Origin of the sequence: Citrobacter amalonaticus (assembly GCF_037053465.1) — a bacterium.
GTDB classification, from domain to species: domain Bacteria; phylum Pseudomonadota; class Gammaproteobacteria; order Enterobacterales; family Enterobacteriaceae; genus Citrobacter_A; species Citrobacter_A amalonaticus_H.
Genome location: NZ_JBALIF010000002.1, coordinates 114433 through 172103, shown reverse-complemented (window position 1 = coordinate 172103; position 57671 = coordinate 114433). Strand labels below are relative to the sequence as shown.

The 57671-nt window shown below is 53.6% G+C and carries 48 protein-coding genes, 1 tRNA gene and 1 pseudogene (1 of these 50 running past the window's edge); 28 read left to right on the top strand and 22 right to left on the bottom strand.

What is annotated here, in order from left to right; translation table 11 throughout:
* Positions 1 to 2 precede the first annotated feature (2 nt).
* The 13 genes from gspE to WB371_RS03535 all read left to right on the top strand — a co-directional run bounded on the left by gspE (position 3) and on the right by WB371_RS03535 (position 13725).
* A complete protein-coding gene (gene gspE / locus WB371_RS03595; protein WP_336218752.1) occupies positions 3 to 1481 on the top strand; it encodes a type II secretion system ATPase GspE in 1479 nt (492 codons plus the stop codon).
* Positions 1481 to 2689, top strand: a complete 1209-nt coding sequence (gspF, locus tag WB371_RS03590; RefSeq protein ID WP_336218751.1) for a type II secretion system inner membrane protein GspF — start codon at positions 1481 to 1483, stop codon at positions 2687 to 2689. The genes gspE and gspF overlap by 1 nt, the downstream gene beginning before the upstream one ends.
* Positions 2690 to 2691: 2 nt before the next feature.
* A complete protein-coding gene (gene gspG / locus WB371_RS03585) occupies positions 2692 to 3141 on the top strand; it encodes a type II secretion system major pseudopilin GspG (RefSeq protein WP_336218750.1) in 450 nt (149 codons plus the stop codon).
* The gene (gene gspH / locus WB371_RS03580; protein ID WP_336218749.1) at positions 3141 to 3626 is read left to right on the top strand and encodes a type II secretion system minor pseudopilin GspH; all 486 of its coding nucleotides are present in this window, start codon (positions 3141 to 3143) and stop codon (positions 3624 to 3626) included. The genes gspG and gspH overlap by 1 nt, the downstream gene beginning before the upstream one ends.
* Complete coding sequence (gene gspI, locus WB371_RS03575; protein ID WP_336218748.1) at positions 3619 to 4002, top strand: type II secretion system minor pseudopilin GspI; 384 nt, start codon at positions 3619 to 3621, stop codon at positions 4000 to 4002. The genes gspH and gspI overlap by 8 nt, the downstream gene beginning before the upstream one ends.
* Entirely contained in the window at positions 3995 to 4675 is a 681-nt protein-coding gene (gspJ, locus tag WB371_RS03570) for a type II secretion system minor pseudopilin GspJ (RefSeq protein ID WP_336218747.1), read from the top strand. The genes gspI and gspJ overlap by 8 nt, the downstream gene beginning before the upstream one ends.
* A complete protein-coding gene (gene gspK, locus WB371_RS03565; RefSeq protein ID WP_336218746.1) occupies positions 4672 to 5703 on the top strand; it encodes a type II secretion system minor pseudopilin GspK in 1032 nt (343 codons plus the stop codon). Before gspJ ends, gspK begins: the two co-directional genes overlap by 4 nt.
* 16 nt (positions 5704 to 5719) lie before the next feature.
* Positions 5720 to 6865, top strand: coding sequence for a type II secretion system protein GspL (gene gspL, locus WB371_RS03560; protein ID WP_336219089.1), 1146 nt, complete (start codon positions 5720 to 5722; stop codon positions 6863 to 6865).
* The gene (locus tag WB371_RS03555) at positions 6862 to 7347 is read left to right on the top strand and encodes a type II secretion system protein M (RefSeq protein WP_336218745.1); all 486 of its coding nucleotides are present in this window, start codon (positions 6862 to 6864) and stop codon (positions 7345 to 7347) included. The genes gspL and WB371_RS03555 overlap by 4 nt, the downstream gene beginning before the upstream one ends.
* Positions 7344 to 8129, top strand: coding sequence for an A24 family peptidase (locus WB371_RS03550; RefSeq protein WP_336218744.1), 786 nt, complete (start codon positions 7344 to 7346; stop codon positions 8127 to 8129). Before WB371_RS03555 ends, WB371_RS03550 begins: the two co-directional genes overlap by 4 nt.
* A 264-nt stretch (positions 8130 to 8393) precedes the next feature.
* Positions 8394 to 11183, top strand: a complete 2790-nt coding sequence (locus WB371_RS03545; protein ID WP_336218743.1) for a glycosyl hydrolase family 18 protein — start codon at positions 8394 to 8396, stop codon at positions 11181 to 11183.
* 130 nt (positions 11184 to 11313) lie between these two features.
* Positions 11314 to 11763: a type III secretion system invasion protein IagB gene (gene iagB / locus WB371_RS03540; RefSeq protein WP_336218742.1), complete on the top strand. Its 450-nt coding sequence runs from the start codon at positions 11314 to 11316 to the stop codon at positions 11761 to 11763.
* A gap of 144 nt (positions 11764 to 11907) precedes the next feature.
* On the top strand, positions 11908 to 13725 hold the full coding sequence (locus tag WB371_RS03535) for a glycoside hydrolase family 19 protein (protein ID WP_336218741.1): 1818 nt from the start codon (positions 11908 to 11910) through the stop codon (positions 13723 to 13725).
* A gap of 124 nt (positions 13726 to 13849) precedes the next feature.
* On the opposite strand, the gene WB371_RS03530 is transcribed toward WB371_RS03535, so the two are convergent.
* The 8 genes from WB371_RS03530 to aqpZ all read right to left on the bottom strand — a co-directional run bounded on the left by WB371_RS03530 (position 13850) and on the right by aqpZ (position 23942).
* On the bottom strand, positions 13850 to 14863 hold the full coding sequence (locus tag WB371_RS03530) for an NAD(P)-dependent oxidoreductase (protein ID WP_336218740.1): 1014 nt from the start codon (positions 14861 to 14863) through the stop codon (positions 13850 to 13852).
* A 92-nt stretch (positions 14864 to 14955) separates the two neighbouring features.
* The gene (locus WB371_RS03525) at positions 14956 to 16392 is read right to left on the bottom strand and encodes an SDR family oxidoreductase (protein ID WP_336218739.1); all 1437 of its coding nucleotides are present in this window, start codon (positions 16390 to 16392) and stop codon (positions 14956 to 14958) included.
* Between the two features lie 10 nt (positions 16393 to 16402).
* Positions 16403 to 17404, bottom strand: coding sequence for a low-specificity L-threonine aldolase (gene ltaE, locus WB371_RS03520; protein WP_336218738.1), 1002 nt, complete (start codon positions 17402 to 17404; stop codon positions 16403 to 16405).
* A 38-nt stretch (positions 17405 to 17442) separates the two neighbouring features.
* Positions 17443 to 19161: a ubiquinone-dependent pyruvate dehydrogenase gene (poxB, locus tag WB371_RS03515; RefSeq protein WP_336218737.1), complete on the bottom strand. Its 1719-nt coding sequence runs from the start codon at positions 19159 to 19161 to the stop codon at positions 17443 to 17445.
* A gap of 251 nt (positions 19162 to 19412) precedes the next feature.
* Positions 19413 to 20381: an NADH oxidoreductase gene (gene hcr, locus WB371_RS03510; protein WP_336218736.1), complete on the bottom strand. Its 969-nt coding sequence runs from the start codon at positions 20379 to 20381 to the stop codon at positions 19413 to 19415.
* An 11-nt stretch (positions 20382 to 20392) separates the two neighbouring features.
* Complete coding sequence (gene hcp, locus WB371_RS03505; RefSeq protein ID WP_336218735.1) at positions 20393 to 22045, bottom strand: hydroxylamine reductase; 1653 nt, start codon at positions 22043 to 22045, stop codon at positions 20393 to 20395.
* 144 nt (positions 22046 to 22189) lie between these two features.
* A complete protein-coding gene (locus WB371_RS03500; RefSeq protein WP_336218734.1) occupies positions 22190 to 23089 on the bottom strand; it encodes a lysine exporter LysO family protein in 900 nt (299 codons plus the stop codon).
* 157 nt (positions 23090 to 23246) lie between these two features.
* Positions 23247 to 23942, bottom strand: a complete 696-nt coding sequence (gene aqpZ / locus WB371_RS03495) for an aquaporin Z (RefSeq protein WP_336218733.1) — start codon at positions 23940 to 23942, stop codon at positions 23247 to 23249.
* A gap of 410 nt (positions 23943 to 24352) precedes the next feature.
* Here aqpZ and WB371_RS03490 point away from each other — a divergent pair, with 410 nt between their 5' ends.
* Positions 24353 to 26011 carry an ATP-dependent endonuclease gene (locus tag WB371_RS03490; protein WP_336218732.1) on the top strand — a complete coding sequence of 553 codons (1659 nt, stop codon included), beginning with the start codon at positions 24353 to 24355 and terminating at the stop codon, positions 26009 to 26011.
* On the opposite strand, the gene WB371_RS03485 is transcribed toward WB371_RS03490, so the two are convergent.
* Positions 26008 to 26958 carry a VirK/YbjX family protein gene (locus WB371_RS03485; RefSeq protein ID WP_336218731.1) on the bottom strand — a complete coding sequence of 317 codons (951 nt, stop codon included), beginning with the start codon at positions 26956 to 26958 and terminating at the stop codon, positions 26008 to 26010. The two genes, WB371_RS03490 and WB371_RS03485, sit on opposite strands and share 4 nt — an antisense overlap.
* A 146-nt stretch (positions 26959 to 27104) precedes the next feature.
* Between WB371_RS03485 and macA the strand changes: the two genes are divergently transcribed.
* Together macA and macB are read left to right on the top strand one after the other, a co-directional pair.
* The gene (macA, locus tag WB371_RS03480; RefSeq protein WP_420704027.1) at positions 27105 to 28223 is read left to right on the top strand and encodes a macrolide transporter subunit MacA; all 1119 of its coding nucleotides are present in this window, start codon (positions 27105 to 27107) and stop codon (positions 28221 to 28223) included.
* Positions 28220 to 30166, top strand: coding sequence for a macrolide ABC transporter ATP-binding protein/permease MacB (macB, locus tag WB371_RS03475; RefSeq protein ID WP_336218730.1), 1947 nt, complete (start codon positions 28220 to 28222; stop codon positions 30164 to 30166). Before macA ends, macB begins: the two co-directional genes overlap by 4 nt.
* Before the next feature lie 75 nt (positions 30167 to 30241).
* Here the strand turns inward: macB and cspD are convergent, their stop codons facing one another.
* Positions 30242 to 30463 (bottom strand): cold shock-like protein CspD, encoded by a 222-nt coding sequence (cspD, locus tag WB371_RS03470; protein ID WP_042284847.1) that lies wholly within the window; start codon positions 30461 to 30463, stop codon positions 30242 to 30244.
* Between the two features lie 150 nt (positions 30464 to 30613).
* On the opposite strand from cspD, the gene WB371_RS03465 reads away from it, so the two are divergent.
* From WB371_RS03465 to clpA, 3 genes are all read left to right on the top strand, one after another.
* Positions 30614 to 30688, top strand: coding sequence for a hypothetical protein (locus WB371_RS03465; RefSeq protein ID WP_216526604.1), 75 nt, complete (start codon positions 30614 to 30616; stop codon positions 30686 to 30688).
* 98 nt (positions 30689 to 30786) lie between these two features.
* Positions 30787 to 31107 (top strand): ATP-dependent Clp protease adapter ClpS, encoded by a 321-nt coding sequence (clpS, locus tag WB371_RS03460; protein WP_336218729.1) that lies wholly within the window; start codon positions 30787 to 30789, stop codon positions 31105 to 31107.
* Between the two features lie 30 nt (positions 31108 to 31137).
* The gene (gene clpA / locus WB371_RS03455) at positions 31138 to 33414 is read left to right on the top strand and encodes an ATP-dependent Clp protease ATP-binding subunit ClpA (protein ID WP_336218728.1); all 2277 of its coding nucleotides are present in this window, start codon (positions 31138 to 31140) and stop codon (positions 33412 to 33414) included.
* Between the two features lie 338 nt (positions 33415 to 33752).
* Here the strand turns inward: clpA and WB371_RS03450 are convergent.
* The 6 genes from WB371_RS03450 to trxB all read right to left on the bottom strand — a co-directional run bounded on the left by WB371_RS03450 (position 33753) and on the right by trxB (position 39885).
* Positions 33753 to 33840, bottom strand: a tRNA-Ser gene (locus tag WB371_RS03450).
* A 213-nt stretch (positions 33841 to 34053) separates the two neighbouring features.
* The gene (infA, locus tag WB371_RS03445) at positions 34054 to 34272 is read right to left on the bottom strand and encodes a translation initiation factor IF-1 (RefSeq protein ID WP_001040187.1); all 219 of its coding nucleotides are present in this window, start codon (positions 34270 to 34272) and stop codon (positions 34054 to 34056) included.
* A gap of 292 nt (positions 34273 to 34564) precedes the next feature.
* Positions 34565 to 35269, bottom strand: coding sequence for a leucyl/phenylalanyl-tRNA--protein transferase (gene aat / locus WB371_RS03435; RefSeq protein WP_336218727.1), 705 nt, complete (start codon positions 35267 to 35269; stop codon positions 34565 to 34567).
* 44 nt (positions 35270 to 35313) lie between these two features.
* A complete protein-coding gene (gene cydC, locus WB371_RS03430) occupies positions 35314 to 37035 on the bottom strand; it encodes a heme ABC transporter ATP-binding protein/permease CydC (RefSeq protein ID WP_336218726.1) in 1722 nt (573 codons plus the stop codon).
* Positions 37036 to 38802: a heme ABC transporter permease/ATP-binding protein CydD gene (cydD, locus tag WB371_RS03425; RefSeq protein WP_336218725.1), complete on the bottom strand. Its 1767-nt coding sequence runs from the start codon at positions 38800 to 38802 to the stop codon at positions 37036 to 37038.
* A 114-nt stretch (positions 38803 to 38916) separates the two neighbouring features.
* On the bottom strand, positions 38917 to 39885 hold the full coding sequence (gene trxB / locus WB371_RS03420) for a thioredoxin-disulfide reductase (protein ID WP_336218724.1): 969 nt from the start codon (positions 39883 to 39885) through the stop codon (positions 38917 to 38919).
* Between the two features lie 546 nt (positions 39886 to 40431).
* Between trxB and lrp the strand changes: the two genes are divergently transcribed.
* The 8 genes from lrp to WB371_RS03380 all read left to right on the top strand — a co-directional run bounded on the left by lrp (position 40432) and on the right by WB371_RS03380 (position 52469).
* Complete coding sequence (lrp, locus tag WB371_RS03415) at positions 40432 to 40926, top strand: leucine-responsive transcriptional regulator Lrp (RefSeq protein ID WP_000228469.1); 495 nt, start codon at positions 40432 to 40434, stop codon at positions 40924 to 40926.
* Positions 40927 to 41060: 134 nt separating this feature from the next.
* A complete protein-coding gene (locus WB371_RS03410) occupies positions 41061 to 44837 on the top strand; it encodes a DNA translocase FtsK 4TM domain-containing protein (protein WP_336218723.1) in 3777 nt (1258 codons plus the stop codon).
* Between the two features lie 111 nt (positions 44838 to 44948).
* Positions 44949 to 45560, top strand: coding sequence for an outer membrane lipoprotein chaperone LolA (gene lolA, locus WB371_RS03405; RefSeq protein ID WP_336218722.1), 612 nt, complete (start codon positions 44949 to 44951; stop codon positions 45558 to 45560).
* Between the two features lie 8 nt (positions 45561 to 45568).
* Positions 45569 to 46912 carry a replication-associated recombination protein RarA gene (rarA, locus tag WB371_RS03400; RefSeq protein WP_336218721.1) on the top strand — a complete coding sequence of 448 codons (1344 nt, stop codon included), beginning with the start codon at positions 45569 to 45571 and terminating at the stop codon, positions 46910 to 46912.
* A 92-nt stretch (positions 46913 to 47004) separates the two neighbouring features.
* Positions 47005 to 48297 (top strand): serine--tRNA ligase, encoded by a 1293-nt coding sequence (serS, locus tag WB371_RS03395; protein ID WP_336218720.1) that lies wholly within the window; start codon positions 47005 to 47007, stop codon positions 48295 to 48297.
* Between the two features lie 234 nt (positions 48298 to 48531).
* Positions 48532 to 50976: a dimethylsulfoxide reductase subunit A gene (gene dmsA, locus WB371_RS03390; protein WP_336218719.1), complete on the top strand. Its 2445-nt coding sequence runs from the start codon at positions 48532 to 48534 to the stop codon at positions 50974 to 50976.
* A 10-nt stretch (positions 50977 to 50986) separates the two neighbouring features.
* A complete protein-coding gene (gene dmsB / locus WB371_RS03385) occupies positions 50987 to 51604 on the top strand; it encodes a dimethylsulfoxide reductase iron-sulfur subunit DmsB (protein WP_181821597.1) in 618 nt (205 codons plus the stop codon).
* A 1-nt stretch (position 51605) separates the two neighbouring features.
* On the top strand, positions 51606 to 52469 hold the full coding sequence (locus WB371_RS03380; protein WP_336218718.1) for a dimethyl sulfoxide reductase anchor subunit family protein: 864 nt from the start codon (positions 51606 to 51608) through the stop codon (positions 52467 to 52469).
* A gap of 29 nt (positions 52470 to 52498) precedes the next feature.
* Here WB371_RS03380 and WB371_RS03375 read toward each other — a convergent pair.
* Positions 52499 to 52692, bottom strand: a pseudogene (locus tag WB371_RS03375) (hydrolase); the annotation flags it as partial.
* Between the two features lie 250 nt (positions 52693 to 52942).
* On the opposite strand from WB371_RS03375, the gene WB371_RS03370 reads away from it, so the two are divergent.
* Positions 52943 to 54091, top strand: coding sequence for an MFS transporter (locus WB371_RS03370; protein ID WP_336218717.1), 1149 nt, complete (start codon positions 52943 to 52945; stop codon positions 54089 to 54091).
* A gap of 65 nt (positions 54092 to 54156) precedes the next feature.
* Here WB371_RS03370 and WB371_RS03365 read toward each other — a convergent pair whose 3' ends face one another.
* The 5 genes in view from WB371_RS03365 to WB371_RS03345 are tightly spaced (at most 52 nt apart) and all read right to left on the bottom strand, a layout consistent with a single transcriptional unit that may run on beyond the window.
* Entirely contained in the window at positions 54157 to 54594 is a 438-nt protein-coding gene (locus WB371_RS03365; RefSeq protein ID WP_336218716.1) for a PTS sugar transporter subunit IIA, read from the bottom strand.
* 52 nt (positions 54595 to 54646) lie between these two features.
* Entirely contained in the window at positions 54647 to 55558 is a 912-nt protein-coding gene (locus tag WB371_RS03360) for a transketolase family protein (RefSeq protein WP_336218715.1), read from the bottom strand.
* Positions 55555 to 56355, bottom strand: a complete 801-nt coding sequence (locus tag WB371_RS03355; RefSeq protein ID WP_336218714.1) for a transketolase — start codon at positions 56353 to 56355, stop codon at positions 55555 to 55557. Before WB371_RS03355 ends, WB371_RS03360 begins: the two co-directional genes overlap by 4 nt.
* Positions 56356 to 56367: 12 nt before the next feature.
* Positions 56368 to 57633 (bottom strand): PTS ascorbate transporter subunit IIC, encoded by a 1266-nt coding sequence (locus tag WB371_RS03350; RefSeq protein WP_336218713.1) that lies wholly within the window; start codon positions 57631 to 57633, stop codon positions 56368 to 56370.
* 17 nt (positions 57634 to 57650) lie between these two features.
* A protein-coding gene (locus WB371_RS03345) for a PTS sugar transporter subunit IIB (protein WP_336218712.1) crosses the window boundary here: on the bottom strand, positions 57651 to 57671 show its end. It continues 255 nt past the right edge of the window; only the last 21 of its 276 coding nucleotides appear in the window; the start codon falls outside the window, past its right edge — the gene reads right to left on this strand; the stop codon is at positions 57651 to 57653.

Sequence of the window (57671 nt, the reverse complement as noted above, 5' to 3'; positions counted from 1 at the left end):
ACATGACTGAGATGACTAACGCGCTCTGTACCAGTACCTGGGCGAAAGAGAATGGCGTCCTGTTTCATGACGATGAGGTTTTTATCCGCGAGGATGCCCAGGCTTATGCCTTGCTGGAGATGCGCCGTGTGCTGGGGCATAACTATGCGCCGGTGGTGCTGACGGCGGAGGCGTTCGACGAACTGCTGACCAAAATCTGGCAGCAGAACAGCGGCGTCTCACAGCAACTGGTTGACGATATGGACGCCGATATCGATCTGATGGCATTAACCGAGGAGATCCCCGACAACGAGGATTTGCTTGATAACGACGAAAACTCGCCAGTGATCCGCCTGATTAACGCCATTATGGGCGAGGCGGTGAAAGAAGGGGCGTCGGATATTCATATCGAGACCTTCGAACGCACGTTGAGCATTCGTTTTCGCGTTGACGGCGTGCTGCGCCCGGTGCTGCAACCGGCGCGCAAGCTTGCGCCACTGCTGGTGTCGCGTATTAAAGTCATGTCCAAACTCGACATCGCTGAAAAACGTCTCCCGCAGGACGGTCGTATCTCCCTGCGCATTGGCCGCAAGGCGATTGACGTGCGTGTTTCTACCATTCCCTCCCAGTATGGCGAGCGGGTGGTAATGCGTCTGCTGGACAAAAGTAATCTCAAGCCGGATATCAATAAGCTCGGACTGATCGACGAAGAACTGGTGAAGTTAAAGGGGCTTATCGAACGTCCGCACGGCATTATTCTCGTCACCGGTCCGACCGGTTCGGGGAAAAGTACCACCCTGTACGCGCTGTTATCGGCACTGAACGGGCATGAACGCAACATTCTGACCGTAGAAGATCCGATTGAATACGAGCTCGAAGGGGTGGGGCAGACTCAGGTTAACCCACGCGTGGATATGACCTTTGCCCGCGGCCTGCGCGCGATTCTGCGTCAGGACCCGGATGTGGTCATGATCGGGGAAATTCGTGATGGTGAAACCGCGCAAATTGCGGTGCAGGCCTCACTGACCGGTCACCTGGTGATGTCCACGCTGCACACTAACAGTGCGGCAGGGGCGATTACCCGTCTGCGCGATATGGGGCTGGAATCATTTTTAATCGGTTCGTCGCTGCTTGGCGTCATTGCCCAGCGTCTGGTTCGTCGGCTGTGTCCGCACTGCCGTACCACCAGTCCGCTGGATGACAATGAAAAAGCGCTGTTCACCTTTATGGAAACACCGCCGAAAGCGATTTATCGCGCGGTAGGGTGTGAACAGTGTCGCCAGAGCGGCTACCAGGGACGTGCCGGCATCCATGAGTTTTTGGTGGTCGATAGCGCAATGCGTCGGGCTATCCATGAAGACAAAGATGAGATGTCCATTGAAACGCAGCTTTTCAAACAGGCCTACAGCCTGCGTGAAAACGGCCTGATGAAGGTGATTAGTGGCGTAACCTCACTGGAAGAAGTGATGCGCGTCACCGCTGAACGCGGGGGAGATGCGTAATGGCCTGGTATGAATGGTCCGCGACGGACGCGGCGGGGAAAACCCAGCGCGGCACCCTGCAGGCCGAAGGGCCAAAACAGGTGCGCCAGATGCTGCGCGAGCAGAAGCTGATGCCGGTGAATATTGCCCCTACTCGTGAACCTGGAGCAGGAAAAAACGCCCGCAAAGGGGCGAAGCTGTCGATTCCGGTGCTGTCGATGTTTACCCGCCAGCTTGCGACGCTGGTGAATGCGGCGTTGCCGCTGGAGAGCGCGCTGAAGGCTATCGCCAAACAGACGGAAGATAAAACGCTGGCGGCGATGGTGACCGAAATCCGCGACAAGATCGTGGAAGGCCATACGCTGTTTGACGCGTTCAGCCAGTTTCCGCGCAGCTTCGACAAGCTTTACTGCACGCTGGTGATGGCGGGTGAAAAGACGGGGCATCTCGGCGGCGTGCTGGAAAAGCTCGCCGAATACAACGAACAGCGCCAGAAAATGAAAAGCAAACTCACTCAGGCGATGGTCTATCCGATCACCCTGACTGTGGTGGCGATCGCGGTGATCTCGATCCTGCTGGTGGCGGTTGTCCCGCAGGTTATTGACCAGTTCACGCACATGAAGCAAGAACTGCCGATGACGACCCGCACACTGATTGCGGTGAGCGATTTTTTACAGGCGTGGGGCATCTTTATTGCCGGCGGTCTGTTCGGCGCATCGGTGGGTTTTAAGGCCTGGCTGAAAAAAGAGAAAAACCGGTTTATTTATCACCGGTGGCTGTTGCTGCAGTCGCCGCTGAAAAAGCTGGTCTGCGCGATCAACAGTGCGCGTTACATCCGCACGCTGAGTATTTTGCAGGCCAGTAGCGTCCCTTTGCTTGAAGGGATGTATATCGCCATGGACGGGATTGAAAACCTCTATGCCCGGCAGGTGCTGGAGCAGGCGGCGGATACCGTGCGCCAGGGGGCGTCGCTCTACAACGCGCTGGAACAGGCGAAAATCTTCCCGCCCACCATGCTCTATATGGTGGCTTCCGGGGAGGAGAGCGGCGAGCTGGGCGCATTGATGGATCGTGCGGCAGAAAACCAGGAGTCTGGATTACAGCATCGAATTACCTTAACGCTGTCGGTATTTGAACCGGCACTGGTAGTCACAATGGCGACCGTTGTTTTATTCATTGTTCTTTCAATATTACAACCGCTTCTTCAACTTAATAATATGGTGGGTTAATCATGTCTTTGAAAAAAAATAGCCTGAAACATCAGGCGGGGTTCACGCTGCTCGAATTAATGGTGGTTATCGTTATTCTCGGCGTTCTGGCCAGTATGGTTGTGCCTAATTTAATGGGTAACAAAGAAAAAGCCGATATTCAGAAAGCGACCAGCGATATTGTGGCGCTGGAAGGTTCTCTGGATATGTACAAACTCGATAACCATCGTTATCCGACGACCGAACAAGGGCTGCAGGCGCTGGTGACAAAACCTGAAATCGCGCCGATTCCAAAAGGCTACCGCGATGACGGTTATATTCGTCGCCTGCCGCAGGATCCGTGGGGCAATGATTATATTCTGGTAAGCCCTGGTGAGCATGGCGCCGTCGATATTTTCTCAGCCGGTCCGGATTCAGAAGCGAATACGGCTGACGATATCAGCAACTGGTCTTTTGATAAAAAAGATAAGTAATGAAAAAACAACGTGGATTTACCCTGCTGGAAATTATCGTGGCGCTGGTGATATTCGCCCTGAGCGCCATGATGGTGGTTACCACCATTCCATCACGCAGCGGCGCAGATACATTTGGTCAGCAGTTAAAATCTCTCGTTGAATATGGTTCTGATCGCGCGGTGATGGACGGGAATATCGTCGGACTGGTGATGACCGCCTCAGAATATACGCTGGTAACGCAGGTTGGAAATAACGGGGATCGTCACTGGACGCCGTTAGAGGCCGGGCGTATCGCTACTCGCGGCGTGTTTCCTGAGGATATGCATGTCTCTCTCTCGCCACGGACGCTGGCGGCCACGCTGAATGATGAACCGCAAATCATTTTTTTACCAGACGGTGAGCTTAGCCGCTTCACGCTTAGCCTCGAAAGTCTGGATAAAAAGCAGCGCTTTCACGTGACGTCCCAGGGCGCTGCGCCTGTGGTGGTGGAAAACGATGATTAAACGCAAAACCAAAGAGCAGGGGATGACCCTGCTGGAAGTGATGGTGGCGCTGGTGATTTTCTCCACCGCGGCGCTGGCATTAATGAACTCAGTCACTCTGAATGTGCGTTTTACCCATGGCCTGTCGGAAACGCTTCAGGCCGGCTGGGTGGCGGAAAATCAACTGGCCGAAGCACAACTGGCTCAGGCCGATTTCCCGGACGACGAAAAAGTGGGGACGGAGATCATGGGGGGACAAACCTGGACCTGGCATATTCAGCGGGTCAAAACCGACGGGAATGCTTTTGCTGATGAGGTAAGGGTGTACAGCGAAGGGAGCGACACGCAACCCGTGGTGTCGTTGCAGCTTGCTGAGCCGGAGGTGAAGAGTGAGTAAGAGACAGCGTCAGCAAGGGTTTACCCTGCTGGAGATCATGATTGCGCTGGCCATTTTCGCCGTAATCAGCATTCTGGCCTGGCAAATTCTGGACGGCGCGATGCGCACGTCTACGGCTAGCGATCAGGCGGCGACGAAAGTGACAGCGCTTCAGCGGACTTACAACCTGCTCTCACGGGATTTTTATCAGTTGCAGGCGCGCGCCCCGCGCAACAATGGCGAAGTGTTTGTCCAACAGCCCGATGCCCTTGAGCTGACCACCCTGAACGGTATCAGCGGTCAGGTACAGCTGGAGCGGGTGCGCTGGACGTTAAAAGATAAACGCCTGTGGCGAAATGTCTGGGCCGCCATCGACGGTCCGGCCAACGCGAAGCCAGAAGAAGTGCCGATTCTGAGTGATGTGAAGACGATGACATGGCGCTTCTGGGACGAAGGATGGCAGGACAAATGGACCGACAGCAGTCATCAGCCGGATGGCGTTGAACTGAATCTGATTATGGAAAATGGCGAAACCTGGCGCTGGGTCTTTATGACGCCCGGTGATATGCCGGATGCGCAACCCGCGTCGACAGAGGCAAGCGCAGACCCGGCTCAACCGGCGACGGAAAACGCGGCGCAACCCGTCACCAATCCGCAGGCCGATGCGGCGGCACAAACAGGAGATCGCTCATGAGTGCCGGAAATGCGCGAAAAGAGCGCGGCGTGGCGCTACTGGTGGTGTTAATTCTGTTGGTGATGATGTCCGCTCTGGCGGCGAAAATCAGCCAGCAGTTCTGTCGCCATCTGCAAAAAACGCACTATCAGGTCAGCCAGCAGACGCTGAGATGGGCTATCGCCCGTCAACAAAAGGTTCTGGAAAACGTGCTGCAAAAAGCCGGGGGTGCAGAAAGCGCCGGGCTTTCGCCCGAAGGGGATTGGGCGCAGCCGCTGGAAACCCACGGGGATAACTATACCGTGGTAAGCCAGGTGGAGGACGCCCGGACCTGTTTTAACGTCAACAGCCTGCTGGCGGTTGACGCGGCACCGGCCGCCGCGGCGCCAGCGCCAACTGACGGCGGCGCGTTGCCGGAAAAACCCGTAAAAGAGCAGATCATTGAGCAACTGCTGGTGGAAAGCGGTGTCGGTACGCTGGCAGCAGAGGAGATCTACCAGCAACTGGTGGATTATCTCGACGCGGACGACGTAACCGCGAAAGAGGGTCAGGAGGCGGATGCCTGGGCGAGCGTTGCGCCTGCCCGTGGTCCTGCGAATCAGATGATGCGAACCGCAGGGGAAATCAGGCTGCTGCCCGCGTTCCCACAAGCTGCGTGGGCAAAAGCCAGCCAATACCTGTGCGCCTTACCGGACACCGACGGTACGGTCGATGTGAATACATTAACGCCCGAACAGGCGCCGCTGCTGGCGGCGGTTTTTACCGGAGTATTAACGAAGGACGACGCTGCACGCCTTATCGACTCACGCCCGGAAGAGGGCTGGGAATCGCTTGATGCGTTCAGCAAGGTGCTGGAGAGCAACTATCCGCAAACCAAAGAGATCCTGGCGCAGCTTCAGGACAGGGTTGCGGTAAACAGTCGCTATTTTCGGGTTAACACAACCGGCAATACCGATGATTTAACGCTGCGCGTCGTCAGCCAGCTTCACGTCGACAGTGAGGCGGGCAAGGTCGTGACCTGGCAACGCCGTTACCGAATGGTTGAATAAGATTAAGTAGAACATGATGAAAAAAGTGCTTTTTATTCGTCCCGACTCGCAGGAGGACGGCAAGATATGGTGGTGCGAATCCGGCAGTGAACAGGTTGAATCTCTGGCGGGGTGGGGGGCGCTGAACGAGCTGTCCAGCCACGCGCTCTCACGGCAGGTCTGTCTGTTGCTGCCCGCCAGCGAAACGATCTTTCGTCATTTTACGCTGCCGAAAAAGGGGCTCTCTGCGAATACCGCGCAATTTTCGTGGCTGGCGGAAGAGACACTCCTCGGCGAGGTGGATACGCTGCACTGGACTGTGCTGAACAAAAAAGGGGCGGAGGTTGACGCTGTGGCGATCGACGCCGAACGCTTGCGTCACTGGCTTGCGCTGTTTGCGCAGGCGGGCCTTAACGTGGTTCAGGTGCTGCCAGATGCCTGGCTGCTGCCCGTTAGCGAAGGCGGCGGCACGATAGTCAAACTTGAAGAGAATTACTGGCTGCGCTTTTCTCCCTGCACGGCGGGCGAATCCGACGCGGTTTTGCTGCCGCTGCTGATCAACAAATGCAGGGCTGGCGATCTGTGCTGCTACGGCGAGGCGCCAGAGGGTCTGGAGATTGATGAACAACTGGAATGGCAGCATCCGATGATGCTGATTCAGCCACAGTGGCAGCGCTGCCGCGTTAATCTTCTGCACGGTGAATTCTCCGTACACCATGCCAGCACGACAAACTTTCGTCATGCCAAAGCGGTGATGGCGGGCCTGGCCTTTCTCAGCATTGGCCTGCTGATTGGCCCGCGTGTCGGGATGGCGTGGATGTTAACGCATCAGCAAAACGAAGTTCGCCAGGAGATAACCACCGTGGCGCAACACTATTTTCCAAACCTGCGTCAGACGACCAATCTGAAGTACTACGTCGAGCAGAATATTAGTAAGGCGAAAAAAGGCATTTTCCTGCAGCTTGAAGCGCTCAATCAGGTTAAACAAACGCTGCCGGCGCTGGAGATCAATAACGTGGAATATGACGAAACACAAAACCAGCTGACGCTGAACGTGAAGTCCATGGACAAACAATCTTTACAGGATTTTGTTGCCCGTAGCGCTGAAACGTTCGAATTTTCAATGCAGCCGGTTTCTGGCGACGCGCCTTATACCGCCATTATCACCGGGAGTTATAAATGAAAGCGCAAATAGCCCAGTTAAAAGCTCGCTGGCAGAATTACAGTCCTCGTGAGCGAAATATATTTACGCTCTGTGGTGGCGTATTATGCTGCGCGTTTGTCTATTACGGTGCCATGATGCCGCTTGATAATATGATTAAAAGCAGCGAGTCCGTTTTAATTAAACAAAAGCAGACGCTCACCTGGATGCGAAAGGAAATAGATAAAAATCATCTTCAGGCCAGGGTAATTAATACGCCGAATCCGCGCAGCGTCGTGGAAGAGAGTGCCAAAGTCGTTCATGTCTCTCTGGCGGACATCCGTCAGGACGACCAGTCGCTGACCTTTGAGGTGGAACGCATCAACGTTAACGCGTTGCAGAACTGGCTGCGTGAAATGAACCTTGCGTCAGGGATTCATCTTCAAAAGCTGGCCCTGACGCCAGTGGACCGTCTGAATGATGTGAAAGCGCACATCACGCTGAGTTGGGCGAAAAGTGCATGAATTCGCTAATGTTGCTGCAGCAGATGAATCTGCCTGTTCTGTGCGCCATGAGCGGCGCGCTGGGCGCAATTATTGGCAGTTTTCTGGGGGTGGTCGCGGAGCGTATTCCTGCTCTCGTTATGGAAGAAGAGGGGGCGGGCAATCTGTTGTTTCCCGCGTCCCACTGTCCGGAATGTCATCACGCGTTAAGTGCATGGGAAAATATTCCCATTATTAGTTGGTGCGTACTGCGGGGTCGCTGCCGCCATTGCCACACGTCCATTCCGCTGCGTTTGCTGCTGGTTGAAGTGCTGAGCGCGCTGTTTTTCGCGCTGAGTGCTGCGCTGGCTCCGTCATTTTCGGGGATGATGGCGTTGTGGGTGATGTGGAGTCTGCTGCTGCCGCTGGTGGTGATCGATGCGCGCCACATGCTGCTGCCGGACTGTCTGACTCAGCCGCTGCTGTGGTGCGGACTGTTGTTTCACGCCCTGTTCCAGACATTGCCATTGACGGATGCGGTCTACGGCGCTGTTGCCGGATATCTCTCTTTATGGTCGGTTTACTGGGTGTTCCGTCTGTTAACCGGACGGGAAGGATTAGGTTATGGCGATTTCAAGCTGCTGGCGGCGCTGGGTGCCTGGTGCGGCTGGCAGGTATTACCGTCAATTTTACTGATTGCGGCACTTGGCGGCATTGTTGTTCACGTTCTGCTAAAACCTTTAGCGAATAAAAATACTCTTATTTCTTTTGGCCCATATCTTGCTTTTTCTGGCTTAGCTGTATTTATTGCGCAAGTTGCTTAATTCATATTTTAATTAATGCAGTCAAGTTTTTTTTTAGGTTTTTTCAGCGGGGGAATGAAAGGAAAAAAGAAATTCTCCATTGTATTCTTCTCTCCGCAATGAAAGCTTTGTTATTTATGAGTGGAGGGTATTGCGACTCAAAAATAATCAGGTTTCTCGCGAACCAAAAAGTCACGTTTTAATTATCTGTAAATAAAGTTCGTCCATGTTTATTGGAAAAGCATGGGTATTTAATTTCACAAATCGTATTATCAGGATCAAATAATGAAATTTCTGAAGCCTAAATATCTGGCCCTCTTTGTCGCAGCGGCTGCAAGCCCTGTGTTCGCAGCGGTGCCAGGTAAAGCGACTATCGCCAGTGGTAACGATAAATTCGCCATTGTCGAAGTTGACCAATCTGCTTCTGCTTACAATAGTCTTGTTAAAGTACATGACGGTGCCGATGTTAAAGTGCAGTGGGATGTCTGGAGCGGTGCCGCGCCAACGTCTGCAAAAGTGCTGCTCGATGGTAAAACCGTCTGGACCGGCGCGGGCAGCATGTCCGGGTCGGCCACCTTCAAAGTGACGAAAGGCGGTCGTTATCAGGAGACCGTAGAGCTTTGCAATGCCAGCGGCTGTAGCACCAGCGCCAGCAAACTGATTATCGTTGCCGATACCGACGGTAGCCATCTGCTGCCTCTCAATACCACGATGCAGGAAAATAACAAAACCCTGTCTAAGCACACCGATAAAGTGGTTGGCGCTTATTTCCCTGAGTGGGGTGTTTATGACCGTAACTTCCCGGTCGATAAAATTCCTGCCGCAAACCTGAACCACATTCTGTATGGCTTCATTCCTATCTGTGGCGGCGACGGCATCAACGACAGCCTGAAAACCATTGAAGGCGGTAACAGCTTCGAAGCACTGAAACGTGCTTGTGCCGGTCGTCAGGACTTCCAGGTTGCGATTCACGACCCGTGGGCTGCGCTGCAGAAACCACAGGCTGGCGTGACCGGCTGGGATGACCCGTACAAAGGTAACTTCGGCCAGTTGATGGCGATGAAGAAAGCGAATCCTGGACTGAAAGTTCTGCCTTCTATTGGCGGCTGGACCTTGTCTGACCCGTTCTTCAAAATGCATGACAAAGTGATCCGTGATCGCTTCGTTGCTTCCGTGAAAGATTTCCTGAAAACCTGGAAATTCTTCGACGGCGTGGACATCGACTGGGAATTCCCGGGCGGCGGCGGTCAGAATGAAACGCTGGGCAACCCGCAGCAGGATAAAGAGACCTATACCGCGCTGATGCGTGAACTGCGCGCCATGATGAACGAACTGTCAGCTGAAACCGGTCGTACCTTCGAACTGACTTCCGCTATCGGCTCCGGCAGCGACAAAATTGAAGACGTGGATTACACCACTGCGCAGCAGTACATGGACCACATCTTCCTGATGAGCTATGACTTCTACGGCGGCTGGAGCAACACCGATCTGGGCCACCAGGCAGCACTGCGTGCACCAGCGAACAAACCAGATACTAACTACACCACTGAAAACGGCGTTAACGCGCTGCTGGCTCAGGGTGTACAGCCTGGCAAGATCGTCGTCGGTACGGCTATGTATGGTCGTGGCTGGACAGGTGTTCACGGTTACAGCAACAACAATCCGTTCACGGGTACCGCAACGGGTATGGTGAAAGGGACCTGGGAACCGGGCGTAGTTGACTATCGTCAGATCGTTAACGAGTACAAAGGCAAAGCAGGCTGGGAGTACAACTATGACACCACCGCTGAAGCACCGTACTTGTTTAACAAAACCACCGGTGACCTGATCACCTATGAAGACGCGCGTTCTGCAACGGCGAAAGGTCAGTATGTTCTGGCGAAAAACCTGGGCGGTCTGTTTGCCTGGTCTATCGACTCTGATACAGGGGACATTCTGAACGCAATGAATGAAAGCCTGACCAGTGGCGGCTCTACGCCAGTTGATCCGGTCGTGACTAACCATGCGCCGGTAGCGACTGCCGCTGACCAGTCCGTGACCGGTCCGGCTACGGTGACGCTGGATGGCTCTGCCTCCACCGATCCGGATGGCGATGCAATCACTTACAAATGGACCCAGATTTCTGGCCCGTCAGTGACCATCACCAACAGCACCAAAGCGAAAGCAACCTTCAACGTTGCCGCTGTCACCAGCAACCAGACTCTGGCGTTCCGCCTGACGGTTACTGATGCAAAAGGCCTGAGCAGCTCCGCTGACGTGCAGGTTGTGAATAAAGCACCGAAAGCTAACCAGGCTCCGGTTGTAAACCAGATGGAAGCCGTAACGCTGGAAGCGGGTCAGAGCTATTCTCTGCACGCTCAGGCGAACGATCCAGATGGCGACGCGCTGACTTACTCCTGGAGCGTTCCTGCTGATATGCAGGCGACAGGGACTGATACGGCTAACGTGAACATCACCGCGCCGGAAGTGGATTCTGAGTCGACCTATACGCTGACCGTTGTGGTCAACGATGGCAAGACCAGTGTGCAGACTAACGTGCAGGTGACGGTAACGCCAAAAGCGGCTGAAACGCCATCCGATGAAGGCAACACCCCGTCTGACGAAGGCAACACCCCATCCGATGAAGGCAACACCCCATCCGATGAAGGCAACACTCCGTCCGATGAAGGCAATACTCCGTCTGATGAAGGTAACACCCCATCTGACGAAGGTAACACGCCGTCTGACGAAGGTTCTGCAACCGGTAGCTGCGATAAACCTGTTGATGCTAACGCCAGCAAATATGCTGCCTGGAGCGCAAGCAAGGTTTACAACGCAGGGAATACCGTCAGCTTCGACAACCTGGTCTGGAAAGCGAAATACTGGACTCAGGGCAACCAACCGGGCTTCGGTGTGGATGCGTGGGATCTGGTAAGCCAGGTGAAATTCAACTGGCGCTCCGATGTGGTCTACAACGGCGGTGACACCACCACCTACAACGGTTACACCTACACCGCTAAATGGTGGACTAAAGGTGATAAACCGGGCAACAGCGATGTGTGGGTGAAAAAAGGTCCGGCTGCTGACTGCAAATAAGTCAAAGCAATAACAATGCGGGTAAGTACTTGCCCGCTATCACGGTCCACGCCCCACTTCGGACGTGGACCGTAAACCAGGAAACCGTTAATAAGCGTGTAAGGAGACAATGAAAAGACCTGGAATAAAAATGAAAAAGTTATTTTTATTGTTATTGATAGTTAGTCATAGCGTCTTTGCCAACTGTTGGGATAAAGCCGCACATTATTATCATGTGGATCCTTATTTATTGTACGCCATCGCAAATGTAGAGTCCGGAATGAACCCATATGCGATTGGACAGAACCATGACGGAACACGCGATGTAGGATTAATGCAGATTAACAGCTCTCATTTTTCTGAGCTGGAAACGCAGGGAATTAATGAGTACCGGTTAATTACCGAACCCTGCACCTCAATTATGGTTGGGGCATCGATACTCTCCGATATGATTAAAGTGTATGGCTATAACTGGGAAGCGGTTGGGGCTTATAACGCTGGGCTGAAAAAAGAGAATTTTTCTTTACGTATGGTCTATGCGCGCAAAGTCTGGAATAAATATCAAAAAATAAAACGCACTGCTCGTACTCGTTATTATTGATTTTTATTTTTTGAAGAATATCAAAAAGTGTTCTTCATAAAGTGAAAAATGCACCCGGGTTTATTTATTAAATGGATTAATAAATAAACTTTGAATGAAATTAACTTTTAATTAACTCTTAATAATCTTAACAGGATCATCGAAATGAATAAAAGAACATTACTCAGTGTTCTTATCGCCGGTGCATGTGTTGCACCGTTTATGGCTCAGGCAACAATGCTGCAGGCCAGCAGTGAACCGTACACCGTTAAGGCCAGCGATCTGCAGAAGAAAGAACAGGATTTGACTAACTTCCCGCTGATGGCGTCTGTGAAGTCGACGATCCGTACGCTGGACAACAGTCTGGTGGAAAAAATCGAGCCGGGTAACCCCGCTAACCCGGAAAACGTGAAGCGTGTGGAAGGTATTATTAAGGCCAGCGACTGGGATTTCCTCTTCCCACTGCGCGCACCGGAATATACCTACAGCAACTTCCTGAAAGCCGTGGGTAAATTCCCGGCGCTCTGCCAGACCTATACCGATGGCCGTAACAGTGATGCCATCTGCCGTAAGTCTCTGGCGACTATGTTTGCACACTTTGCACAGGAAACCGGTGGCCATGAGTCCTGGCGTCCGGAGCCGGAATGGCGTCAGGCGCTGGTGTATGTTCGTGAAATGGGCTGGAGCGAAGGTCAGAAAGGCGGCTATAACGGAGAATGTAACCCGGACGTATGGCAGGGTCAGACCTGGCCGTGCGGTAAAGATAAAGACGGCGATTTCGTTAGCTACTTTGGTCGCGGTGCGAAACAGCTTTCTTATAACTACAACTATGGTCCGTTCTCTGAAGCGATGTACGGCGATGTCCGTGTGCTGCTGGACAAACCTGAACTGGTGGCTGACACCTGGTTGAACCTGGCTTCTGCGATCTTCTTCTTCGCCTACCCGCAGCCGCCAAAACCGAGCATGCTGCAGGTTATTGATGGTACATGGCAGCCGAACGCACACGATAAAGCAAACGGCCTGGTGCCGGGCTTTGGCGTGACCACCCAAATCATCAACGGTGGTGTGGAATGTGGCGGTCCGACTGAAATCGCACAGTCCCAGAACCGTATCAAGTACTACAAAGAATTCGCTAACTACCTGAAAGTACAGGTTCCGTCTACCGAAGTGCTGGGCTGCGCCAACATGAAGCAGTTCGACGAAGGTGGTGCGGGCGCCCTGAAGATCTACTGGGAACAGGATTGGGGATGGAGCGCGGATACACCGTCAGGCCAGACCTATTCTTGCCAGTTGGTCGGCTACCAGACGCCGTTCAGCGCCTTTAAAGAGGGTGACTACACCAAGTGCGTGAAGAAATTCTTTAACGTCAACGTGGTTGACGATGGTGGCAGCGACAGCGGTAACGTCACACCGACGCCAACACCAACGCCAACGCCAGTTGATCCGACAGATGGAGACAATACCCCGGACAACACGACCCCGGATGACAATACTCCAGCTCCGGTGAACCATGCGCCGGTAGCGAAAATCGCGGGTCCGATTGGTGCGGTTGAAGCAGGTAAATCTGTCTCTCTGAACGCAACAGGTTCAACGGATGAAGATGGTGACAAACTGACTTATACCTGGACTTCCCAGAATGGTCAGACCGTAAGCGGCGAAGATAAATCGGTGATTACTTTCAATGCTCCGGAAAACGCGGCTGCGACACAGTATCAGATCAACCTGACCGTCAGCGACGGCAAACTGAGCAGCAACACCAGCTATACGCTGAATGTGCTGGCGAAGCAAACTGATGGCGGCCAGACCGGGACTTACCCGACCTGGACCTCTAAAACCAAGTGGAAAGCGGGCGATATCGTGAACAACCGTGGTCAGTTGTTCCAGTGTAAACCGTATCCGTACAGTGGCTGGTGCAACAATTCACCTTCCTACTATGAGCCAGGCAAAGGTATTGCATGGCAGGATGCGTGGACTGCGCTGTAATCAGCAAAACAAAAACGGCAACCTTCGGGTTGCCGTTTTTTTGTCGCCGGATGGCGGGTAACGACCTGGTAGGCCTGATAAGCTTGCGTCATCAGGCAGTTGCCGTTTTTTGTCTGTTCTTATTCTAACGGTGCAATTTTCCGTGATCGCGAAGCCACGCCGCCGTTTTCACAATTCCCTCATCCAGCGTCACGACCGGCTTATACCCCAGTTCATTCTCGGCGCGGGTAATATCCAGGGTAAAATCAAAATTCAGTTTCGACACTCCATAATGCGTCAGGGCAGGCTCTTTGGCGGATTTATTGCCAAAGCGCTCCATGCTGCGGGCGATCATATCCAGCATTGGATAGGGAACAGAACGGATCCGGCAGTGGATGTTCAGTTCATCAATCAGTTTCTGCACGATACTGCGCAGGGTACGCGGCTCACCGTTGGTAATGTTGTACACCCGTCCGGATGGCAGCGTGTCGCAGTGCTCCTGACTCGCCAGCCACATCGCATGAATGGCATTTTCATAATAGGTCATATCGACTACCGCACTGCCGCCGTGGGGTAATAACACGCTGCCATAGTGGTGCATCATGTGGGCCAGACGAGGGATAAAGACTTTGTCGTGCGGGCCAAACAGACTTTGAGGTCTGAGTACGGTAAACCGTGTTTGTGGATTTGCCAGCGCCAGCAGATTAATGACGTCTTCTCCTGCGGCTTTACTGCGGGCAAATTCGTTGGCAAAGCGATGCGGACGAAAGTCTTCTTTAATATCGCGATGGTGGTGATAATCGAAGTAAAGCGAAGGGGAGGAGATATGAACAACATTACGCACGCCCCAGGCGACTGCCCATTCGCCAAGGCGACGGGTTGCGCGTACGTTGGCTAAATCAAACGCCTCCTGCGTTCCCCAGGGCGAGGTGAAACTGGAGCAGTGCCACAGCGTATCAATGCCTGCAAGCATGACTTTTGCCTGCGATGAGACCAGCTCGGTCAGATCCGCATGAACGAACTCTGCGCCCATTTTCTCAAGCAGCTTCCCCATCGCTTCGTTGCGACCGGTTGCTCTGACGCTGATGCCTTTGTTGCGCAAAAACTCAACCGCGTTTCGTCCTAAGCCGCTGGTTGCGCCGGTAACCAGTACCTTCATATCAATCCACTGTGTTTAATAAGACGTCGTGCGCATTCTTCCGTGAATTACGTCGGTATGCAATGGGAAACGTGAAACAATACAGCAAGTTTTTACGAAATATCTGTGATTTGTTCTGCAAGTCTGGCAATTTTTTTCGCCATTCCCCTGAAGATAAACAAATGCGCAGGGATCATCAGTAGCCAATAGAAAAGACCTGGCATACCGTGCGGATGCCACCAGGCGCGCACGTCAATTTCACGATGATCGCCTTTATCTTCCAGAGTGAAACTGAGTCGACCGAGTCCCGGCGCCTTCATGCCAAACAGCAGCGTAAGTTGCTTTTCGGGTTCGACGATAATGACCTTCCAACTATCTACCGCATCACCGGGCTGAAGGCGTGCATGTTCAGGACGGCCTTTTGCCAGACGGTGACCGACTAACAGATCCAGCGCCGCGCGTGTTTTCCAAAGAATATTGCCAAAGAAATACCCCTCTTTCCCGCCGAGACGGTTTACCACCTGCCACAAGGCGCTCAGGCTGGCGGGCGTTCTGACGGTAAATCCGGCCTGTTTGGCGAAAAAACCGTATTCCGGTCGCCAGCGGGCAAACGCCTGCGCGTCATATCCCCAGTCGCTGGAATTCACCAGTTTCTCTTCTTCCTTTAGCGTGCGGCGTACCGCATCGTCAAAGGCGATAAGCTGCTGGGGAATTAACGCCCGTAATTCCGAGTCATCGGCCAGCAGATCGTGTTTTAGCCCCTGTATCAGTGCCTTTGCCGTGGTCGGCGGCACTGAGGTGATAACGTTCAGGAACCAGACGGAAATCCAGCGGGTGGGAAAGGGGACGGGAATTAACAGGCGATGCTTGCCGCTGACCGCCATGAAATGTTCAAACTGCTCCTGATAGCTGAGCACCTGTGGCCCGGCGGCTTCAAGGATCCGGTGCTCGCTGGCGGGATGGTCCAGCAGGGCAACCAGATAGTACAACAGGTTTTCGAGGGCAATTGGCGTGGTGCGCGAACGGACCCAGCGGGGCGGTGTCAGCACCGGCAGGTTATAGACCATGTCACGCATCACTTCGAATGCGGCAGAACCTGCACCTACGATAATGCCGGCGCGCAGTTCCGTCACGGGGACACCGGACTCACGTAAGGTATCTGCGGTGATTTGCCGCGCCCGCAGATGGTCGGATTGCTGGTGTTCCGGTGCCTGTAGCGAACTGAGAAAAATGAGTTGTCTGACCGGCGTTTCACGCAGGGCGTCACGAACGTTGAGCGCTACCTGGCGCTCATGAGCGATAAAATCACCACCTTCCCCCATGCCGTGCACCAGATAATAGACCGTGTCGACATTTTCCAGCAGGGAAGGGAGCGTTGTCGGCCAGTTCAGATCGACCTTATGACAACTGACGTTGGGCAGATTCTGTTTTTCCAGGCGCTCAACGCGACGTGCCGCCGCCAGCACCTGATGACCTTGCTGGCTGAGCGCCTGCACCAGATGCTGACCAATGTAACCACTGGCGCCAAGAACTACGATGCGTTGTGGCACGTCTTTCTCCCTAACGATGTAAAAATGTGCGCCAGTGGGCGACGACATCGGCAAGCTGTTCCCGCGAAACATCCAGATGGGTCACCAGACGGACAACAGGCGAGGCGTTGATCAGCACTCCCTGCGCTTTCATAAACTCGCCCAGCGCCGCGGCGTTGGCTTCTCCGACGCGGACAAACAGCATGTTGGTGTCATGGCGCATCACGTCCGCGCCTGCGTCTCGCAGTTGTTCCGCCATCCATGCCGCGTTGTCGTGATCGTCCTGTAAGCGCGCAACGTTGTTTTTCAGGGCATACAGCCCGGCAGCCGCCAGGATACCGGCCTGACGCATGCCGCCGCCGGTCATTTTACGCCAGCGGGTGGCGCGCTTGATGTAATCGCGGTTGCCGACCAGTAACGAGCCGACCGGCGTCCCCAGCCCTTTGGACAGACAGATGGTAAAGGAGTCGCAATACTGAACGATCTCTTTGAGTTCACAACCGTAGGCCACCACGGCGTTAAAAATACGCGCGCCATCGACGTGCAGCGCCAGACCACGCTCACGGGTAAATTCCCATGCATCTTTGAGATAGTCGCGCGGCAGGACTTTGCCATTGTGGGTGTTTTCCAGACTCAGAAGCTTCGTGCGGGCAAAGTGGATATCATCTGCCTTAATTTTAGCGGCAACTTTATCCAGCGGTAATGAGCCATCCGCTGCGGCATCAATGGGTTGCGGTTGAATACTGCCGAGCACCGCCGCGCCACCGGCTTCATACAGATAGTTATGTGCTCCCTGACCGGCGATATACTCTTCGCCGCGCTCACAGTGGCTGAGGAGCGCCACGAGGTTGGCCTGGGTGCCGGTGGGTAAAAATAACGCCGCTTCTTTACCTGAGAGGTCAGCGGCGTATTGCTGGAGAGCGTTAACGGTGGGGTCATCCCCATACACATCGTCCCCAACCGGGGCGGCCATCATAGCGTCAAGCATGGCGCGGCCCGGACGGGTGACGGTATCACTGCGTAGATCTATCATTGCACATCCCTATTGTTTGAAAGGCGATGTGCATTGTTTTACCTGAGCCAGTTGGTTTTTGCCAGTTCGATCACCTCGTCGCCACGACCGCTGATGATGGCGCGCAGCATATACAGGCTGAAACCTTTGGCCTGCTCCAGTTTAATTTGCGGCGGAATAGCCAATTCCTCTTTCGCGACAACCACATCTACCAGCACCGGGCCGTCAATCGACAGGGCACGCTGTAGCGCTTCGTCAACGTCTGACGCTTTCTCCACCCGAATCCCGGTGATACCACAGGCTTCGGCAATGCGCGCGAAGTTGGTGTCATGAAGCTCAGTACCGTCGGTGAGATAACCTCCGGCTTTCATTTCCATTGCCACAAAGCCTAATACGCTGTTGTTAAAGACGACGATTTTGACCGGTAACTTCATTTGCACGACCGAGAGAAAATCCCCCATCAACATACTGAATCCGCCGTCACCGCACAGGGCAATCACCTGGCGATTGGGCGCAGTGGCCTGGGCTCCCAGCGCCTGCGGCATGGCGTTAGCCATTGAGCCGTGGTTAAACGATCCCAGCAGACGGCGTTTGCCGTTCATTTTCAGGTAACGGGCGGCCCACACCGTTGGCGTGCCGACATCGCAGGTAAAGATGGCGTCATTGGCGGCGAAATGGCTGATTTGCTGTGCCAGGTACTGCGGGTGAATCGCTTTTTCGCTGGGTTTGGCGAGATCGTCGAGACCTTTGCGCGCATCGCGATAATCGCTCAACGCCTTATCGAGGAATTTGCGTTCCGTTTTCTCTTCCACCAGCGGTAAGAGCGCGGTCAGCGTGGACCTGATATCGCCAACCAGCGCCATATCGACCTTGCTGTGCGCCCCAATGCTGGCCGGGTTGATATCAATCTGAATGATTTTGGCGTCGGCAGGATAAAACGCGCGGTAGGGGAATTGTGTTCCGAGCAGCACCAGTGTGTCGGCATTCATCATGGTGTGGAAGCCAGATGAAAAGCCGATAAGCCCCGTCATCCCCACATCGTAGGGGTTGTCATATTCGACATGCTCTTTGCCGCGCAGGGCGTGAACAATGGGCGCTTTGATTTTGGCGGCGAACTCAACCAGTTCTTTATGCGCTCCCGCACAGCCGCTGCCGCACATCAGGGCGATGTTGCTGGAGTAGCGCAGTAGCTGGGCAAGTTTACGCAACTCTTCTTCGGCTGGCGTGACGATCGGCAGTGGGGCGTGATACCAGTGGGTAGTGGCACTTTCCGGTGCCGGTTTTAACGCCACGTCGCCGGGTAAGACCACCACCGAGACGCCACGATTAAGCACCGCTTTGCGCATCGCGATTGCTAAAACCTGCGGGATCTGTTCGGGGCTGGAAACCAGCTCACAGTAGTGGCTGCATTCGCGGAATAACTCTTGCGGGTGGGTCTCCTGAAAATAGCCGCTGCCGATTTCACTGGAAGGGATATGGGCGGCAATGGCGAGTACCGGCACGTGGTTGCGGTGACAGTCGAACAAACCGTTAATCAGATGCAGGTTGCCGGGGCCGCAGGAACCCGCGCACACCGCCAGTTCGCCAGTGAGTTGGGCCTCAGCACCTGCCGCAAATGCGGCAACCTCTTCATGGCGGGTCGACATCCACTCAATCGTTCCCATGCGATTGAGGCTGTCGCTCAGGCCGTTCAGCGAATCGCCCGTTACGCCCCAAATGCGTTTCACTCCAGCCTGTTCCAGCGTTTTCGCAATAAAAGCAGCAACTGTTTGTTTCATGGTTCTCCATCTCCTAAATTGTGATACCGGTTACAAGTTTAGATGAAGATACTGATAACGTTGGGCGCAGCGCCCTGTTTTAGACGGTGGTGGCGATAAGAAGAAAATACCCGATGGGCCAGGAAAGATTGTATAACGAAGTGATATTGCGGTCTTACTGTCGGCCGGATAAGGCGTCAGCCGCCATCCGGCAAACGCTTCACAGGGGCTGGCAACATTCTGTGATGCCCGGTAAAACCGGGCATCTTTGATCAGGCGAGAACCAAATCGCCCTGTGGATGACAGGAGCAGGCCAGCACGTAACCGTCTGCAATCTCGGCATCGGTCAGCGTCATGGTGCTGCTGACCGTATAGTCGCCGGAAACCACTTTGGTTTTACAGCAGCCGCAAACCCCCGCGCGGCAGGCGACGGTCACCGGAACGTTATTGCTTTCCAGCGCCTCCAGCAGCGTGGTGCCGACCGGGGCGTAGAACGTTTTTGCCGGTTGCAGTTTGGTGAACTTCAGCCCCTCAGTGGTGGCTTCCGCTACCGGGGTGAAAAATTTCTCTTTATAGAACTTCTTCACGCCCAGGGTTTTCACCGCTTCTTCAACCCACTCCATGTACGGTGCCGGCCCACAGGTCATGACCGTGCGAGAGGCCAGATCGGGGACCTGTTGCAGCAGATCAGTGGTCAGCCGCCCGGCGACAAAACCGTCGGCCGCATTGTTCTCTGCCACCAGCGTAACCGGATACTGCCGCCACTCCTGCGCAAAAATGACATCCTGCGGCGAACGCACATTGAAGATGACCTGCACATCCGCCTGCGGGCGGTACTTCGCCAACCAGCGGCGCATTGACATGATCGGGGTAACGCCGCAGCCTGCCGCCAGCATCAGGAACTTATCATCTGCTTTATCTTCGCAGGTGAAATCGCCCATTGCGTCAGACAGCCAGATATAGTCGCCTCGTTTCACGTCGCGGGTTAACCACTGCGAACCTGCTCCCTCCTCAATCCGGCGAACGGTCAGCGTAATGTACTCGCTGACGCCAGGCGTGGATGAGAGGGTATAGGCGCGCAGTATTTCCGAACTATTTGCTACGCTGACTAGTGCATACTGCCCGGCACGATAGGGATAATAATCGTGGCACAGCAACGAAATCGTCCAGACATCCGGCGTTTCCTGATGGATGTGGTGAACCTGCATCCGCCACGGGCACTGATTCGTTGGCATTGTCATAACTTCACTCCTTACGCGCTCAACAACTGCTTCATGTCTTCTTCAACGGTGGTCACGGAACGCAGGCCAAATTTCTCATTAAGAATCGCCAGCAGATCCGGTGTGAAGAAGCCTGGCGCAGTGGGGCCGGTGACAATGTTTTTCACGCCAAGCGACAGCAGGGTTAACAAAATAACGATAGCTTTCTGTTCGAACCAGGAGAGCACCAGAGAGAGCGGCAGATCGTTGACGCCACAACCGAGTTTTTCTGCCAGCGTGACGGCCAGAATGATAGCGGAGTAGGCATCGTTACACTGACCGGCGTCAACCAGACGCGGCAGCCCTTCGATATCGCCAAACTCCAGCTTGTTGAAGCGGTATTTACCGCAGGCCAGGGTCAGGATCAGGCAGTCATCCGGCACGCGGGTGGCAAAATCGGTGAAGTAGTTACGTTCGCCACGCGCGCCGTCACAGCCGCCGACCAGGAAGATGTGACGCAGTTTTTCGCGGCTTACCAGATCAATTAGGGTATCTGCCGCGCCCAGCAGGGTCTGACGACCGAAACCGACGGTGATCAGATGCGGAATTTCACTGTACGGGAAGCCGGCCATTTGCTGGGCCTGCGCGATAACCGGAGCGAAGTCATCGCCTTCCAGATGGCTGACGCCAGGCCAACCGACAATACTGCGGGTCCAGATACGGTCGTCATAGTTGCCAACGGTCGGGTCGATGATGCAGTTAGAGGTCATCACGACAGGGCCAGGGAAGCGGGCGAATTCGACCTGTTGGTTCTGCCAGCCGCTACCGTAGTTGCCAATCAGATGCTTGAATTTACGCAGCTCCGGATAGCCGTGTGCTGGCAGCATTTCGCCGTGCGTATAGACATTCACGCCGGTCCCTTCGGTTTGCTCCAGCAGGTTATACAGATCTTTCAGATCGTGTCCCGAAATCAGAATACACTTGCCTTTGGTCGCTTTAACGTTGACCTGAGTGGGGGTCGGATGACCGAATTTGCTGGTTTCTCCGGCATCCAGAATGCTCATCACTTTGAAGTTCATCTGACCGATTTCCATTGAGCACTCCAGCAGCGCGTTCATATCGGAAGGCCAGGTGCCCAGCCACGCCATGATTTTGTGGTACTGCGCATAGATATCGTTGTCGTACTTCCCGAGGACGTGCGCGTGTTCCATATACGCCGCCGCGCCTTTCAGACCGTACAGACATAGCAGACGCAGGCCGAGAATGTTCTCGCCAATGGCGGCTTTGTCTCTATTTGGCGTGAATTCAGCGGCCTGACGCTGCAGGTCACCTAAATCGTCGCTGACCAGTTGCAGTTCTGCCATCGGGTTGTCGCAGTGCGCGTTTGCATCAATGCTCAGGCACTGGGCTTTCAGCGCTTCACGCATGGCTATAGCGTCGCGGGCATAACCGACGATGCGCGGGGAGTCGAAGTTAACGTTGGTCAGTGTGGAGAAAAAGGCGCGTGGGGCAAAGTTATCAACGTCATGATTAACAATGCCATATTCACGTGCTTTCACCGCCCATGCTGACAGACCTTGTAGAGAGGCAATCAGCAGATCCTGAAGATCAGAGGTTTCAGCGGTTTTACCGCACATGCCCTGCGCGTAAGAGCAGCCGTTTCCTGCCGGAGTACGAATGGTTTGTTCACATTGTACACAAAACATGGTCTCACCTTTTAAAGTTATATTTAATATGCATGTTTAAGATTATGCCTGTGAGAAACGGGATAAAAGGGATTTCTGATGCAACTTACAGGGAGATTGATTTAGCGCAATTTTGGCGGCAGAGGCCTACCGCCAAAGGGGGAGTTAAGCAGAGAAGAGGGCCATCAAAATCGGCACCAGTAAACTGAGGATAAAACCGTGAACAATCGCCGCCGGAACCATCTCAAGCCCACCAGTGCGCTGTAGCACTGGCAGCGTAAAGTCCATTGATGTCGCGCCGCACAGTCCCAACGCGGTGGAACGACTACGGCGAACCAGGCCCGGGATCAGCATGATGGCGAGCAGCTCTCGCGCCAGATCGTTAAAGAAGGCGGCGCTACCGATCACCGGACCGAACGATTCCGTCAGCAGAATGCCTGACAAGGAGTACCAGCCAAAGCCTGATGCCATAGCGAGAGCGGTTTTCACCGGTAAATCGAGGATAAAAGCATTAATCAGACCGCCAATCAGTGAACTGGCGACGACCACAACGGCCACAACCATGCCCCGGCGATTCAGGACAATCTGTTTTAAGGTCATGCCGCTATTGCGTAACTGAATCCCGACCAACAGAAGCAACAGAATCAGGGTATATTCGCTCGCTTCTGTGGCATGCTGTAAAACAGGTAAACCGCTCAGCCCCAGCAGAAAACCCACGACCACCACGCCACACAATTTCAGCGATTCAAGCGCCATGGCGATACGCGAAGGGAGTTTCTCCTGTTGATGATGGTGGTGCCAGGGTAATGTGCGTTCCAGCCACAGTAATGCGGCAATATTACACAGTAAAATAACGGTAATACTGACGGCGGAATAATGAAATATTGCCAGCAAATTGCTCGCCAGATTATCTAAAAAGGCCAGACTGATCCCCATAAAAAAGAGAATCAGATAAACCATCCAGCTTAATAGCCGATTGATCAGTTTTAATGCCGCGGTATGCCGAAGCGGAACGAGATAACCTGCAATCAACGGCAGCAGAATGATAAGAAGTCCTGAGAACATGAACAGCCGGGTCCTTTAAATGAGCGAGACAGCGTCATGACACTACCCAATAAAGCGGGCTCAGTAAAGATGCAAAATAAAAGCCGGATAAGGGCGATGCCTTATCCGGCTGAGACGTGTTGAATCCGGGCGGCATGCACCGCCGGATGTGCTGACATTAATCGCGTTTTTCGAGCAGCGTACGGTAAATAAGACCGCCCAGGATCCCGCCAATAATCGGCATCACCCAGAACAACCAGAGTTGCTGTAACGCCCAGCCGCCCTGGAAGATAGCGACTGCGGTGCTACGTGCCGGGTTAACAGACGTGTTGGTCACCGGAATGCTGATCAGGTGAATCAGGGTCAACGCCAGACCGATAGCGATCGGCGCAAAGCCTGCCGGGGCGTGTTTATCTGTGGCGCCATGAATCACCAGCAAGAAGCCAGCGGTCAGGACAATTTCGATAACAATCGCGGACAGCATTGAATAACCGCCCGGTGAATGTTCGCCATAGCCGTTAGAGGCGAAACCGCTGGCAGCCGCATCAAAACCTGCTTTACCGCTGGCGATCAGATACAGAACCGCTGCCGCAACAATGCCGCCGACAACCTGAGCAATAATATAACCAATAACGTCTTTTGCCGGGAAACGACCGCCAGCCCATAAGCCTAAGGTCACCGCCGGGTTAAAATGCCCGCCGGAAATATGGCCGACGGCAAAAGCCATGGTTAATACGGTCAGGCCGAACGCGAGCGCCACGCCCGCAAAGCCAATACCTAATTCCGGAAACGCTGCTGCCAGTACGGCACTGCCGCAACCACCGAATACAAGCCAGAATGTACCAAAACATTCGGCTGCTAATTTTCTGAACATATCCACCTCAATGTAAAAAGTAACCACAAAGGAGCTGTGGCAATCATTATTTATTGTCCTCAAGGATGACGACATAATAAATAGATCACTATTTTAAAAACGAACGCCATCCGTTCACTAGTTAAAAAAAAACCGTTAGTTTGATTTAGGGCAATGCGGTGTCATTCCTTGCTCCGATTTTTCTTAAATTAAAGTGTAGTGCATATTCATATCAAAGAGGATTTGCAAACTCTGATTTGCTTTGCTCCCGCTAAATTATTTTACACCTTTACGAATGAAAGAGGGAATGCCTGTCGTTCATTATTCATACAGTTAGCTTGCGTAATAATGGACGTGTCACGACCTGTGAAGCATTTTGCAGTTATACTGCGAGAAGCTTAAAGGAAAAGTGATGATTTTCTGGAGGAAACATGATTCTCGAACGCGTTGAGATAGTGGGGTTTCGCGGCATAAATCGGTTGTCGTTGATGCTTGAACAAAACAACGTCCTGATTGGGGAGAACGCCTGGGGTAAATCAAGTTTACTGGATGCGTTAACCTTGTTGCTGTCACCCGAATCAGAGTTGTACCACTTCGACCGTGACGATTTCTGGTTTCCTCCCGGCGACATTAAAGGACGTGAGCATCATCTGCATATCGTGTTGACGTTTCGGGAATCCCAGCCAGGACGCTATCGGGTTCGTCGTTACCGGCCACTGGATGCGTGCTGGTCGCCCTGTCACGATGGCTATCAGCGTATCTTCTATCGCCTCGAAGGAGAGTGCGGGGAAGAGGGGAGTGTGATGACGCTGCGTAGTTTTCTCGATGGTGACGGGCATCCGCTGGATATTGATGACATCAATGAGCAGGCGCGCCATCTGGTGCGTTTAATGCCGGTTCTGCGTTTACGCGATGCGCGATTTATGCGCCGCATCCGTAACGGCACGGTTCCTGATGTGGAGGATGTTGAGGTCACTGCCCGACAACTGGATTTTCTCGCGCGCGAACTGGCCACGCGGCCACAGAATTTAACCGACGGGCAGATACGCCAGGGATTGTCGGCGATGGTGCAACTGCTTGAACACTATTTTACTGAACAGGGTACCGCGCAATCCCGCCACCGTTTAATGCGTCGTCGCTCGAGCAACGAGCAGCGAAGCTGGCGCTATCTCGATATTATCAACCGCATGATCGACAAGCCTGGCGGGCGTACCCATCGCATCATTTTGTTGGGGCTGTTCTCCACGTTGCTCCAGGCGAAAGGGACGGTCCGGTTGCATAAAGACGCCAGGCCGTTGTTACTGGTAGAAGATCCCGAGACGCGCCTGCATCCCATTATGCTCTCCGTCGCGTGGCAGTTGCTTAATCTGCTGCCGTTACAGCGGATCACCACCACAAACTCAAGTGAATTGCTCTCGCTGACGCCCGTCGAGCACGTCTGCCGTCTGGTGCGTGAATCGTCGCGTGTGGCGGCCTGGCGTCTGGGGCCGGGCGGTCTGAGCGCGGAAGATGGCAGACGCATCGCTTTTCACATTCGCTTTAACCGCGCCTCTTCGCTGTTTGCCCGCTGCTGGCTGCTGGTGGAAGGCGAAACGGAAACCTGGGTGATTAACGAACTGGCCCGCCAGTGCGGACACCATTTCGATGCTGAAGGGATTAAGGTGATCGAATTCGCCCAGTCGGGTCTGAAGCCGTTGGTGAAATTTGCCCGGCGGATGGGGATTGAATGGCACGTTCTTGTCGACGGCGACGAGGCCGGGAAAAAGTACGCGGCGACGGTGCGCGGTCTGTTAAATAACGATCGGGAAGAGGAGCGTGAGCATCTGACTACGCTGCCTGCGCTGGATATGGAACATTTCATGTACCGGCAGGGTTTTGCCGATGTGTTTCATCGGGTGGCGCAGATTCCGGATAATGTGCCGATGAATATGCGCAAAATCATTTCGAAGGCGATCCATCGCTCATCGAAACCCGACATTGCCATCGAAGTCGCGATGGAGGCGGGACGGCGAGGTGTTGACGCGGTGCCAACGCTGCTGCGGAAAATGTTTTCCCGGGTGCTGTGGCTGGCGCGCGGCAGGGCGGATTAAAGCCCTATGCGCTGCGGAACCTGTGTGACAACGTTGTCGAGTAGCGCATAGCGACGGCGATATTCAGCCCGTTTTTTGCTGGCGATATCCGCCTCGCTTTTTCGGGCAATGTTCAGCGGCAAAGAGAAGTAATTGCCTTCGGTTTTCTCCCCGCCCAGCGAGGCCCAGAAAGCATCGTAGTCAGCATGCATCTGCGTCTTTTTGTCCATATAGCGCCAACTGCGATAGACATGCGTCGCGTTGCTGACCGCCAGAATCTGTTCCACCTTCGCGATTTGTGCGAACTGGCAGAGCGCTTCCATCACTATTCTTTTCGGGAAGAGTCCATAACAGGCTTTCGTCGCCTGTTGAATAACGTCATGGGGAACATCATTCGCCGCCCCCTGCAATCCACCAATAAACAGAGTACGTTTGCCATTCAGATAGCAGAAGGTAAAGGTAATTTCCGCCAGAATACGCATCTGCTCATCGCGAATAACGACGGTACTTTCCCCTTCTTTATCCAGCGAGACCAGACTGACTAAATCAATCTGGAATGGCGTACCGTCTTTCGCCTCAAATTTCACCAGGTTCAGACCATAGTGACTTAAATAACTCGCCTGTTGTTCACGGCTTAACAGGTTACGCATCAGGTCATAATGGGTACAGAGCGCATGTAAAGCGGTATCGCGTTTGATATTGACGGCCATATACGGGCGATGCAGACGAATGGGCAGGCGAGGTTGTCTTGCCAGCAGCGAATTTAGCTCAGGCCACTGCGTGAGATTTTCCAGCAACTGACTGGTGGCCCTGGGCATTAATAGCGAGCGAATTAAAAATTTACGGCGAAAGCTGGCTTTACGCCAGAATTTTCCCGGCAGCAATTGCCCGCGCGTCAGGCGCATAAATAATTGTAAAGGCGACGCGACGTCCGAAGTATAAAAGGTATTATCAGTAATCTGTGACATGATCGAGATCCGCAACGAGATGATTGCGAAAATTGAAACATGCCGAATCTTAACCAATCGTCAATGCCTTAAACGCTATCCTTTTCGCGTGCGGATTGTTTAGATATCGTTGAATTTCAGTTGAGAAACTTACCATCAGGATTGCTATGGGTATTAAGGGAAATAAAATTAAAAAGCGCTATTTGCTGCTTATATTCATTCTTATCCTGGGGGCAATTGCCCTTTGGCGGACGCTGAATGCGCCGTTGCCAGGCTACCAGACGCTGATTGTGCGGCCAGGCGATCTTCAGCAAAGCGTGCTGGCAACCGGCAAACTGGATGCCTTACGCAAAGTTGACGTGGGCGCGCAGGTAAGCGGTCAGCTTAAAACGCTGTCGGTAGCGATTGGCGATAAGGTAAAAAAGGACCAGTTGCTGGGGGTTATCGATCCTGAGCAGGCGGAAAACCAGATTAAAGAAGTGGAAGCGACGCTCATGGAGTTGCGGGCGCAACGCCAGCAGGCTGAAGCCGAGTGGAAGCTGGCGCGGGTAACGCTTTCTCGTCAACAGCAGTTGGCAAAAACCCAGGCGGTTTCACAGCAGGATCTGGATACTGCGGCAACGGAGATGGCGGTGAAGCAGGCGCAAATCGGCACCATTGATGCGCAGATTAAGCGTAATCAGGCATCTCTGGATACGGCGAAAACCAATCTCGATTACACCCGCATCGTCGCGCCGATGGCCGGTGAAGTGACGCAAATTACCACTCTGCAAGGGCAGACCGTGATCGCCGCACAACAGGCGCCCAACATTCTGACCCTGGCAGATATGAGCACGATGCTGGTGAAAGCGCAGGTCTCGGAAGCGGATGTGATTCATCTCAAGCCTGGGCAAAAAGCCTGGTTTACTGTGCTTGGCGACCCACAAACCCGCTACGAAGGAACGCTAAAAGATGTCCTGCCGACGCCGGAAAAGGTCAACGATGCCATTTTCTATTACGCCCGTTTTGAAGTGCCTAACCCGAAAGGTATTTTGCGACTGGACATGACCGCGCAGGTGCATATCCAGCTCACCGACGTGAAAAATGTTCTGACGATCCCGCTTTCCGCGCTCGGCGATCCGGTTGGCGACAATCGCTACAAGGTGACTCTCCTGCGTAACGGCGAAACCCGCGAGCGCGAAGTGTCGATTGGCGCGCGTAATGACACTGATGTAGAAATTGTCAAAGGGCTTGAAGCAGGAGATGAGGTCGTCACGGGTGAAGGCAAACCGGGAGCCGCGCAATGACGGCATTGCTTGAGCTAAGCAATATTCGCCGCAGTTATCCTTCCGGAGAAGAGCAGGTGGAGGTGCTGAAAGGCATCACGCTGCAAATCAATGCCGGGGAGATGGTGGCGATCGTTGGCGCGTCTGGCTCCGGCAAATCCACGCTGATGAATATCCTGGGGTGTCTCGACAAACCAACCAGCGGCACCTATCGGGTGGCCGGACGTGATGTTTCAACCCTGGACCGCGATGCGCTGGCGCAACTGCGGCGCGAGCATTTTGGCTTCATCTTCCAGCGCTATCATCTGCTGTCGCACCTGACGGCGTCGCAGAATGTTGAAGTTCCTGCCGTTTACGCCGGCGCCGGGCGTAAACAGCGCCTCGAACGTGCGCAGGAACTTCTTCAGCGACTTGGTCTGGGCGACCGGGTGGATTATCAACCTTCGCAGCTTTCCGGCGGCCAGCAGCAGCGGGTGAGTATCGCGCGCGCGCTGATGAATGGCGGGCAGGTGATCCTCGCCGATGAACCGACGGGGGCGCTGGACAGCCACTCCGGGGAAGAGGTGATGGCGATTCTGCATCAACTGCGCGATCGCGGACACACCGTTATTATCGTCACCCACGATCCCCAGGTCGCAGCCCAGGCGGAACGGGTGATAGAGATTCATGATGGCGAAATCGTGCGTAATCCTCCTGCGAAAACCGCAGCGCAGGGACAAGGCATTCAGGAGCCGACGGTGAGAACGGCATCCGGCTGGAGCCAGTTTGTCAGCGGGTTTCGTGAAGCATTGACCATGGCCTGGCTGGCAATGGCAGCCAATAAAATGCGCACATTGCTGACGATGCTTGGGATCATTATCGGCATCGCGTCGGTGGTATCGATTGTGGTGGTAGGCGACGCGGCGAAACAACTGGTGCTGGCGGATATCCGCGCCATCGGCACCAACACCATTGATATTTATCCCGGTAAAGATTTTGGTGATGACGACCCACAGTATCAGCAGTCGCTTAAGTATGACGATCTCGCGGCAATCCAGAAGCAGCCCTGGGTGAGCTCCGCCACGCCCGCCGTGTCGCAAAATTTGCGGTTGCGCTATGGCAATACCGACGTGGCGGCCAGCGCCAACGGAGTGAGCGGGGATTATTTTAACGTGTATGGCATGACGTTCAGCGAAGGGAACACCTTTAACCGCGAACAACTGGACGGCCGCGCGCAGGTGGTGGTGCTTGACAGTAACACCCGCCGCCAGCTTTTCCCTCATAAGGCGAGCGTAGTGGGCGAGGTGATTCTGGTGGGCAATATGCCAGCGACCGTCATCGGCGTGGCGGAAGAGAAACAGTCGATGTTCGGCAGCAGCAAAATTTTGCGCGTCTGGCTGCCCTACAGCACGATGTCCGGACGCATCATGGGGCAGTCGTGGCTGAACTCTATCACCGTGCGGGTGAAGGAAGGCTTCGACAGCGCGCAGGCCGAACAGCAGCTCACCCGACTGCTGACACTACGCCACGGCAAAAAGGATTTCTTCACCTGGAATATGGACGGCGTCTTGAAAACTGCCGAAAAGACCACACGTACGCTTCAATTGTTCCTGACGCTGGTGGCGGTTATTTCGCTGGTGGTCGGCGGGATTGGCGTTATGAATATTATGCTGGTCTCGGTGACGGAGCGAACGCGTGAGATTGGCATCCGCATGGCGGTTGGCGCGCGCGCCAGCGATGTGCTGCAGCAATTTTTAATTGAAGCCGTGCTGGTGTGTCTGGTGGGCGGCGCGCTCGGGATCACGTTGTCGATGCTGATTGCTTTCACGCTGCAACTGTTTTTGCCTGGCTGGGAGATTGGCTTCTCGCCCATTGCACTACTCACGGCATTTTTGTGCTCCACCTTTACCGGGATTCTTTTTGGCTGGCTGCCTGCGCGTAATGCGGCGCGGCTGGACCCGGTCGATGCATTAGCGCGGGAGTAAGAACTCAGGAAATAAAAATGCCAGTCGATCGGGCTGGCATTTTATCTGCGGGATGTACACAATAAAACAGAAGAGCTATGCAACAGCTTCTGCTTCGATGGGCACGATGACACTGGCGTGATTGCCTTTTGGCCCCTGGTGGACATCAAACTGGACAGACTGTCCGGCTTTTAGCGTTCTGTAACCATCCATCTGGATGGTGGAATAGTGAGCGAAAATGTCTTCGCCGCCGCCTTCAGGGCAGATGAATCCAAACCCTTTGGCATTATTGAACCACTTAACAGTACCCGTTTCCATGCTTCGACATCCTTCGTAAATCTTATAAAAGTAAGATGGAATGAACCGGTGGTGGAGTGGGGGTTGTTCAAAACCTCGCCAACTCTCGAAATTACAATTTAGAGAAATCAGGCGGGGCGTCAAGCGCCAGACGGGGGGCAGTGGGTAAAAATGAATCAAAAATTTGAAGCAGTTAACGCTATTGACGGGAATGTGACAGATGTCGCGGATGCCAGTGATAGATGATAGTTATCTATTAATTGAGGTAGATTGATTGTGAGCATTTGCTTTTGTCAGCGGCAGACTGTACTGCCGGTAACCGTAACTGAAGATGACGACTGACAATGGGTAAGACGAACGACTGGCTGGATTTCGACCAGCTTACGGCTGATAAAGTGCGTGACGCGCTAAAACCGCCATCTATGTATAAAGTGATATTAGTCAATGATGATTACACTCCGATGGAGTTTGTTATTGACGTGTTACAAAAATTCTTTTCTTATGATGTAGAACGTGCAACGCAACTGATGCTTGCGGTTCACTATCACGGTAAAGCCATCTGTGGTGTTTTCACCGCGGAGGTTGCGGAGACCAAGGTGGCGATGGTGAACACGTATGCGAGGGAGAATGAGCATCCGTTGTTGTGTACGCTGGAAAAAGCCTGAATGCAGGCGTAAAAATTGGGGGAGGTGCCTATGCTCAATCAAGAACTGGAACTCAGTTTAAACATGGCTTTCGCCAGAGCGCGCGAGCACCGTCATGAGTTTATGACCGTCGAGCACTTGTTACTGGCACTGCTCAGTAACCCATCGGCCCGCGAAGCGCTGGAAGCGTGTTCCGTGGACCTCGTGGCGCTCCGTCAGGAACTCGAAGCCTTCATTGAACAAACCACACCCGTACTGCCTGCCAGTGAAGAAGAGCGCGACACGCAGCCGACGCTGAGTTTTCAACGCGTTCTGCAACGTGCGGTCTTCCACGTTCAGTCCTCCGGGCGCAGTGAAGTGACCGGTGCTAACGTACTGGTCGCTATCTTTAGTGAACAGGAATCCCAGGCGGCCTATCTGCTGCGTAAGCATGAGGTGAGCCGTCTCGATGTGGTCAACTTTATTTCGCACGGCACGCGTAAAGATGAGCCAGGTCAGTCGTCTGATCCCGGCAATCAGCCGAGTAACGAAGAACAAGCTGGCGGGGAGGAACGGATGGAGAACTTCACGACTAACCTTAACCAGCTTGCCCGTGTCGGTGGTATTGATCCGCTGATTGGTCGCGACAAAGAGCTGGAGCGTGCCATTCAGGTGCTGTGCCGCCGCCGTAAAAATAACCCGCTGTTGGTAGGCGAATCAGGCGTTGGGAAAACCGCGATTGCCGAAGGGCTGGCCTGGCGAATTGTCCAGGGCGATGTGCCGGAAGTGATGGCCGATTGCACCATCTACTCGCTGGATATCGGTTCGCTGCTGGCGGGCACGAAATATCGCGGCGATTTCGAAAAACGCTTCAAAGCGCTGTTAAAACAACTTGAGCAGGACAGCAACAGCATTCTGTTTATCGATGAGATCCATACCATCATCGGGGCCGGTGCAGCGTCTGGCGGTCAGGTGGATGCCGCAAACCTGATTAAACCGCTGCTTTCTGGCGGTAAAATCCGGGTGATCGGTTCCACGACCTATCAGGAGTTCAGCAACATTTTCGAGAAAGACCGTGCTTTGGCCCGTCGCTTCCAGAAAATTGATATTACTGAGCCATCGGTAGAAGAGACAGTACAGATCATCAATGGCCTGAAGCCGAAGTATGAAGCTCACCACGATGTGCGTTACACGGCGAAAGCGGTGCGTGCGGCGGTGGAGCTGGCGGTGAAATATATCAACGACCGTCATCTGCCGGATAAGGCGATTGACGTCATTGACGAAGCCGGGGCGCGTGCGCGTCTGATGCCGGTCAGCAAGCGCAAGAAAACCGTCAACGTGGCGGATATCGAGTCCGTGGTCGCGCGTATTGCGCGTATCCCGGAGAAAAGTGTGTCGCAAAGCGATCGCGATACGCTGAAAAACCTTGGCGACCGTCTGAAAATGCTGGTCTTTGGGCAGGATAACGCCATTGAGGCGCTGACCGAAGCCATCAAGATGAGCCGCGCGGGTCTGGGACACGAGCACAAACCTGTCGGTTCATTCCTGTTTGCCGGTCCGACCGGGGTCGGGAAAACTGAGGTAACGGTCCAGCTTTCCAAAGCGCTGGGCATCGAACTGCTGCGTTTTGATATGTCCGAGTATATGGAACGCCACACCGTCAGCCGTCTGATTGGCGCGCCTCCGGGATACGTTGGTTTCGATCAGGGTGGTTTGCTGACGGATGCGGTGATCAAACATCCTCACGCAGTACTGCTGCTGGATGAGATCGAAAAAGCGCATCCGGATGTCTTTAACCTGCTGTTGCAGGTGATGGATAACGGCACGCTGACAGACAATAACGGACGTAAGGCCGATTTCCGCAACGTGGTGCTGGTAATGACGACCAACGCTGGTGTCCGTGAAACGGAACGTAAGTCGATTGGCCTGATTCATCAGGACAACAGCACCGACGCGATGGGCGAAATCAAGAAAGTGTTTACGCCGGAATTTCGTAACCGCCTCGACAATATTATCTGGTTCGAGCACCTCTCAACTGAGGTTATCCACCAGGTGGTCGATAAGTTCATCGTTGAGTTGCAGGTTCAACTGGATCAGAAAGGTGTCTCTCTGGAAGTCAGCCAGGAAGCACGTAACTGGCTGGCTGAGAAGGGCTATGACCGGGCAATGGGCGCACGTCCGATGGCGCGCGTGATTCAGGACAACCTGAAAAAACCGCTGGCTAATGAGCTGCTGTTTGGCTCACTGGTAGAGGGTGGTCAGGTCACCGTTGCGCTCGACAAAGAGAAAAATGAGCTGACCTACGGCTTCCAGAGTGCGCAGAAGCACAAGCCGGAAGCGGCACATTAATTTCCCTTTTAATGACTGAAGAGCCGGGCCTTAGCGCCCGGTTTTTTTGTGGTTTTCTTGCGGGGACGGACTGCGTCGTGGGTTCTCATCCCCCCTGTACCTGCGCAACATATGAAAAAAAAGCCCGTACTTTCGTACGAGCTCTTCTTTAAATATGGCGGTGAGGGGGGGATTGACTCGCTTCGCTCGCCCTGACGGGCAGTCCGCTCACGTTGTTCGCGGTCTGTCCAACGGGCTGCGCCCGTTGTCGAACCCCGGTCGTGGGTTCTCATCCCCCCTGTACCTGCGCAACATATGAAAAAAAAGCCCGTACTTTCGTACGAGCTCTTCTTTAAATATGGCGGTGAGGGGGGGATTCGAACCCCCGATACGTTGCCGTATACACACTTTCCAGGCGTGCTCCTTCAGCCACTCGGACACCTCACCATATTGTCTGCTGCCTGACCACGTAGGGGGCAACGGGGCGCTACTATAGGGAGTTGCGCTAAAACGGTCAAGCAGTATTTACGCTTTACTTCTCGTTTGGTTACGCAATGTACATCTTCATTCATGAAACCGTTCAGGACGGGTCATGAGCAACAAAAAAGGCCGGATTTCCCGACCTTTCATTATCTGTACGCCATTCGGGCGTGAAAACAATCAGCGACTACGGAAGACAATGCGGCCTTTGCTCAGGTCGTACGGGGTCAGCTCAACAGTCACTTTGTCGCCCGTCAGGATGCGGATGTAGTTTTTACGCATTTTACCGGAGATGTGTGCAGTAACCACGTGACCGTTTTCTAACTCTACGCGGAACATGGTATTAGGCAACGTTTCGAGAACGGTACCTTGCATTTCAATATTGTCTTCTTTGGCCATCTAATCCTCTGGGGTATCACTACCGTAATTTGAACCGGCAAGATAATGCCGAAGTTCTTTTAATAAGTAAAGATTTGCACGTTTAAAACGCAGCAAACGAAATTTGGCGCATTACTCCGGAACGCTTCCGACACACGGCAAAGCCGCACGTGAAGCGCAACGTATAAGGGAGCGATGAGATAAACGAAGGCGTTACCTGACGCGAACGGATCCTTAACGGCAGCGGGGTAATGGGCTAAACCAACTCTGCGGCGCAATTATAACACCCTGACAAAAAATGTGCCGAAAACATTCACCCTTGCGGCAAAAATAACGTGCGGGGAACCCAAAAGTCGCGAGGTAAACGCTGTTGACGCAAGGCGTCAAGATGTTCCAGATACTCCCGACGCGGAATTTCGATAGCGCCTAACGATTCGGTATGACTGTTGAGTACCTGACAGTCCAGTAATTTACCACCGTGGCGGATAAATTCGGCACAAAAAATCAGCAGTGCGGTTTTCGACGCATTCTCTTGTCGACTGAACATCGATTCGCCGCAAAACAAGGCGCCTTGCGAGACGCCATACATGCCACCGACCAGTTCATCATCGCGCCAGACTTCAATAGAATGCGCGTGACCCAGCTCATGCAGCCGATGGTATGCCTCAATCACCCCCTGGGTGATCCACGTTCCTTCATCGCGTTCGTTCGCACACCCTTCGATAACCTGACCAAAAGCGTAGTTCAGTGTGACGCGATAAGGGGAATGCTTATGAAAGCGCTTCATACTGCGGCTGATGTGAAAAGTCTCAGGCCACAGAATGGCGCGTGGATCCGGCGACCACCACAGAATGGGGTCACCGGGAGAAAACCACGGGAAAATACCGCGCTGATAGGCCATTAACAGGCGTGCAGGGCTTAAGTCGCCGCCGAGCGCCAGCAGGCCGTTGGGCTCGCGCAAAGCGCCTTCCGGCGAAGGGAAGGCTATTGAGTGTCGTGAAAGCTGAACCAGGCGCATGACAGCAGAACTCCAGTACGCGAGTCGGATCGTTCAATAATAGCTTACAGACCCTGCTTAAACTGGTAATAACGACCCTGCTGCGCTAACAGATCTGCGTGATTACCTTGCTCAATAATTTGTCCGTTGTCCATCACTATTATTTGATCAAAACGCGAAAGCCCGCGCAGGCGATGCGTCACCATCAGTACGGTTTTTTTACGCATCACTTCGGCAAGTAATTCAAGCATTTGGCTTTCAGTCGTTGCATCCAGACCTTCTGTGGGTTCATCCAGTAGCATCAGCGGCGCATCGTGCAGCAGCGCACGGGCGATCGCCAGACGACGGAGTTCACCACCGGACAACTGTCGTCCTCCTTCACCCAGCCAACTGTTGAGCCCCGTATCGTCAAGGAGTTTCTCCAGCCCAACACGGCACAGTATATCGGCAAGTCGATCGTCAGAGGCATCAGGGGCGGCGAGCAGCAGGTTGTCGCGCAGGGTGGCGCTAAACAGGTGGACACGCTGCGGCACGACGCTGATGGTTTTACGCAGCGTCTCTTCACTTAAGGCATCGATCGGGCGATCGTTGAGCAGGATCTCACCTTTTTGCGGATTCCATGCGCGTGTGAGCAGTTGCAGTAAGGTGGATTTACCACATCCGGTACGCCCAAGAATCGCAATATGTTCACCCGGATTAACGCGAAGAGATAAGGTATCCAGCGCGTTTTGCGTCTGTTCAGGATAACTGAATGAAACGTTATGCAGCGTCAACGTAACCTGTTCAGGAACAGCCGATTTCGTGTCAGGGAAGGTCACTTCCGGCTTTTGCTCGGTCAGTTCGGTGATGCGAACAGCCGATGCGATCACCTGGCCTAAATGCTGAAATGCGCCGGTCACAGGCGCCAAAGCTTCGAATGCCGCCAGCGCACAAAAGACAAACAGGGCGATCAGCGCGCCGGGCTGATCGTTACCACCAACGCCGCCTGCTGCCATCCACAGCATCAGCAATATCGCAAAAGCGCCAATCAGCAACATCAGAGCCTGAGAAAGCGCGGTGAGTTCCGACTGCCGGCGCTGCGCTTCGTGCCACTGAAGTTCCGTGGCTTCCATCTGTGCGCGATACCGGTCGCTGGCACCAAAAATGGTCAGTTCAGCCTGGCCCTGCAGCCATGCGGTTAGCTGTTGGCGATATTGCCCACGCAGGTGAGTAAGGTTTTGCCCGGTGGTTTTCCCGGCGCGATAGAAGACCGGCGGCATGATGAATAGCGTCAACAACATGACGCCGCCAAGCGTGAAGGCGAGGGTGATATCCAGCACGCTCAATCCGAGGGTCACCACCATGATCACCACAAATGCCCCAACCAGCGGAGAGATGACGCGCAAGTAAAGGTGATCCAGCGTATCAACGTCCGCCACAATGCGGTTCAGCAACTCACCCTGCCGATAGCGGGCCAGACCCGCAGGAGAGAGCGGCAGCAGTTTGCTGAAGGTATGAACACGCAAATGCTGCAACACACGGAAGGTCGCATCATGACTGACCAGACGTTCAAAATAGCGCCCGGCGGTGCGGGTAATGGCTGCACCACGTACTCCCGCAGCGGGCAGCATATAATTAAAACTGTAAATCCCGGCAACCCCCGCCACCGCGGACGCGGAGAGGAACCAGCCGGAGAGTGTCAGTAAGCCGATACTGGCGAGTAATGTGATGATCGCCAACACAATACCCAGCGTGAGCATCCATTTGTGACGCTTATAGAGTGTCAGATAAGGTAGCAACGCGCGCATTTAGATCTCCTCCTGACGATGGGCCAGCAGCGTCGCGAACGCGCCATTGGCTGTACTTAACCCGGCCCAGGAGCCCTGTTCGATAATTTTCCCGTCCTGCATCACCCAGATGGTGTCCCAGTCGGCGAGGTCTTCAAGCTGGTGTGTCACCATCAAGGTTGTCTGGCGATTTGAGGCGGATTTCAGCGCCTGCATAACGCGCTGCTCGCTATGGGCATCCAGACTGGCCGCGGGTTCATCCAGTAGCAGTAATGCGCAGGGATTGAGTAACGCGCGAGCCACCGCCACGCGCTGGGCCTGGCCCACGGACAAGCGTCCCGCCTGATCGCCAACCGGCGTATCGACACCCTGTGGTAACAGCGGCAAAAATTCGCTGACCCATGCACTGTCGAGTGCAGCGCGAAGCTCTTGTTCGCTGGCATTGGGACGCGCAAGCAGTACGTTTTCCCGTATCGTCGCGGCGGGTAATTGCGGATTTTGTCCAACCCACGAGAGCTGTTTTCGCCAGAACTGCGCAGACACATCGCGCAGCTCCACTCCATTGATCCGCAGAGAACCCTGATAGGAAAGAAAACCAGAAAGCGCGTTCAGCAACGAACTCTTACCCGACCCGCTTCGACCGACAAGCACTACACGTTTCCCGGCATCCAGGGAAAAATTCAGTGGACCAGCCAGCGTTTTGCCCTCTGGTGAGGTGATAACGAGATTGTCAGCCTCAATCGAGACCGGACCTTTCGGCGATAATTCCACATCACCCTGCTGCGGATGGGCGAGGGGCGTTTCCATAAAGGTTTTCAGACTGTCTGCGGCCCCCACGGCCTGCGCTTTGGCGTGATAAAACGTGCCAAGGTCACGCAGAGGCTGGAAAAACTCAGGCGCAAGAATCAAGGCGAGGAAACCTGCTGTCAACGTGACGCCAGTACCGTAATGCCCGAAGTTAAGTTCGCCGAGATAGGAGAAACCAAAGTAAACCGCGACCAAAGCAATGGAAAGAGAAGTAAAAAACTCCAGTACACCAGAAGATAAAAAGGCAAGACGAAGCACTTCCATGGTGCGCTGGCGAAAATCTTGCGATGCGACGCGAATGCTTTCGGTTTCAGCTTTACCACGGCCAAAAATTCGCAGGGTGTCCATGCCGCGTAAACGATCGAGGAAGTGTCCGCTCAGTCGTGCTAGCGCGAGGAAGTTACGGCGATTGGCATCGGCAGCACCCATGCCCACCATTGCCATGAAAAGCGGAATGAGTGGCGCAGTACCGAGCAGGATAAGTGCCGCCGCCCAGTTCGCCGGGAAAATGGCGGCCACAATTAATAACGGCACGCATACCGCCAGCGCCATTTGCGGCAGATAGCGGGCATAGTAGTCGTGCATGTCGTCAATTTGTTCAAGTATTAGCGTGGCCCAACTTCCCGCCGGTTTTCCCTGAATCCAGGCCGGTCCGGCTTGTTGAAGCTTGTCAAGAACCTGACGGCGAATTTCAAAACGTATGTGCTGGCCGGCATGAAAACCGACACGTTCGCGTAACCACACTACCCAGGCGCGCAGAACAAAGACCAGTATCAGTATGACAAATGGCAATAAAAGCGCTTCGCGTGGAATACCTTCCATGATCATATGTTGCAGAATACGAGCCATGATCCAGGCCTGAGCGATAATCAGTACGCCGCTCAGAAATCCCAGCAGGCGGGAGATCATCAGCCAGCGTTGAGAAATAACACTTTGCTGTTTTAACCAGCGGGTTAGCTCTTTTTGACGAGTTTTGTTCATTGCGCACTTAGCAGGTGAGTTATCGGAATTTTTGGGCACGGCAATGTTACAACGGGGCAAAAATAAAGGCGACTTATAGTCGCCTTTTTTACTTTTGTTACTGATTTGTAAAAACTATTTGCACGCGTCAGCTAATCCGTCGAGATAACGTTCCGCATCCAGCGCCGCCATACAACCGGTGCCTGCAGAGGTGATCGCCTGGCGATAAATGTGGTCCATCACATCACCCGCTGCAAAGACGCCTGGAATGCTGGTCTGTGTCGCGTTGCCATGGATGCCGGACTGCACTTTGATATAGCCGTTTTCGAGTTCAAGTTGACCGTCGAAAATTGCGGTGTTCGGGCTGTGCCCGATGGCAACAAACAAACCCGCAACGTCCAGTGACTCGATGTTTTCCGCATTCTGCGTATCGCGAAGGCGCAGACCCGTCACGCCCATCTGATCGCCAGTGACCTCTTCCAGCGTGCGGTGGGTGTGCAGTACGATATTACCGTTTTCCACTTTATCCATCAGACGCTTAATCAGAATTTTTTCTGCACGGAAGCTGTCACGGCGGTGAATGAGATGTACTTCAGAGGCGATATTGGCCAGATACAACGCCTCTTCCACTGCCGTATTTCCGCCGCCAATGACCGCCACCTTCTGGTTACGGTAGAAAAAGCCGTCGCAGGTTGCACAGGCAGAAACACCACGGCCCTTAAACGCCTCTTCAGAAGGCAGGCCCAGATAACGGGCGGACGCGCCGGTCGCTATGATTAACGCGTCGCAAGTGTACTCCGCGCTGTCGCCGGTTAAACGGAACGGACGGTTTTGCAGATCCACTTTATTGATGTGATCGAAGATGATTTCAGTTTCAAATTTAGTGGCATGTTCGTGCATGCGTTCCATCAGCAGCGGTCCGGTCAGATCGTTTGGATCGCCAGGCCAGTTTTCCACTTCCGTCGTGGTGGTCAGTTGACCGCCTTTTTCCATGCCGGTAATCAGCACCGGTTGCAGGTTTGCGCGCGCAGCGTAGACCGCAGCGGTATATCCCGCAGGGCCGGAACCCAGGATAAGCAGTTTACTGTGTTTGGTTGTGCCCATGAGATCCCCATAGTTGTTGGCAGGCAATGGGCAGGATTGTAGGGAATTTAACGGCGTAAAAAAAGAGTATAGCGATTTTGTTAACAATTTGTGTAATAGCAGGTGTCAATGAGTGAACACACTGACGTGGCTGTCATCATAATTTCTACTAAAAATCGCGCTGTTATAAGGTGATAAAATGACGGTTTGTCACCTCTGGTAATGAATAACTGGCATGTTGTACTAAAAATCGATGTTTTACTTTGACAATCCCCTGCTGTTTTGCGAAAACATTCGAGGAAGAAAAAAACAGTGCTATATGCGTGCCGCATAATCATGCATATAAATACCATGTTTACCGGGCTAGCGAAATCTACGTATGGTGTGGACAGACGCCATTCGTGATGTCGATAGCTGCCGTCAGGCAACGGTCTTCTCACCATAGACCCTGGCATTGCGCGCCGTTAATCCTCTGGGTTTCGGTCTATTGTGATGGGCATCGACTCTCGACAGTGATGTTTGCAGAGTCAGGCAGGAGTAGGGAAGGAATACAGAGAGACAATAATAATGGTAGATAGCAAGAAGCGCCCTGGCAAAGATCTCGACCGTATCGATCGTAACATTCTTAATGAGCTACAAAAGGATGGGCGTATTTCCAACGTCGAGCTTTCTAAACGAGTGGGACTTTCCCCGACGCCCTGCCTTGAGCGTGTGCGTCGTCTGGAAAGACAAGGGTTCATTCAGGGTTACACCGCTCTGTTAAACCCACATTATCTGGATGCATCACTTCTGGTATTTGTTGAGATTACTCTGAATCGTGGCGCTCCGGATGTGTTTGAGCAATTTAACGCCGCCGTGCAAAAACTTGAAGAAATTCAAGAGTGTCATCTGGTATCCGGTGATTTCGACTATCTGTTGAAGACTCGCGTACCTGACATGTCAGCGTATCGTAAGCTGCTAGGGGAAACCCTGCTGCGTCTGCCGGGGGTGAATGACACCCGTACTTATGTGGTCATGGAAGAAGTCAAACAGAGTAATCGTCTGGTTATTAAGACACGCTAATACGGAACAGGTGCAAAATCGGCGTATTTTGATTACACTCCTGTTAATCCATACAGCAACAGTGCCGGGGCAACCCGGTGCTGTTGTCCGTTTTAGCATCGGGCAGGAAAAGCCTGAAACCTGGAGAGCCTTTTTTGAGCCAGGAATACACTGAAGACAAAGAAGTCACATTGACGAAGTTAAGCAGCGGGCGCCGACTTCTGGAGGCGTTGCTGATTCTTATTGCCCTTTTTGCTGTCTGGTTGATGGCCGCGCTGCTGAGCTTTAACCCTTCTGATCCCAGTTGGTCGCAAACGGCCTGGCACGAGCCTATTTATAATCTGGGCGGCGCGCCTGGCGCGTGGCTCGCAGACACCCTGTTTTTTATCTTTGGGGTGATGGCTTACACCATCCCTGTCATCATTGTGGGTGGTTGCTGGTTTGCCTGGCGTCATCAGGCAACGGATGACTATATCGACTATTTTGCCGTCTCACTGCGTATCATCGGTGTGCTGGCGCTTATCCTCACATCCTGTGGCCTGGCCGCAATCAACGCCGATGATATCTGGTATTTCGCATCCGGTGGCGTCATTGGCAGTCTGCTCAGCACTACATTGCAACCGTTGCTCCACAGTAGCGGCGGTACTATCACGCTACTGTGCATCTGGGCCGCGGGCCTTACGCTTTTCACCGGTTGGTCCTGGGTCAGCATTGCTGAAAAACTCGGCGGCTGGTTGCTCAATATTCTGACATTTGCCAGTAATCGTACCCGCCGTGATGATACCTGGGTGGAAGACGACGAATACGAAGACGAGTATGAAGACGACGTTGAGGGGGGGAAACGTGAATCCCGCCGGGCGCGCATTCTTCGCGGTGCGCTGGCGCGTCGTAAGCGTCTGGCTGACAAATTCATTAATCCTCATGGCCGTCAGACCGATGCAGCACTGTTCTCTGGCAAGCGCATGGATGATGAGGATGAGATTGCCTACAGCGCGCGCGGTGTCGCAGCGGATCCTGACGATGTTCTTTTCTCAGGCCATCGCGCAACGCAGTCGGCATATGATGAATACGATCCGTTGTTGAACGGTCATTCTGTTACCGAGCCACTGGCTGCGGCCACCGCTGCAACGCAAGCCTGGGCTGCACCGGTTGACCCGATTATGCAAACGCAGCCCGTGCCGGGCGCGGAAACGGTCCCTGTACAACCTGCAGTGGAATGGCAGCCAGTGCCGGGCCCACAAACCAGCGAACCAGTGATTGCCCCTGCGCCGGAAAGCTATCCACCGCATACTCAATATGCGCAACCGCAACACGCACCGTATGAGGCATGGCAACAGCCTGCTCCGGCGGAGCCGCAATACGCTGCGCGTCCGCAAGACGCAACGGGTTATCCGCAGCCAGCCGCTTTCCAGCAACCCTGGCAACAACCGCAGCCTGTTGTTGAACACCCTTTGCAACCAGAGCAGGTTTATCAACAGCCACCTGTTCAGGAACCGGTTTATCAACAGCCTGCATACCAGCCGGAACCTTTACAGCCGCAAGAACCGGCGGCGCAGTATACGCCAGTTCCTGAACCTGAACCCATCGTGGAAGAGGTAAAACCTGCTCGTCCGCCGCTCTATTACTTTGAAGAAGTGGAGGAGAAGCGAGCACGTGAACGCGAGCAACTGGCGGCGTGGTATCAACCTATCCCTGAGCCAGTCAATACGCCGGAGCCCGCGATTCCTGCGTCATCGGTCATGCCTTCCATGCCACCTGTCGAATCTGCCGCGACAATTGCGCCGATCGCCGCAGGCGTGAAAGACGCGACGTTAGCGGCTGGCACCGTCGCCGCAGCAGCGGCACCTGTCTTCAGCCTGGCAAGCGATGGTGCGCCGCGTTCACAGGTTAAGGAAGGCATCGGCCCGCAATTACCCCGTCCGAATCGAGTGCGCGTTCCGACACGTCGTGAACTGGCATCGTATGGGATTAAGCTCCCCTCTCAGCGTATGGCTGAGGAGAGGGCGCGCGAGAACGAACAGCCTGACTCGCAGTACGGTGATGATGAAATCGACGCCATGCAACAGGATGAGCTGGCGCGTCAGTTTGCTCAGTCGCAGCAAAATCGCTACGGCAACGAGTATGAGCACGACACCCAACAAGAAGAGGATGAAGATGCGGCTGCGCAAGCGGAACTGGCGCGCCAGTTTGCCTCTTCACAGCAGCAACGCTACGCGGGAGAACAACCCGTCGGGGCCAGTCCGTTCTCACCGGATGATTTTGCGTTCTCACCGATGAGAACGCTGGTGGATGATAGCCCGCATGAACCACTGTTCACGCCGGGAGGAATGCCTGAGTCTGCGCCTGTTCAGCCGCAGCAGCATTATCAGCAGCCGCAGCAGCCGCCGCAAGAAAGCCTGATTCATCCCTTGCTTATGCGCAATGGCGACAGTCGTCCATTGCAGAAACCGACGACGCCGCTGCCTTCTCTGGATCTGCTAACGCCGCCACCGAGTGAGGTGGAACCTGTAGATACATTTGCACTGGAGCAAATGGCGCGTCTTGTTGAAGCGCGTCTGGCAGATTTCCGCATCAAAGCTGATGTGGTGAACTATTCTCCTGGTCCGGTGATTACGCGCTTTGAGCTGAATTTGGCGCCGGGGGTGAAGGCTGCGCGTATTTCGAATCTCTCTCGTGACCTCGCGCGTTCACTTTCGACCGTGGCGGTGCGTGTGGTGGAAGTGATCCCAGGAAAACCGTATGTCGGACTGGAATTGCCTAACAAAAAACGTCAGACCGTTTACCTGCGTGAAGTACTGGACAACGCGAAGTTCCGGGAAAACCCATCACCACTTACGGTGGTTCTGGGGAAAGATATCGCCGGTGATCCGGTGGTGGCGGACCTTGCGAAAATGCCTCACCTGCTGGTTGCAGGTACAACCGGTTCGGGTAAATCGGTTGGGGTGAACGCCATGATCCTCAGCATGCTCTACAAAGCGCAGCCGGAAGACGTTCGCTTTATTATGATCGACCCGAAAATGCTGGAACTGTCGGTTTACGAAGGCATTCCACATTTGTTGACCGAAGTTGTCACAGATATGAAAGACGCCGCCAACGCGTTGCGCTGGAGCGTTAACGAGATGGAGCGCCGCTATAAGCTGATGTCTGCACTTGGCGTGCGTAATCTTGCAGGTTACAACGAGAAGATTGCCGAAGCCGCGCGGATGGGACGTCCGATACCGGATCCTTACTGGAAACCGGGCGACAGTATGGATGCTCAACATCCGGTGCTGGAAAAACTGCCGTATATCGTGGTGATGGTGGATGAATTTGCCGATCTGATGATGACGGTTGGTAAGAAGGTGGAAGAACTGATTGCCCGACTGGCGCAAAAAGCGCGCGCGGCAGGGATTCACCTGGTGCTGGCGACGCAGCGTCCGTCGGTTGACGTGATTACGGGGCTGATTAAAGCCAACATCCCGACGCGTATTGCCTTCACCGTATCCAGTAAAATTGACTCGCGTACCATCCTTGATCAGGGCGGCGCAGAATCGTTACTGGGAATGGGGGATATGCTCTACTCTGGGCCGAACTCCACCATGCCAGTGCGTGTTCACGGTGCGTTTGTCCGTGACCAGGAAGTGCATGCGGTGGTTCAGGACTGGAAAGCGCGTGGTCGTCCACAATATGTTGACGGGATCACCTCCGATAGCGAGAGCGAAGGTGGCGGCGGCGGTTTTGACGGCGGCGAAGAGCTGGATCCGTTATTCGATCAGGCCGTTAACTTTGTGACGGAAAAACGTAAAGCGTCAATTTCCGGCGTACAGCGCCAGTTCCGTATTGGCTACAACCGTGCGGCGCGCATTATTGAACAGATGGAAGCGCAGGGGATTGTCAGTGAGCAAGGCCATAACGGTAATCGCGAAGTGCTGGCTCCGCCGCCTTTTGATTAAATGCAAAGTTTCGTAATTCAGTATTGTCTTCTTTCCTCACGCTGATTTTTGGCCTGGAATGGATAGCAGAGGGATCTCCCGGTCGGGAGTGACGTATTTTGAGGAATAACAATGAAAAAAATCGCAATCACCTGTGCATTACTCTCAGGATTCGTGGTCAGCAGCGTTTGGGCTGATGCCGCGAGCGATCTGAAAAGCCGTCTGGATAAAGTCAGCAGTTTCCACGCCAGCTTTACTCAAAAAGTGACGGATGGCAGCGGGGCTGCCGTGCAGGAAGGTCAAGGTGATCTGTGGGTGAAGCGTCCCAATCTGTTTAACTGGCATATGACGCAGCCTGATGAAAGTATTCTGGTTTCTGACGGTAAAACGCTGTGGTTCTTCAACCCGTTTGTTGAGCAAGCCACTGCGACCTGGCTGAAAGACGCCACCGGCAACACGCCGTTCATGCTGATTGCCCGTAACCAGTCCAGCGACTGGCAACAATACAACATCAAGCAGAATGGCGATGATTTTGTCCTGACGCCAAAAACCAGTAATGGCAACCTGAAACAGTTCACAATCAATGTGGGCCGTGACGGCACCATTCATCAGTTCAGCGCCGTGGAACAGGATGACCAGCGCAGCAGCTATCAGTTGAAATCTCAGCAAAATGGCGCGGTCGATGCAGCGAAATTTACCTTTACGCCTCCGAAAGGTGTAACGGTGGACGACCAACGTAAGTAGAGGCATGAGTGAGCAACCTGTCGCTCGATTTTTCTGATAATACTTTTCAACCACTGGCCGCGCGGATGCGGCCAGAAAATTTAGCGCAGTATATTGGCCAACAGCATCTGCTGGCGGCGGGAAAACCGTTGCCGCGCGCCATTGAAGCCGGGCATCTGCATTCTATGATTTTGTGGGGGCCGCCAGGGACGGGAAAGACAACGCTTGCCGAAGTGATTGCCCGCTATGCTAATGCTGATGTGGAACGAATTTCTGCTGTCACCTCCGGTGTTAAAGAGATTCGTGAAGCCATTGAACGCGCCCGCCAGAATCGCAATGCCGGACGACGTACCATTCTGTTTGTTGACGAAGTGCATCGCTTTAACAAAAGCCAACAGGATGCCTTCCTGCCGCATATTGAAGACGGCACCATCACCTTTATCGGCGCGACAACCGAGAACCCCTCGTTTGAACTGAATTCGGCACTGTTATCGCGTGCGCGCGTCTATTTACTCAAGTCGCTGACTACCGAGGATATTGAACAGGTACTTCGCCAGGCGATGGAGGACGAGGCGCGGGGCTACGGTGGACAGGATATTGTATTGCCGGATGAAACGCGCAGGGCGATTGCGGAACTGGTCAATGGTGATGCGCGCCGGGCATTAAACACGTTGGAAATGATGGCTGACATGGCCGAGGTAGATGACAGCGGTAAGCGTGTTTTGCTACCTGCGCTGCTGACTGAAATCGCTGGTGAGCGCAGTGCGCGTTTCGACAACAAAGGTGACCGTTTTTACGATCTTATTTCCGCCCTGCATAAGTCGGTTCGCGGCAGCGCGCCGGACGCCGCTCTGTATTGGTACGCGCGCATTATCACCGCAGGGGGCGATCCGCTGTATGTGGCGCGTCGCTGTCTGGCGATCGCTTCTGAAGATGTGGGCAATGCCGATCCACGCGCAATGCAGGTGGCGATCTCCGCCTGGGACTGTTTCACCCGTGTCGGTCCTGCCGAGGGTGAGCGCGCCATCGCCCAGGCGATTGTTTATCTCGCCTGCGCACCGAAAAGCAATGCGGTGTATACCGCGTTTAAAGCGGCGATGTCCGATGCCCGCGAACGTCCGGATTATGACGTGCCTGTTCATCTGCGCAATGCGCCGACAAAACTGATGAAAGAGATGGGCTACGGTCAGGAGTATCGCTATGCCCATGACGAACCGAATGCTTATGCCGCTGGTGAGGAGTACTTTCCTCAGGAGATGGCACAAACGCGCTATTATCACCCGACAAACAGAGGTCTTGAGGGCAAGATTGGCGAAAAGCTCGCCTGGCTCGCCGGACAGGATCAAAATAGCCCTATAAAACGCTACCGTTAGCGCAGGCGTTGCGGTAATGTTGGCACTGTATCCCTGTGACTGCAGGCTGTGGTCACATTTTCCTCTTTCAATTCGATAAGCACAGGATAAGCATGCTCGATCCCAATCTGCTGCGTAATGAGCCAGACGCAGTCGCTGAAAAACTGGCACGCCGGGGCTTTAAGCTGGATGTAGATAAGCTGCGCGCTCTTGAAGAGCGTCGTAAAGTTTTGCAGGTCAATACGGAAAACCTGCAGGCAGAGCGTAACTCTCGATCGAAATCCATCGGCCAGGCGAAAGCGCGCGGGGAAGATATCGAGCCTTTACGTCTGGAAGTCAACAAGCTGGGTGAAGAGCTGGACGCCGCAAAAGCGGAGCTGGATGTTTTGCAGGCTGAGATCCGTGATATCGCACTGGCCATTCCGAACATCCCGCACGATGACGTTCCGGTCGGCAAAGACGAGAACGATAACGTTGAAGTCAGCCGCTGGGGAACCCCGCGTGAGTTCGATTTTGAAGTCCGCGATCACGTTACGCTGGGCGAAATGCACACCGGTCTCGATTTTGCCGCCGCCGTTAAATTAACGGGTTCCCGGTTTGTCGTGATGAAAGGGCAGATCGCCCGTATGCACCGTGCCCTCTCTCAGTTCATGCTGGATCTGCATACTGAACAGCATGGTTACAGCGAAAATTATGTTCCGTATCTGGTCAACCATGACACGCTGTACGGCACGGGTCAGTTGCCGAAATTTGCCGGTGATTTATTCCATACCCGCCCGCTGGAAGAAGAAGCTGACAGCAGCAACTACGCGCTAATCCCGACGGCGGAAGTGCCGCTGACCAACCTGGTGCGTGATGAAATTATTGATGAAGACGATCTGCCGATCAAAATGACCGCACATACGCCGTGCTTCCGCTCTGAAGCGGGTTCTTACGGCCGTGATACCCGCGGTTTGATCCGTATGCACCAGTTTGACAAAGTCGAAATGGTACAGATCGTGCGTCCGGAAGATTCTATGGCGGCGCTGGAAGAGATGACCGGTCACGCTGAGAAAGTCCTGCAACTGCTGGGATTACCCTATCGCAAGATCATTCTTTGTACGGGTGATATGGGCTTTGGCGCGTGCAAAACCTACGATCTGGAAGTGTGGGTCCCTGCGCAGAATACCTATCGTGAGATCTCTTCCTGCTCTAACGTCTGGGATTTCCAGGCGCGCCGTATGCAGGCTCGCTGCCGCAGCAAGTCCGACAAAAAGACCCGTCTGGTGCATACCCTGAACGGTTCTGGTCTGGCAGTTGGTCGTACGTTGGTTGCCGTGATGGAAAACTATCAGCAGGCTGATGGTCGTATTGAAGTACCGGAAGTTCTGCGTCCGTATATGAACGGACTGGAATATATTGGCTAAGTCCAGTTTCTAACCTTCCTGAAAAAGCGCCTGTGGGCGCTTTTTTTATGCCTGTTTGATACCGGACAATACTCCGTAACCCCTTCGGCGTAATACTCTCTTCGAATGAAAACCAGCATGTTGCGCTGTTATCCTGCAAATTCGTTATGCAACAAACTACATAGCGTCGTTTTTATATTCAAAAAATAACTCTAATTTCTGTTTTTTTACTGTGAGCAAGCAGAGTGAGCCTTTATGAAAACTAAGATCCCCGATGCCGTAATGGCAGCTGAGGTGAGCCGTCGTGGTTTGGTCAAAACGACGGCGATAGGCGGTCTGGCTATGGCCAGCAGCGCGTTTACCCTGCCATTTACCCGAATCGCAAATGCGGCAGAAGCGCTAAGTCCGGCGCAAGCCAGCGAAAAAATCATCTGGAGTGCATGCACCGTTAACTGTGGTAGTCGCTGCCCGCTGCGAATGCACGTCGTGGATGGCGAAATCAAATATGTCGAAACTGACAATACCGGCGATGACAACTACGAGGGACTGCACCAGGTGCGAGCCTGTCTGCGTGGCCGTTCTATGCGCCGTCGCGTCTATAACCCGGACCGTCTGAAATACCCAATGAAGCGGGTAGGTAAGCGTGGAGAGGGGAAATTCGAGCGCATAACCTGGGATGAAGCTTACGATATCATCGCCAGCAATATGCAGCGTCTGATTAAAGACTACGGTAACGAATCCATCTATCTGAACTACGGTACCGGCACGCTGGGCGGCACGATGACCCGTTCATGGCCGCCAGGAAAAACGCTGGTCGCGCGTTTGATGAACTGCTGTGGCGGTTATCTGAATCACTATGGTGATTACTCATCAGCGCAGATTGCCGCCGGTCTGAACTATACCTACGGCGGTTGGGCGGATGGTAACAGTCCTTCTGATATTGAAAACAGCAAACTGGTCGTGCTTTTTGGTAACAACCCAGGCGAAACGCGTATGAGCGGCGGCGGGGTCACTTACTATCTGGAACAGGCTCGACAGAAATCGAATGCGCGGATGATCATTATCGACCCGCGTTACACCGATACCGGGGCTGGTCGTGAAGATGAGTGGATCCCGATTCGTCCGGGTACCGATGCGGCGCTGGTTAACGCTCTGGCCTGGGTGCTGATTACTGAAAACATGGTCGATCAGCCATTCCTCGATAAGTACTGCGTGGGGTATGACGAAAAAACGTTACCTGCCAGTGCCCCGAAAAATGGCCACTACAAAGCCTATATTTTGGGGGAAGGGAAAGACGGCATTGCGAAAACACCAGAATGGGCATCGCAAATTACCGGTATCCCGGCGGATCGCATTATCAAACTGGCGCGTGAAATCGGCAGTGCAAAACCGGCCTACATAAGTCAGGGCTGGGGGCCGCAGCGTCACGCGAACGGCGAAATTGCTACCCGTGCTATTTCGATGCTGGCGATTCTGACGGGTAACGTTGGAATTAACGGCGGTAACAGTGGCGCACGTGAAGGTTCTTATGACCTGCCGTTTGAACGTATGCCCACGCTGGAAAACCCGGTTGAAACCAGCATCTCCATGTTCATGTGGACCGATGCCATCGAGCGTGGCCCGGAAATGACCGCGCTGCGTGACGGAGTTCGTGGCAAAGATAAACTTGATGTGCCGATTAAGATGATCTGGAACTATGCGGGTAACTGCCTGATCAACCAGCACTCAGAAATCAACCGCACGCATGAAATCCTGCAGGATGACAAGAAGTGCGAAATGATTGTTGTCATTGACTGCCACATGACGTCCTCCGCGAAGTACGCCGATATCCTGCTGCCGGACTGCACTGCCTCCGAACAGATGGACTTTGCGCTGGATGCATCTTGCGGAAATATGTCCTACGTGATTTTCACCGATCAGGCCATCAAACCCCGTTTTGAATGCAAAACGATCTACGAAATGACCAGTGAACTGGCAAAACGCCTGGGCGTGGAGCAGCAGTTCACCGAGGGACGCACACAGGAAGAGTGGATGCGCCATCTGTACGAGCAGTCGCGTAAAGCGATTCCCGAGCTGCCGACCTTTGAGGAATTCCGCAAGCAGGGCATCTTCAAGCAGCGTGATCCAGAAGGACATCACGTGGCCTATAAAGCGTTCCGTGAAGATCCACAAGCCAATCCTTTGACGACACCGTCGGGTAAAATTGAGATCTACTCGCAGGCGCTGGCAGACATTGCCGCAACCTGGGAATTGCCGGAAGGTGATGTCATCGATCCGTTACCGATCTACACGCCGGGCTTTGAGAACTACAACGATCCGCTGACAAAGAATTACCCGCTGCAGTTGACGGGTTTCCACTATAAGTCTCGTGTTCACTCCACCTATGGCAACGTCGATGTGCTGAAAGCGGCTTGTCGCCAGGAGATGTGGATCAACCCACTCGACGCGCAAAAACGCGGTATCAGCAATGGTGACAAAGTGCGCATCTTTAATGGTCGCGGGGAACTGCATATTGAAGCGAAAGTGACGCCGCGTATGATGCCTGGCGTCGTGGCGTTAGGTGAGGGTGCCTGGTATGACCCGGATACGAAGCGCATTGACCAGGGCGGCTGTATTAACGTGCTGACCACGCAGCGTCCGTCTCCTCTTGCGAAGGGGAACCCGTCACATACAAACCTTGTTCAGGTTGAGAAGGTGTAAGGAGTAACCGATGACAACCCAGTATGGATTTTTTATTGATTCCAGCCGTTGCACCGGTTGTAAAACCTGCGAACTGGCCTGTAAGGACTACAAAGACTTAACGCCGGATGTCAGCTTCCGCCGCATTTATGAATATGCGGGCGGCGACTGGCAGGAAGATAACGGCGTCTGGCATCAGAATGTGTTTGCCTACTATCTCTCCATTTCATGCAACCACTGCGAAGATCCGGCCTGTACGAAGGTCTGTCCGAGCGGCGCGATGCACAAGCGGGAAGATGGGTTTGTGGTGGTGGATGAGGATGTGTGCATTGGCTGTCGTTACTGCCATATGGCCTGTCCGTACGGTGCGCCGCAATACAACGCGGCCAAAGGGCATATGACCAAGTGCGACGGCTGTCATGACCGCGTGGCTGAAGGCAAGAAGCCGATTTGCGTCGAATCCTGCCCGCTGCGCGCGCTGGACTTCGGTCCGATTGACGAACTGCGTAAAAAACACGGAGATCTGGCGGCGGTGGCCCCGCTGCCTGGCGCGCACTTTACCAAACCCAATATTGTTATTAAACCGAATGCCAACAGCCGTCCGACCGGAGATACCACCGGTTATCTGGCGAATCCGAAGGAGGTGTAAGATGGGAAGTGGATGGCACGAGTGGCCGCTGATGATCTTCACGGTCTTCGGACAATGTGTGGTCGGTGGCTTTATTGTTCTGGCGCTGGCGCTGATGAAAGGCGAACTGCGGGCCGAAACGCAGCAGCGTGTGATTGCCTGTATGTTTGCGCTTTGGGTGCTGATGGGGATTGGTTTCATCGCCTCCATGCTGCACCTGGGCTCTCCGATGCGGGCCTTCAACTCGCTTAATCGCGTAGGTTCATCGGCACTGAGTAATGAAATTGCCAGCGGTTCGATTTTCTTTGCCGTTGGCGGAATTGGCTGGCTGTTGGCTGTGCTGAAAAAGCTTTCGCCAGTATTGCGCAACCTGTGGTTGCTGGTCACTATGATTCTGGGCGTGCTGTTTGTCTGGATGATGGTGCGCGTTTACAACAGCATTGATACAGTGCCGACCTGGTACAGTGTCTGGACGCCGCTGGGCTTCTTCCTGACGATGTTTATTGGTGGGCCGTTGTTAGGTTACCTGTTACTGCGCGTGGCGGGTGTTGACGGCTGGGCGATGCGTCTGCTGCCTGCGGTTTCGCTGCTGGCTCTGGTGGTGAGTGCTGTTATGTCGGTGATGCAGGGCGCTGAGCTGGCGACAATTCACAGTTCTATCCAGCAGGCTTCTGCGCTGGTACCGGACTATGGTTCGTTGATGGCCTGGCGTATTGTGGCACTGGCAGTGGCATTATGCTGCTGGATTGTGCCGCAGTTAAAAGGTTATCAGCCTGCTGTTCCGTTGCTTTCTGTGGCATTTGTTCTGTTGCTTGTCGGTGAACTGATTGGCCGCGGCGTTTTCTATGGTCTGCATATGACTGTCGGTATGGCGGTCGCCAGCTAAAAGAGAGACCGGGGCATTCGCCCCGGTTTTTACTTCTGCCTGGTTAACGTAGCGTAGCGGGTCATCAGGTTGCAATAATCAGAAATAGGTTTGAGAACAGCGTTGCCACACTCTCAATGTCATTGTGCCAGTCATGTTGCAATTCACAGGCCAGACCAAACCTCGTCATCAACTGCGCGCCAGCCTGTAACTTGCGATCCCAGGTGGAATGGCGAGTAATTTCAAAGCACAGAACGGAAAAAAATGTTGCCGGGACTATGAGATTTTTCATCCAGACGAAACGGAGCACTTTTGCGGTAAATCAATAAAAACAGCAGCATGGAAGCTGCGCGTCATCAATAATTCATATTCTTAATCAATAATTTCAATCGACGAGCGAAAACGCCCGTCATACGGCGGTTTTAGCCGATTGACAATGTTTTTGTTGGTGGCATGATGCGCGTGAAATTTGAACTTCCTCACGGTTTATACTCATGTCCACCTATACCCGACCCGTCATGCTTTTGCTGGCAGGTCTTCTTCTGTTGACCCTGGCGATTGCGGTGCTGAACACGCTCGTCCCGCTTTGGCTCGCCCAGGAAAATCTGCCAACCTGGCAGGTGGGTATAATCAGTTCGTCCTATTTCACCGGGAACCTGGTGGGGACGCTGCTGACGGGACAGCTAATCAAGCGACTCGGTTTTAACCGAAGCTACTACATTGCTTCGCTGATTTTTGCTGCGGGCTGTGCAGGACTGGGCCTCATGGTTGGTTTCTGGAGCTGGCTGGCCTGGCGCTTTGTTGCAGGGGTTGGTTGCGCCATGATCTGGGTTGTCGTCGAAAGTGCTCTGATGTGCAGCGGGACATCCCGGAACCGTGGCCGTCTGCTGGCGGCTTACATGATGGTTTACTACGTGGGGACGTTCCTCGGTCAACTACTGGTCAGTAAAGTCTCCACGGAACTGATGAACGTACTGCCATGGGCCACGGGACTTATCCTGGCGGGAATATTACCGCTGCTCTTTACCCATATTCTGAATCAGCGGTCTGAAGAACACGGTTCCACAGCGATTACGTCCATGCTGAAATTGCGTCAGGCGCGACTGGGCGTGAATGGCTGCATCATCTCCGGGATTGTTCTGGGTTCGCTTTATGGCCTGATGCCGCTTTATCTCAATCACCAGGGAATGAGCAACGCCAGCATCGGTTTCTGGATGGCGGTACTGGTCAGCGCGGGCATTCTTGGGCAGTGGCCAATTGGGCGACTGGCTGACAAGTTTGGCCGGCTGCTGGTGCTGCGCGTCCAGGTGTTTGTGGTGATCCTGGGGAGCATGGCGATGTTAAGTCAGGCGGCAATGGCGCCAGCACTCTTCATCCTGGGTGCCGCGGGCTTTACGCTTTATCCGGTGGCTATGGCATGGGCCTGTGAGAAAGTGGAGCATCATCAACTGGTGGCAATGAATCAGGCGCTGTTGCTGAGTTATACCGTAGGCAGCCTGTTAGGACCTTCTTTCACGGCCATGTTGATGCAGAATTACTCTGATAATTTGCTGTTTATTATGATCGCCAGCGTTTCGTTTATTTATTTACTGATGCTGCTGCGTAATGCCGGGCATACACCCAATCCGGTTGCCCACGTATAAAACACACTAAACGGTATGTGAGGCTATATTATTTGCATACCGTTTATACCTAAAATTGTGTTCGCTTAACCCATCTTCAGCGTCGAGTGAAGCTGTGTCTGACTGGTGATATGGGTCAGTTGCTGTAAACGATCGGCCTCATCCAGCCAACATACAAGCTCCTGAATCATTTCAATATGTTGAGAGCTACTGGCTGCCGCAAGGACAATGATAAGCCGCACGTCAGGATGTTCCGGGAAAGGGACGGCTTCTTTCAGACATAAAAGTGAGAGACATGTTTCACTGCCGATTACGCCTTCTTCCGGGCGGGCATGTGGCAAAGCAAATTCCGGGCTCAAGATGTACCATGGTCCATGTTGTTCCGTCTCGCGGATGATAGCCTGTGTGTAGCTGGACGTAATTGCTCCCTGTTTTTCCAGAGGTAAGCAGGCCAGTGTTACCGCTTCCTGCCAGGAATTGCATTGCTCACAGAACTGACAGGCAGAAAATAGTGTCGATGCCATTGCGTTGTCCTTATCGCAGATGGCAGACCGCAAAACGGCCTGCCAACCTGAACTATTTCAGAGCCTCACAAAGTGCGGCCGCTGAAATCCCATATTTGTCTTTCAACTGGCGACTATTGCCGGATTCTGTGAATGTATCTTGTGTTCCCAGGCGGATTAACTTAGTGCTCAATCCTTCTTCCGCTATCACTTCAGCCACCTGGCCGCCTAGCCCACCATTAATCGTGTGATTTTCAATCGTTGCGATCAATGGGCAGTCGGTAATCAGCTGTAAAAAGCGCTGGCGATTAAACGGTTTTAACGTTGCGACGTGAATCAACTTGCCCTGTTTTCCCTGTGCGCTTAGTTGTGCGTACCCCGTACTTGCCTGTTCCAGAACTGTTCCTTCATAAAGAATGGCGAAATCATCGCCTGCGTTCTCTACCGCGTCGATATCGGATATGCGAGGAACGACAGATTTATCGCGCACAGGCATCGGTTCTCTGGCAACCCGGATGTAGACAGGACCAGGAATATTAACTGCCTGTTCAAATGCGGCTTCAATTTCCTCTGCATCAGCAGGAGTCAGGATTGTGATTCCAGGCAACACGCGGGTCAGGGCCAGATCTTCCAACGCATGATGCGAAGCACCATCCGGGCCGTCATCCATACCGGGGTGACTACCGACCAGTTTAATGTTCGCTTTTGCATAACAGGCCTGTCGTAGCTGTGTCCAGGCTGTACCAGTGACGAATATCGCGAAGTTGACGTAGAACGGGATATTTCCTTCCAGCGCCTGGCCTGTGGCGAAGCTCATCGCGGAACCTTCAGCAATACCCATTTCAAAGAACGATTCGGGCCAGGCTTTTTGAAATTGATCGGTACGAGTGGAACTTGCCAGATCGCTGTCGATAACGACAACAGGATAGCCTTTCGCCTTCAGAGCTAGTAGGGCATTGCCAATTTCATCGCGTGGTGCTCTCATGACTGTAATTCCTCCATTGCCTGCTGATATTGCTCCGCGCTTGGGGTTTTAGAATGCCAGTCCCCATTATTTTCCATATAGCTCACACCGCTACCTTTCGTGGTATGGGCAATAATCGCGACCGGCTTACCTTTCAGATGACGCGAGAGCATCAGTGTGTCGGCAACCTGGTGCATGTCATTACCATTTTGCAGCCCCAGTACGTGCCAGCCAAAATTACGGATTTTGTCGGCAAGCGGTTCAAGGTTGATGACCTCATTGACCGGATCGTGTGAGGAAAAGCCGTTGTAATCGATGATCGCGACCAGGTTATCCATCCGCATATGGCCAGCCTGTTGCAGAGACTCCCAAATCTGGCCTTCATGCATTTCGCCATCACCGATGATGGCGAAAACACGATGAGGATCCAGTGCACGTTTTTTTGCGGCAGCCATCCCGAGAGCTACCGAAAGCCCCTGACCCAGCAGTCCGGTTGTGGCATCTACATCAGGAAGCGCCTTCACGCTTGGATGGCCTTGTAGACGCGAGTTGATCTGGCGAAAGGTATTAAATTCGCTGCGTGCGATTTTCCCCAACTGGTACAACAAGGCGTACTGAGCGGCGACAGCATGGCCTTTACTCATCACCACCCGTGTACGGGGAAACGCATTCAGATTGACCTCCTGATGATAAATCCAGGTCAGAATATCAATAATGGAGAGTGCGCCGCCGGGATGGCCAATACCTGATTCGTAAATCATGGTGACAATATCGCGGCGGGCTGCGCGCGCATGAGATTTCAGTTCATCAATATTCATGTTGACTCCTTATCAGGGCAGCATTTTGCCGATGTAGTACACCACGAGACCCAGTGCAACAAAGTCGGTCTCCGGGAAGCTGGTGCCGGAAAGGCCGACGGACTCCATGATGGGATAAATAAGTGCAGGTCCGACGCCGATGAGAATGCCGGTAATAAAACTACCCGCTACAGCACCTTTCCAACCGCCAGAGGCGTTACCGAATACGGCTGCAGTTGCGCCAATGAAGAAGTAGGGGATGGCGACTGGAATAATTACCGTTTGCCCAATCAGAGCAAGTACGCCCATTACGACCAGTCCGCCGACAAACGAGGAGATAAATCCAAGCACTGTTGCCGTTGGTGCATAGGGAAAGACGACCGGGCAATCGAGTGCTGGTTTGGCGTTGGGAATGAACTTCTCCGAAATCCCCAAAAATGCCGGGACGATTTCTGAAAGCAGCAAACGCACCCCGGTAATGATGATGTAGAGTGAAGCGGTAAACGTCAGCGACTGGAATAGCGGATAGACCAGCCAGTGCATGCCGCCTGCCACGGCCGTGACTGTCGCTTTCCCGGCTGCCAGCGCGGCAATGTAATAGAAAATACTGACTGAAATAGAGACCGAGACAATATAGTCTTTAAAAATACCCAGCCATCCAGGCAGGTTCAGTTTCTCCGTTGACTCTTTAGGATCCCCAACCTTTGAGCCGATCCAGCCAGAGGCAGCATAAGCCAGCGTGACGTAGTGACCCATAGCAATTTCATCATTGCCGGTGATCTTTCGCATCCAGGGTTGGGCGATAGCCGGATAAATACAGGCTGCAAGTCCCAGCAACACAGAGCCGACGATAATCGTAATGCCATCACTATAACCCAGCGCTTTCAATGTGACGGTGAGTAAAGCGGAGAGATAAAGGTTATGTTGCCCGGTCAAAAAAATGTACTTGAACGGCGTTATGCGGGCAAATAACAGGTTCCAGCCGAAACCAATAACCATAATCAGAGATACGCACATGGCAAATTTGGTCTGAGCCAGACCGGTTAGTGCTTCCGCCAGCGGCATTACCCCTTTAAGTCCGAATCCATCACTAAATAGCGTCTGGAAATTACCCAGAGAGGTGACAGCAAGCCCTGCGCCACCCGCAAAGACCAGAAAGCCAACAATGGTTTTAAAGGTGCCGGATAACACTTTTTCAATCGGTTTGCGCTGGATTAGCAGACCGATTAATGCAATAAATCCAACTAAAAGTGGGGTTACACCCAGAATGTCGAATACAATAAACCTGAGGAGATCCATATTGCCTCCGGGAGAGGTTAGTTGCCCTGAATGACGCT

Excerpts from the sequence above, each read along its gene's own strand:
- gspE (WP_336218752.1), top strand. The coding sequence starts at position 3 with ATGACTGAGATGACTAACGCGCTCTGTACCAGTACCTGGGCGAAAGAG.
- gspF (WP_336218751.1), top strand. The coding sequence starts at position 1,481 with ATGGCCTGGTATGAATGGTCCGCGACGGACGCGGCGGGGAAAACCCAG.
- gspG (WP_336218750.1), top strand. The coding sequence starts at position 2,692 with ATGTCTTTGAAAAAAAATAGCCTGAAACATCAGGCGGGGTTCACGCTG.
- gspH (WP_336218749.1), top strand. The coding sequence starts at position 3,141 with ATGAAAAAACAACGTGGATTTACCCTGCTGGAAATTATCGTGGCGCTG.
- gspI (WP_336218748.1), top strand. The coding sequence starts at position 3,619 with ATGATTAAACGCAAAACCAAAGAGCAGGGGATGACCCTGCTGGAAGTG.
- gspK (WP_336218746.1), top strand. The coding sequence starts at position 4,672 with ATGAGTGCCGGAAATGCGCGAAAAGAGCGCGGCGTGGCGCTACTGGTG.
- gspL (WP_336219089.1), top strand. The coding sequence starts at position 5,720 with ATGAAAAAAGTGCTTTTTATTCGTCCCGACTCGCAGGAGGACGGCAAG.
- WB371_RS03555 (WP_336218745.1), top strand. The coding sequence starts at position 6,862 with ATGAAAGCGCAAATAGCCCAGTTAAAAGCTCGCTGGCAGAATTACAGT.
- WB371_RS03550 (WP_336218744.1), top strand. The coding sequence starts at position 7,344 with ATGAATTCGCTAATGTTGCTGCAGCAGATGAATCTGCCTGTTCTGTGC.
- WB371_RS03545 (WP_336218743.1), top strand. The coding sequence starts at position 8,394 with ATGAAATTTCTGAAGCCTAAATATCTGGCCCTCTTTGTCGCAGCGGCT.
- iagB (WP_336218742.1), top strand. The coding sequence starts at position 11,314 with ATGAAAAAGTTATTTTTATTGTTATTGATAGTTAGTCATAGCGTCTTT.
- WB371_RS03535 (WP_336218741.1), top strand. The coding sequence starts at position 11,908 with ATGAATAAAAGAACATTACTCAGTGTTCTTATCGCCGGTGCATGTGTT.
- WB371_RS03530 (WP_336218740.1), bottom strand. The coding sequence starts at position 14,863 with ATGAAGGTACTGGTTACCGGCGCAACCAGCGGCTTAGGACGAAACGCG.
- ltaE (WP_336218738.1), bottom strand. The coding sequence starts at position 17,404 with ATGATAGATCTACGCAGTGATACCGTCACCCGTCCGGGCCGCGCCATG.
- poxB (WP_336218737.1), bottom strand. The coding sequence starts at position 19,161 with ATGAAACAAACAGTTGCTGCTTTTATTGCGAAAACGCTGGAACAGGCT.
- hcr (WP_336218736.1), bottom strand. The coding sequence starts at position 20,381 with ATGACAATGCCAACGAATCAGTGCCCGTGGCGGATGCAGGTTCACCAC.
- hcp (WP_336218735.1), bottom strand. The coding sequence starts at position 22,045 with ATGTTTTGTGTACAATGTGAACAAACCATTCGTACTCCGGCAGGAAAC.
- WB371_RS03500 (WP_336218734.1), bottom strand. The coding sequence starts at position 23,089 with ATGTTCTCAGGACTTCTTATCATTCTGCTGCCGTTGATTGCAGGTTAT.
- aqpZ (WP_336218733.1), bottom strand. The coding sequence starts at position 23,942 with ATGTTCAGAAAATTAGCAGCCGAATGTTTTGGTACATTCTGGCTTGTA.
- WB371_RS03490 (WP_336218732.1), top strand. The coding sequence starts at position 24,353 with ATGATTCTCGAACGCGTTGAGATAGTGGGGTTTCGCGGCATAAATCGG.
- WB371_RS03485 (WP_336218731.1), bottom strand. The coding sequence starts at position 26,958 with ATGTCACAGATTACTGATAATACCTTTTATACTTCGGACGTCGCGTCG.
- macA (WP_420704027.1), top strand. The coding sequence starts at position 27,105 with ATGGGTATTAAGGGAAATAAAATTAAAAAGCGCTATTTGCTGCTTATA.
- macB (WP_336218730.1), top strand. The coding sequence starts at position 28,220 with ATGACGGCATTGCTTGAGCTAAGCAATATTCGCCGCAGTTATCCTTCC.
- cspD (WP_042284847.1), bottom strand. The coding sequence starts at position 30,463 with ATGGAAACGGGTACTGTTAAGTGGTTCAATAATGCCAAAGGGTTTGGA.
- clpS (WP_336218729.1), top strand. The coding sequence starts at position 30,787 with ATGGGTAAGACGAACGACTGGCTGGATTTCGACCAGCTTACGGCTGAT.
- clpA (WP_336218728.1), top strand. The coding sequence starts at position 31,138 with ATGCTCAATCAAGAACTGGAACTCAGTTTAAACATGGCTTTCGCCAGA.
- infA (WP_001040187.1), bottom strand. The coding sequence starts at position 34,272 with ATGGCCAAAGAAGACAATATTGAAATGCAAGGTACCGTTCTCGAAACG.
- aat (WP_336218727.1), bottom strand. The coding sequence starts at position 35,269 with ATGCGCCTGGTTCAGCTTTCACGACACTCAATAGCCTTCCCTTCGCCG.
- cydC (WP_336218726.1), bottom strand. The coding sequence starts at position 37,035 with ATGCGCGCGTTGCTACCTTATCTGACACTCTATAAGCGTCACAAATGG.
- cydD (WP_336218725.1), bottom strand. The coding sequence starts at position 38,802 with ATGAACAAAACTCGTCAAAAAGAGCTAACCCGCTGGTTAAAACAGCAA.
- trxB (WP_336218724.1), bottom strand. The coding sequence starts at position 39,885 with ATGGGCACAACCAAACACAGTAAACTGCTTATCCTGGGTTCCGGCCCT.
- lrp (WP_000228469.1), top strand. The coding sequence starts at position 40,432 with ATGGTAGATAGCAAGAAGCGCCCTGGCAAAGATCTCGACCGTATCGAT.
- lolA (WP_336218722.1), top strand. The coding sequence starts at position 44,949 with ATGAAAAAAATCGCAATCACCTGTGCATTACTCTCAGGATTCGTGGTC.
- serS (WP_336218720.1), top strand. The coding sequence starts at position 47,005 with ATGCTCGATCCCAATCTGCTGCGTAATGAGCCAGACGCAGTCGCTGAA.
- dmsA (WP_336218719.1), top strand. The coding sequence starts at position 48,532 with ATGAAAACTAAGATCCCCGATGCCGTAATGGCAGCTGAGGTGAGCCGT.
- dmsB (WP_181821597.1), top strand. The coding sequence starts at position 50,987 with ATGACAACCCAGTATGGATTTTTTATTGATTCCAGCCGTTGCACCGGT.
- WB371_RS03380 (WP_336218718.1), top strand. The coding sequence starts at position 51,606 with ATGGGAAGTGGATGGCACGAGTGGCCGCTGATGATCTTCACGGTCTTC.
- WB371_RS03370 (WP_336218717.1), top strand. The coding sequence starts at position 52,943 with ATGTCCACCTATACCCGACCCGTCATGCTTTTGCTGGCAGGTCTTCTT.
- WB371_RS03365 (WP_336218716.1), bottom strand. The coding sequence starts at position 54,594 with ATGGCATCGACACTATTTTCTGCCTGTCAGTTCTGTGAGCAATGCAAT.
- WB371_RS03360 (WP_336218715.1), bottom strand. The coding sequence starts at position 55,558 with ATGAGAGCACCACGCGATGAAATTGGCAATGCCCTACTAGCTCTGAAG.
- WB371_RS03355 (WP_336218714.1), bottom strand. The coding sequence starts at position 56,355 with ATGAATATTGATGAACTGAAATCTCATGCGCGCGCAGCCCGCCGCGAT.
- WB371_RS03350 (WP_336218713.1), bottom strand. The coding sequence starts at position 57,633 with ATGGATCTCCTCAGGTTTATTGTATTCGACATTCTGGGTGTAACCCCA.